We start from the raw sequence: 57,671 nt of genomic DNA, 5'->3' as shown, positions 1-57,671 counted from the left end.
GAACTAAAAAGAGGCACAGTAACTCAAATCAATGCATTAGACTATGTCAAATTTAGATACAGCTAAAAGAATATATGAAAAGAACCGAACGACCTAAAGTAGTAAATGATCGTCAAGTATTTGGTCACTGGGAAATTGACACCGTGATTGGTAAGAAAACAAAAACCGAACCTGTGTTACTAACTATTACTGAGAGGAAAACTCGCAAAGAAATTATACGTAAGATTCCTGCTAAAACGACTGAAGCTGTACAAGAAACTTTAGCAAACCTGACTTATGAAATGGGTGATAGTTTTTTAAAAGTCTTCAAGAGCTTTACTACTGATAATGGTCTAGAGTTTGCAGATCTAGCATCTTTAGAGAAAACTAGTAACACCAAAGTTTACTTTGCACATCCTTACTCTTCTGGAGAAAGAGGAACTAACGAACGACATACCGGCTTGATTAGACGTTTCATCCCAAAAGGGAAGAGTCTCTCTGATTTTTCATCACAAGCAATTGCTAGAGTTTAAACCTGGTGCAATACCTTACCCAGACGGATCCTTGGCTACTTATCTCCGGACGAGGCGTTCTTAGAACAGTGTAGTGTTCTACTGGAGTAACAATTTTTATATTACAGTTGAAAACTAGCTCAATTTAATATTGCAATTTAGCAGTTAAATTAAGTATTATTTTTAAATTATACTTTTAATATCTATCAATATGTTTTTTATAAATTTGTAGTTTTTCTGTGATATTGTTTGAGTAAATCCTTTATTTTCGGGTAGAATTAACGTTTTATAATATATAATTCAATATTTTCTAATCTAAAAAAACTTTGGACAATGATAGTGAAAAGTTGTATTATATATTTATATTACAATAGACTATAAGGAGGTATCAAATGAATAATCAATCTATAAAGCAACAAATCATCTCTGATATTGATAAAAGAAGAGAACAGTTAGAAAACATCTCTGACTATATCTATAATAATCCAGAGATGGGACATAAAGAGGAAAAGGCTGTATCTTTACTAACCAACAAACTAGAACAAGAAAGTTTTAAAGTTGAAAAAGAATTAGCTGGACTTAAAACAGCTTTTAGAGCTTCTTATGGATCTAATAAAGATGATATGCCCGTAATAGGGATTCTAGCTGAATACGATGCATTGCCAGAAGGCCATGCGTGTGGACATAATTTAATAGCTGGAATGAGCTTTGGTGCGGCTGTTGCAATCAGTAAGTTCAAAGATAAAATACCTGGTAGAATAGAAATCTATGGTGCACCTGCAGAAGAGACAGATGGAGCTAAAGTCACTTTAGTAGAAAGTGGTGTCTTTGACCATTTAGATACAGCAATCATGGCTCATCCTGGTCCAAAAAATGTTACTGAAGTTTCTTCTCTAGCAATTGACGCTATCGAATTTACATTCTATGGTAGATCAGCTCACGCTTCATCTGCACCCCAGCAGGGAATAAATGCTTTAGATGCTGTAATAGGCTTATTTAATAATATAAATGCTTTAAGACAACAGGTAACAGATGATGTCAGAATCCATGGAATTATAACTGAGGGTGGAACAGCACCAAATATTATCCCTAAAAAAACTGTAGCTAGATTCTATGTTAGAGCAAGAAAAAGAGATCATTTAAATAAAGTTGTTAAACAAGTATTAAATTGTGCAAAAGGAGCTGCAACTGCAACTGGTTGTACACTAGAACATAATAACTTTGAATTTTCTTTTGACAATTTAAAACCAAATAATGTATTGTCAAGCACTTTCAAATCAAATTTAGAATTACTAGGAGAAAAAGTATACCAACCACCTTCTAGTTCTGGATCTACAGATATGGGGAATGTTAGTCATGTAACCCCTGCTATACATCCAAATATTAGTATTGGATCCAATATTGCACCTCACACTGAAGAATTCTTACAAGCTTCTGGTTCAGAAAAAGGTAAAGATTGTATGATTTTAGGAGCTAAAGCAATTGCACTAACTGCTTATGATCTTTTAACTGATACAGGAATGATTGAAAAAGTTAAGTCCGAGTTCAATTCGAAATAAAAAATTAGATAATATGTTATTTGCTCTGATGCATTACAAACAATAAAGTCTAAGGTGGAAAAATATGACACACATATATAACATTGCTCACCGAGGGGCTATTTCATTAGCCCCTGAAAATACTCTTGCAGCTTTTTCGAGGGCATTAGATGTTGGAGCTGATGGTTTTGAATTAGATGTACAATTAACAAAAGACGGAGTACCTGTAGTTATTCATGATGAAACTGTTAATAGAACTACTAATGCTACAGGATACATTAAAGATTTTAGTTTTCATGACTTAGCTAACCTAGATGCTGGTAGTTGGTTTTCTAATGAGTTTAAATATGAGACTATACCGTCTTTAAAGAATGTGTTAGAGACTTTTTGTAACGAATCTATTATTATTAATATTGAATTAAAAAATGACGTCTTTAGTTATTTAGGAATTGAAAAAAAAGTAGTTGATTTAGTTGAAAAATTCGACATACTAGATAAAGTTATTATTTCATCTTTTAACTACTGTAGTCTTTTCTATACAAAAAAAATAAATCCCCATGTAAAACTTGGATTACTATATGATCAAAACACTAAAAATAATTTATTTAATAAAAATTTTAACTTTGATACGCTACACATTAATAAAAACTCTATTAAATCTGAAGACGAAAACTTTAATGCTACAAAAAATAAAATTATAGCTTGGACTGTTAATTCAAAAACTAACATGAAAGAATTAACGAACTACGATATCTATGGAATTATAACTGATTACCCAGAAATTTTATCACAACTCCAAATGTATAAATAAAACCCGGTGAATATCACCGGGTTAATTGATAATTAGTTTAGCACTATCAGATTTCTCCATCACTTTTCCTACTTCACTAAAAGCCAAACAACCTGCTTTTTGTAATCTTTCTTTAATTTGGCTTACCTCATTTTCTGCCACACTAATTAATAGTCCGCCTGATGTAATTGCATCAGCTAAAATTAGTCTTTCAGCTTCTGTAATTTTTTCATCAAAGTTACAGACAGGATCAAAAAATGATAAGTTTTTCTTTGATCCACCTGGAATGAGTCCTTTTTCAGCATATTCCTTTACACCTGGTAGTAGTGGAATACTTTCATTCCAAAGTACTATATCCACTTCACTACCTTTTGCTAATTCATAAGCATGACCTAGTAGACCAAATCCTGTTATATCTGTACATGCTGAAACAGAGTATTCAAGTAATACTTCCATAGCATCTGAATTTAACTTTGCCATCGCTTCTATAGCTGATTCTTCATGTTCTTTTTCAACTTCACTTTTCTTTATTGCCGTAGTTATAATTCCAGTACCTAAAGGTTTAGTCATAATTAATCTATCCCCTGGTTTTGCCCCACTATTTGTCCAAACGTTTTGTGGGTTAACTGTACCAGTCACTGATAGTCCATATTTAGGTTCTTGATCTTCTATAGAATGACCCCCAATTAAAGTCGCTTCAGCTTCTATTACTTTATCATGACCTCCTCGCAAAATTTCGTCGAGAACATTGCTATCTAGTTTACCAATAGGAAATCCTACCAAATTCATACATGTCAAAGGTTTTGCTCCCATTGCATAAATATCACTCAATGCATTTGCTGCTGCTATTTGCCCGAAGGTATATGGATCGTCAACAACAGGTGTAAAAAAATCTATAGTTTGTACCAGTGCGGTTTCTTCACTTAACTTATATACGCCGGCATCATCTGAACTTTCCATGCCTACTAACATGCTTGGATCTGGTCTTTCTACAGCTAATCTTGATAAAGCATTATTTAAGTCCGACGGACTTATTTTTGCTGCTCATCCAGCTTTTGAACTTAATGAAGTTAATTTACATATTTCTTCTTTGGTCAATTATATCCCTCCAGTTTTAATCTTTTTTATTTAAGAGTACCCTAATATCACCATCTCTTTTTGTTAATCTTATACGATCAAAATATTCTAAAAGAGGTAGTGCGTATTTTCTAGAAGTATCAAGAATATCTCTCCATTCACCTATTGAAATGGTAGAATTATTTTCAAAGTGCGTTTTCAATAATTCTATCGCCTTTTCTAGAATATGACTTGATATATAATACCCTTCTGTAATTTTTATTACATCACCTTTTCTGATCAAATAATCTATGATCTCTTTTAACTCGTTATCTTCTATTTTTAATTGAGTACTGATTTCATTTAGTTGAGGTGGTTTAAATTCATTTTCATCATATAACTTTAGTATACTATCAATATAATACTGCTGCTTATTATTTGGCGAAGGAATGAAATCTTCCATAAAAATATAATCATTTTGGTTATCTATATTTTCTTCATTATATATTTCCTCTAATACTAGTATACTTGCTTTTTCGTCTAAGCCGAACTCTTTCAACCAACTAATAACCTCAGCTTTTGGTTTTCCATCTCGTAGTGGATAAATTTTATGGTAATCTATAATCATATTAGTAATCTGATCTTTTAGTACTTTTCGCTTTTCGCTACTTATTACATAGTTTTCTACTAATTTGACTTCCTTTTCTTCAATTAATTCATCCAATATTTTTGTTAGATTTTCACCAATTATTCCAGTTTCTTTTTTTAGCTCATTTATTGTTATAACTCCATTTTTTTGTATAATTTGATTTACTATCTGTTTTGGATCACCAATTTCTAACGTTTTTAACCTTTCAATCGTTTGTTTTGAGTTTAGAGGCTTTTTAGTTGCATTATGTTCTAATACAAACCCTCCTCCAATAGTTGTTACAGGAGAATAGGATCTAATTATGAACTTATCTTTTCTAAAGATTGCAAGGGGTTTTTCTAGTCTGAGCTGAGCATAAGAACTTTCACCTGGCTCTAACTTTTTTTGTCCATAGAAATAAACTCTAGCTATTGTTTCACCTGCTCCTACATGTAGATGAATAGGAGTACCGTTTTTAAGCTCCCATGTAGTATCTTCTAACATTGAAATTTTAACATCACATTTAGATACTTCTTGAAAGTAATTTGGTTGAGATAATACGTAACCTCGCTCTAAGTTTTCTGATGTTACATTTGGAACATTTATAGCAACACGTTGTCCTGCAACTGCCTTTTCAACTGATTTTCCATGTACTTGTAATGACCTTGCCCTAGTTTTTGTATTACTTGGTACAACCTCTAATTCGTCATCTTTATTAATGGTTCCAGAAACAAGTGTACCTGTTACAACTGTCCCAAAGCCAGATATTTTAAACGACCTATCAATAGGCATACGTATAGGACCATCCTCATCTTTAGGTGATATGTCCTGTGATTTATCATCAATAGCCTCTTTTAAGTCGTCAATACCTTCTTCAGAAACTACTGAAGTTCTAATTACTGGTTCATTATCTAGAAATGTACCAGCCAAACTTTCTCGAACTTCTTCTTCCATTAAATCAATCCATTCTTCCTCTGCTTGATCTACTTTTGTAAGAACAACTATACCTGACTTTATTTCTAGTAATTCCATTATTGCTAAGTGCTCTTTAGTTTGAGGCATAATTCCTTCATTAACATCAATCACAAGTAAAACCAGATCAATACCAGCAATACCAGCTAACATATTATGTATAAACTTTTCATGGCCCGGTACATCAACAACACCTGCTACTCCCCCACTAGGCATGGTAAAAGGAGCGAAACCTAAATCAACAGAAATGCCTCTATCCTTTTCTTCTTGTAGTCTATCAGTATCTTTCCCAGTTAACTTTTCAATTAATTTTGTTTTTCCATGATCTACGTGTCCTGCTGTACCAACAACAAGGTGCATAACTCAATCACCTACCACTATTTTTTTCATTTTTTGAAGTTAATTCTATCTTAAGCTAGTCAAACCCTACTGTCAAGAAAAAACCCCCCACGATTTAATGTTCGTAGGGGTGTTCCGGTTACCAACCGGAACTTTTAGCCTCATCCACCACCTAGTTCTCTTCTAGGTATTTTTTTAACCATGTCATTATAATATTCTTGATAAGAAATTCTTACTTCATTAATTCCTTGACTTCCACAAAAAACACATTCTGATTCTACACTGCTACCTTTCCACCAAGGAGGATAAAATTCATTAGAACAATTTTCGCAAATATACTTAAAGCTCATGGGCTCCCCCCTTAATATCAATTTACAGTAATTAATTCTTTAATTTCACTAAAAATACCTTGACCTATGCCGTTTACTTCCATAATTTGATCAGTAGTAGAAAAAATTCCATTATTTTCTCGATAGTCTATAATATTTTGGGCTCTCACAGTTCCGATACCAGGTAATGACTCGAGTAGATTATTATTAGCTGTATTTACATTAATAAGTGAATTTTCTTCTTGATAAAAAGTCATATTTATATCATCATTTACTTGATCCATATCTTCTCCTTCACTTGGTATATGTATATGCATGCCATCTTGTAAAAGTGCCGCTAAGTTTAAAAATTCTGTTAATGCATCTTCGTTCTTACCGCCTGCCATTTCAATGCCTTGATAAACTCTACTACCCTCAGGTAATGTAAAAACACCTGGAGTAGATACAGCACCTGAAATATATACTACAACTTTTTGAGTATTTTTTTCATCTTCGGTTTCATTTTTGTCATTAGATATTGTCTCTTCTAAAATTTGATTTTTACTTTCACCTTCTAAATCCGAAATAACTAATTCATTAGCTGAATCATTTAACCAGAAATTATAGATAAACCAACTCAAAACAAAAACTATTATTATAGCGAATATCGTATACTGCTTTCGATTAAGTTTTGTCACTAAATTTTTCCTCCTGTTTCAATAGTAACTATTAATTCTCTTTTACACATAAAAATCCCTCTTTTTCATACAGATAAAGAAGAATTTTATATTATTCTTTAAATATTTAGATTATCTTCCTGTGTGTTAAATAGTTATTAAAAATAATAAGGAGCCTATAAAAAGCCCCTTATTATTTCTATTTACAAACAATATTTACTAATTTTTTAGGTACTACAATGAACTTTTTAATTTCACCATCTGAAATATACTCTTGGACTCTCTCTCGATCTAATACGATTTGTCTAACAGTCTCTTCATCTCCATCTGAAGGAACAGTAACATGATCTCTTACTTTTCCGTTAACTTGTACTGCTAATTCAACCTCATCTGAAACTAGAGCTTTCGGATCGTATGATGGCCAACTTAAACTATGAACACTTTCTTTATGTCCGAGTTCTTCCCATAACTCTTCACAAATATGAGGTGTAAAAGGAGCTAATAAATTAACCAAAGTTTCAAGACCTTTTCTTAGTAATGTAGCATTGTACTGACCATTTTGATATTTACTTGTCGTATTTACAAACTCCATAATTGCACTTATAGCTGTATTAAAATTAAATCTTTGAGATACATCTTCTGTTACTTTTTTAATAGTTTGATTTATTGCAATGTTATATTCTTTATCTTCTTTCGTAAATTGATTTTCGTTATTCTTTTTAGAAGAAAGATCTTGATGTTCATCAATTAATCGATACACTCTTTGTAAAAATCGATAACAACCTTCTACACCTTCATCATTCCAGTCTAAATCTTTTTCAGGAGGAGCAGCAAATAATATAAATAATCGTCCGGTATCTGCTCCATAGGTTTTAAGTATTTCATCAGGTGATACTACATTACCTTTAGACTTACTCATTTTTGCACCATCTTTATTAACCATCCCTTGTGCTAATAATCTAGAAAAAGGTTCATTTACACTAGTATATCCTAAATCATACATTACCTTAGTAAAAAATCGAGCATATAATAAGTGTAGTACAGCATGCTCTATTCCACCGATGTATTGATCTACAGGCATCCAATAGTCTACATCATCTTTATAAAAAGGTAAGTTTTCTGAATCCGGACTTGTATAACGCAAGAAATACCAAGAAGAACATACAAAAGTATCCATCGTATCCGTTTCTCTTCTAGCTGTACCTTGACAATTAGGGCAGGTAGTTTCAACAAAGTCATTACGATTCTCTAAAACATTTTTACTGCCCTCTGTTAGATCTACATCTTCTGGTAAATTTACAGGAAGATTCTTTTCAGGTACTGGTACTGAACCACATTTATTACAATATATCATTGGTATAGGTGCGCCCCAATATCTTTGTCTCGAAACTAACCAATCTCTTAGTCTATAAGTTGTCACTTTTTTGGCTTTACCTAATTTTTCTAAATAATTAGTAATTTCTTCAATTGCTTCATTAGACGTCATTCCATTAAAACCAGGTGAATTTATAATTATTCCATGATCCGTAAAAGCTTTGTGTAGCTCAGTATTATTATCTTCTTCTTTTGGTTTAACAACTTGTTCAATTGGAAGGTCATATTTTTTTGCAAATTCATAGTCACGCTCGTCATGAGCCGGAACTGCCATCACTGCACCTGTTCCATATTCCATTAAAACATAATTACCTACTAAAATTGGTATCTCTCTACCATTTGCTGGATTAATCGCATATTTACCTGTAAAAACACCTTCTTTTTCTAATTTATCAGACTCTCTTGATTCCTTATTCATGTTCTGTACTTTATTAACAAACTCTTCTACTTCTTTTTGTTTTTCGGTTCCATCAACTAGTGTTTTAGTTATAGGGTGTTCTGGTGAAAGAACCATGTAAGTGGCCCCAAATATAGTGTCAGGTCTTGTAGTAAATACCTTTATAACTTCATCATGATCTTTTACTTGAAAATCTATTTCAGATCCATAACTACGACCGATCCAATTTTTTTGCATTGTTTTGACTCTGTCTGGCCAACCCTCTAATTGATCCAAATCATCTGTTAATCGATCCGCATAATCAGTTATTTTGAAAAACCATTGTGACAGCTTCTTCTCTTCAACTTCATTACCACAACGCCAACACTCACCATTTTCTACCTGTTCATTTGCAAGTACTGTTTCACAATCTGGACACCAGTTTACTGGTGCTTTTTTCTTATATGCTAAATTATTATTGTATAACTGTAAAAACATCCATTGCGTCCATTTATAATATTCAGGTGAGCATGTGGTAACTTCACGGTTCCAATCATAACTAGTTCCTAGTGAATTAAGTTGTTTTTTCATATGATCTATGTTTGAATATGTCCAATCAGCTGGTACTGTTTGATTTTCTATAGCAGCATTTTCTGCAGGCAAGCCAAATGCATCCCATCCCATTGGATGAAGAACATTATACCCTCTCATTCTTTGAAATCTTGCCAACACATCTCCAATAGAATATACTCTCATATGACCCATATGAAGCTTACCAGAGGGATAAGGAAACATCTCAAGTACATAGTACTTTTCTTTATTTGGGTCATTTTCAACAGTATATGAAGTTTCTTCTTCCCATCTCTTTTGCCATTTGGCCTCAATTTCTTGCGGTTTGTATCCACTCATTGAACTTACCTCCTTCAAAGTTAAATAAAACATAAATAACTTCTCATCCCTTAAAGGGACGAGAAGTTATTTCCCGTGGTACCACCCTATTTGGCCTTTGTAAAGCCCACTCGCACAGCCATAACGGGACTACCGGACCGACTACTAATAAGTTCATCGACCAGCTCAGGAGCGAGTTCACCAAAGTAAAATACCGGTTCACAGCATCCACCGGCTCTCTGTAATATTACTATTGATTACTAGCCTCCATCATTGCCTTAACACATGTTTTTTTGAAATTATATAAAATTTATTTCCTTATGTCAAATATCTAACTCGTTAATTGTGATTTCATTTGCTTCAGCCCATAATCTTTCTAAATTGTAGAAACTTCTTGTTTCTTCTAAGAATATATGTACAACAACAGAATCAAAATCAATTAGGGCCCAGTTACCTTCAGTTATTCCTTCTTTATGTAATGCGGAGATATTTTTTTCTTGCTTCATAGTATCAATTAAATTTTCAGCTAAAGACTGAACATGAGTTGTACTATTACCTGTAACTAGTACAAAGTAATCTGAAACAAGAGTAATCTCATTCACCTCTTGTATTAAAATATCTTTGCCTTTGTCATTATCTAAAGTACTTACTATATTTTTCACCAATTCAAATGATTCTTTTACCAAATGGATCCCTCCTATTAATTATCTTCAAAGTTTTCTCCTATAATAACTGTTACCATAGCTTCAAAATCATCTTTTAACTCAACAAGTAAGTCAGCTTGGTTAATTTCTAATGCAACTTCTTTCGCTGCTTTTCTTGGCTCTTTGCGAGCAATTACTTTTGAAGATTGATAATCAAAATTATCTGCATTACCAATTGAAACAACGTCAAAACCTACTTCTTCTAACATATCACTAGCATCTTCTGCCACACCTGACACACCACTACCATTTAAAACTTCAATAGTTATATTATCTTTTGATACCTCTTTAGTTGCTTTTTTAGAAAAATATTGCTCTACAATAATCTCTAATTCATCAAAATCAGGTAAAAAATGTTTCTGATCATTGACTACCTCTTGTTCCCCAGGTAATTTAAAAGCTACCAAATTTTCATTTGCATTAACTACAGTTGTATCAATCCACTCTATCATCTGATCCCATGTAAAATTAGTCTCAATTTGCTTTTCTATATATTTACGCACTCTAGGTGTATTAAAAAATCCTTTTCTCTCATTAGTATTATTATAAAAATTTTCTATACTCGTTAAATGATCAGTAAAGATTTTTTGTATATCACCTTCTTTTAAATCTTTCTCTAGAACTTGTGTTTTAAACTTGTCATGATTTACATCACTTATAAAATTTAATTCATTTTTAATTCCACTATAGACTCCACTTTCTATTTTTATAAAGTTATGTATTGACACTCCAAGATAGTCTTTAACTGTATCTATCAATAAATCTATATGCCCTTTACTATAGCTTTCCATCAAAATTTCAAAGTCATTCCCAGGTGTGTCTAAATACGTTTCACCAGGAATAAAAATGGTATTTAATTCTTCAGAGTCTTCTTTTTGATTTAAAATCGTTATATATTTTAAAATGTTATGTGAATCATCAACTACAGCAACTAAGGTATTAGTATATTGATCATTTACATCCTGTGATAAATTAGTTACCCAATCTGCTTCAGTTTCGAGATTTCTACCGGATATTATATATCTAACTGCAGCTCCCAATACAAAAAAAGTTATTATTAAAATTATCAGTGCAAAAATTCGTTCTTTCTTCAGTTTAGCTTTTTTTCTGGTACGCTTATCTTTTCTATACCTTTTGGTATAACTCATAGGACCCCTCCTCTTACACCTTATTTAAATAGTGATTTCTTGTCTTAACAGTTAAGGGATGAATAACCTTTCCTGTTCTCATTAAGTATTCTAGGGTCCAGTCCAAGGATTTTAACAATGCTTCATAAGGTTCATTAAATACTAGTTTTCTTAGATCATCTACTCTAGGATAAGATCGATTTGGTTCCACTAAATCAGCTAAAAAAATGATTATTTCTAATTGGCTCATGTTTGGTCTACCTGTTGTATGATATCGAACTGAATTCAGAATTTTTTCATCCCTAATTTTATTATCATATTCTAATAGATAAGCTCCAATAGGACCATGTAACAATTCAGGATAAATTTCTTCAGACTCATCATAAATTAAATTTTGCTCTTTTGCAATTGAAAGTAATCTTTTATTAGAGATTTCTTTTCCCCTATCATGGACAAGGGCAGCTAACGCTACTCTATCTTTTTCAATAGAGAAAAACTCAGAAATTTTGAATGCTGTTTCGACTACATTCAAAGAATGCTCAAATCTTTTATAAGACAGTGTTTTTTGCAACTCTTTTTCATAATAATCATAAAGGATTTGATAATTCATTAAAGAGCCACCTCTGTTAGTTTTTTTAAAATAAACCTTCTTTTAAAATATAAGCTTCTACACTCTCCGGTACCATAAATTTGATACTCTCATTATTTTTACATCTCTTTCTAATATCTGTAGAAGAGATTTCAATCAACGGCACGTCCATATAATGAATTTTATTCTTTAATTTAGGTAAAGTACCAAAAACTTCTTTTTCAAGCTTTTCAAAAGAAAAGTTAGGCCTAGTCGCACAAATAAATTGACATAAATCTGGTAGTAAACGATAATCCTTCCAAGTAAGAATATCCAATAAAGTATCTATACCAGTAATGAAAAACAGATCTGTCTTATCACTATACAAATCTCTGAAGTATCTTAAAGTTTCAATAGTATATGAAGGTGTATCTCTATCTACTTCAAAACTACTCACATAAAACTTTGGATGCTTACTAGTAGCTAAGTTAGTAAGCATATAACGATGAAAGCTTGATGTAATATTTTCTGAAGTTTTATGTGGAGGTATCCCAGCTGGGATGAAAATAATTTCATCCAATGAAAACTTATTTAAAGCTTCTTCTGCTATTATTAGATGACCAGTATGAATAGGATCAAAAGTACCGCCAATTAAGCCTACTCTATTATTTTCTCTTCTCCTAGTTCCCATTGCCCTCCCCACTCCTTATCACTTATATTAGTAACCTATTACTCTTGATAGATAAATTCAAAATCACCTATCTTAACAGTATCTCCTTCTTTAATCCCATATTTTCTTAAAGTTTTCTCTAACTCTAGTTGATCTGCCTTTTCTTGAAAGTATTCCTGACCTTCTTTTGTAAATACATCAACTCTTTGTACAATGTCTTCAAGTTCATAATTCTTTACGATAAATAAATCGTTTTGTTTTTCGATACGAATAGTTTTTATACTTTCTTTAGTAGTCCCATCCTTGTCAAGAGTATATAATACTTCATCTGCTTCCTGTTCTGTGATTAAATTTTCTTCTTCTTTTTCATATTCACTTTCTTCTGGTTCAATATCTGGCAGTTCCTCTATTTTGTCAGCTACAAAATATAATAAATTTTCTAACCCTTCACCTGTAACAGCAGATATCGGAAAAATTTTAATATCACTGAAATTAGAGTCTGATTTTAATTGTTCTTTTAATCCTTCTAGATTATTGTGTGCAACTTCTCCTAAATCTACTTTGTTAGCTGCAATTATTTGTGGTTTATTAGCAACTGTTTGATTATATCCAACTAATTCTTCATTAATAGCATAAAAATCTTCAATAGGGTCTCTACCTTCGACACCTGATATATCTAGGACATGAACTAAAATTTTAGTTCTTTCAATATGTTTTAAGAATCTATCCCCAAGGCCTTTTCCTTTATGGGCACCTTCAATAAGCCCTGGAATATCTGCCACTATAAATCTCTTTCCCTCATCTAAATCTACTACACCTAAATTAGGATTAATTGTTGTAAAGTGATAATCAGCTACTTTAGGCTCTGCTTTACTAACTCGACTTAAAAGAGTCGATTTACCCACATTTGGAAACCCTATCAAGCCAACTTCAGCTATAACTTTTAATTCTAGTATCAACCACTGCTCTTCTCCTAGCTTACCCTCTTCACTAAATTTAGGAGCCTTATTATTGGCTGTTGCAAACCTTGCATTACCTCTTCCGCCTCTTCCACCTTTTGCAACAGTATATTGATCACCATCAAAAACTAAATCACAAATATTTTTTTCAGTTTGTGCATCTTTTACAACTGTTCCTGGTGGTACTCTCACTATACGATCTTTCCCAGATCGACCATGTTTTTTACTTCCCTCACCATGAGCGCCACGTTCTGCCTTTATATGTACATTATATTTAAAATCTACTAGTGATTTTAATCCTGGGTCGACTTCGAAAATAACATTCCCACCATCGCCCCCATCTCCACCACTAGGACCACCGTCCGGTACATACTTTTCTCTTCTAAATGCTACAATTCCGTTGCCTCCGTCTCCACCTTTAACATATATTTTCGCTTTATCTACAAACATAAAATCACCTGCTTTTTATTTTGGTATAAGAAAATGCACAGCTATCTGTTCTTCCCAAGTAAAGTATTCAAACTTAACCCCTATTTTATGAGCTTCTACTTTAACTTCATTTAAGTATTTATCTATATTAACTCCCCAAGGTTCCTCTGAATCATATACTGTCAAAACCATTGTATATTCCTTAGTATTTTCATCTAGTTCCCAGTCAATCATACTAGATGGATGGACAATTTTTTCCAAAGAAATCAACTGACAAACTCTATCTAACAGAGGTACAATTTTGGGCCCGTAAGAATTATTAAAGTCCTCCCAAGAAGCAGAATTTGTTAGTTGATAATGGGATTCTGTATCAGACTGACATGCCAACTGCTTTAAGAAATATTGAACTAAATCATATTGAGAAAGTTTTAAGATAGACCCATAATTATTGTTCAAAATTTTTACTTTTTCTAAATGTTTAAGTAATCGTGTGTCCTTAGATATTTGTGCTATTCCATACAAGACTTGATAGTGATTAACAAAGTCATGTCTTAGTTTTCGAAGGTATTGTACTAATTCAGTAACTGTATCATCTCTAATGCGGGTCTTGTTTTTAAATATTTCCTGAGAAATAAACTTGATAAACCAAAACCAAAATACTACTAACAATAGTGTCATAAGTAAGATATATTCAGAAATAAGTGCAAATAAAGGTATAAAAAAAGTTAATAAAACACCAACTACTAGTATTCTGATAAAGTTCTTATCACCAATTTCCCCTTCTTTTAGTTTCCCCATCATCTTCCTCCTATATCAATTTTCAGTTCTGTTAAGTTGTATGATATTTGAATCAGTCTCCATCCCGAAGTTAAGATGTTTATAGACAGAAAACAAAACCTCCGGGAGAAAGGAGACTAATCCATGGCTAAAATTGTATGTCCTAGATGTTACTCAAACGACCCTTTACGGTTATAGGTTCGACAAATATGGTAATAAAAAGATTTCAGTGTAAAAATTGTAGTCGTCAGTGGGCACCTAAGACACTTTCTGAGGGCGGGGATAAAAGAGGCCCTAATAAGCCTCGCAAATATCCTTCTTGCCCAAAATGTGGTAAATCTACATTCTTACATCCGACTATGATTTTTATTCTAATTTGAGGTGTTGTGATAAAAGTTGTAATCATTCTTTCTATGTCCTTTAAGCAACGCAGAGGCTTTGTTTCTTACCAGTCCGCTAACAAGCTTATCACTGTTTTTATTTTTACTTTCAACTTTGTTAGGACAAGCAATGTTTTGAATCAGTCTACTCCTGATCAAGTTGCGGATATTAATTACTCTAATCGTACTAGGACTTTTTTGCTTTTACATAGTAATGGCGCATGACAGCCAAATCATTTAAAATCTTGCCATTAAGTTAGCTTATTTTTCATAACAACTTAACATACTCCAATTTTCAGACATATTTAGAAAAACTTCCTTCCAGTATATTATTTTAACATAAAATTCTCATTTTCCTTCAAAATAACCCAAATATTTAAAAAGCTACCAATCATTTCGATTGGCAGCTTTTTTTACCATACTTATTCAGCCATTGCTGGTTCGGGGTTAACACTTACTCGTTTTTTCTTTTTACCTACTTGTTCAAACATAACGACACCATCAGCTTTAGCGAATAAAGTATCATCCTTACCAATTCCAACATTGTTACCAGGATGAATCTTAGTTCCACGCTGACGCATGATAATATTACCTGCTCGTACTTGCTCACCTGCGTGAGCCTTTAACCCTAAACGTTTACTTTCACTATCTCTACCGTTTTTTGAACTTCCAACTCCTTTTTTCTGAGCAAATAGTTGAAGATTCATTTTTAGTTCCATGTGTATTCCCCCCCTTCGTCATATATATTTATATAATCCGGATAATTTTTGGCAGTTTCATACATTCCGATAATAACAGTCTCTAGAATAGTAAAAGCTTTTTGTTCTAGGGATTTTGATATATCTGTTGGCAAATTGAAAATTAAGTGACCTTTTTCTGGTTCCTTAATTCTACCTAACTGACATAAACGCTCACTAGCAAAAACTCCTGTTAGACTCAAAGCTGATATAGCAGCACAAACAATATCAGATCCTTCTTCTGCAAAGTCAGCGTGCCCTTTAACTTCGAATCCTCTTATTTTTGACTGTTCTCTAAATATTCTAATCTGTATCATAATATCACTTAATTACGAAATCTGAATTTTATCGATTTTAACTCTTGAGTAAGGTTGGCGATGCCCTTGCTTACGACGGTAGTTCTTTTTAGGCTTGTACTTGAATACAGTGATCTTTTTACCTTTACCATTTTCAAGTAAAGTTCCTGTTACTTTAGCGTTTTCTACAACAGGTGTACCTAATTTAACATCATTTTCATCTTGAACCATAAGTACTCGATCAAAAACAACTTCATCTTCTGCAGATACTTTTTCTACTTCAATCACATCGCCCTCGGAAACTTTATATTGTTTCCCGCCAGTTTCAATTACTGCAAACATATTTAACACCTCCTGCTCTTAAGACTCGCCGAAATTAGGTCATAAAGTTTGTACCCATCCCGAGCGGTTACAGTGCAGCTAAGCCGCTATTTATAACACTCGTATTGTATCACGATATAGAGTCCATGTCAATTTAATTCATCCCAATTCCATAGTGTGACTAACTCTTTGTTCTTATCAAAAAAATATAATCCCGTTCTAGAACAATGAACCTTCTCTATAGAATTTTCATCTTGAAAAAATAATCTTATGAAAACATCCGGACGAAGATTTCCATTACTCCCAGATTGAAAAGTACCTATAAGAGAAGTTTCATTTACCTCTAAATCATATATCATCGGTTTTATATCTTTTTCTACTATTTTACCTGACTTCTTTTTCTTTTTTTGCATTGTAACTTTATCCTTATTTCTAAAATCATCTAATAATCTTCTTAACTCTTCTTTAGAGACCAAATTAGAGCATTCTATCTCATATGAAGTGGCTTCTACTAGTGACATTAATTTAGGTGGCTTAAACAAAGCGGGTTTTTTAAAATCTAAAATATTAAACCCATAAGGTAAATTATAGTTAATACGCTGTCTAAGTTCATCTAAATTTAGGTTACTTTCTAGTTCAGAATCATTTAACTCTAATTCTCCAAAGTCTGTACTAGACGAAACCCCTAATGGCAGCGGGTGGGCAAAAGATATCTTAGGCTGTGGATTAAATCCTTCACTTAAAGAAATAGAGACTCCTGCTCTTTTAATTCCTCTTGCTAATACTTGTAATAGATCAATATAAGATATATAAATCATTTTATCTATTTTTTCAAACCTAAACCACAATTTCATCTTTTACTCCATCCTTTCCTATCTGGGAAAACGTTATAATCAAAACATACATTGCAATTACTACAATCTTTCATTTTATGACTACAATCAGGTGTATTTCCTTCTTCAACTGCTCGTTTATATTCTTGTTCTAAGAAGCTTTTACTAACACCTGAGTGTATATGATCCCATGGAAGATCTTCATAAAAGTCTAAATCTCTATTAGCAAAGTGTTCTGTTTTAACTCCAACTTTTGAAAATGCTTGTAACCATGTCTCGTATTGTAGTTGATCAGACCATCCATCAAACTTAGCGCCATTTTGAAATGCATGATATAAAACTTCACCCATACGTCTATCACCTTTAGCTAAACAAGCTTCTAATAAACTAGGTTCTGGATCATTCCAACTAAAATTAATTGACTTGTGTCTTAATTTGTCTCGCAAAAACTTTTGTCTTTCTTTCACTTGTTCTTCTGATAATTGTCCTTTCCACTGAAAAGGAGTATGGGGTTTTGGCACGAATGTAGAAGTGCCAATATTAAGTTTCAAGCGTTTTTTACCTGTTTCTTTTTTATAAAGGTCGATGATCTTATAAGATAGATCGACAATACCTTGTAAATCTTCATAAGTCTCTGTCGGTAGCCCTATCATAAAATATAACTTAACCTTATCCCATCCAGCATGAAACGCTGTTCGAACTGCTGTTAATAAATTTTCTTCGGTAACTTTTTTATTTATTACATCTCGAAGCCTTTGACTACCAGCTTCAGGTGCAAAAGTAAGTCCACTTTTTTTACCTGACTGCACTTTTTGAGCTAAATTAACTGAAAAAGCATCAACTCTTAAAGAGGGTAAAGACAATGAGACAGGTTGAGGATTAAAACAATCATTAAGCTCATCTAAAAGGTTATTTATCTCTTTATAATCAGCAGTTGATAATGAAGTTAAAGATAGCTCGTCATAACCAGTATTTTTAATTAATTGCTCTGATAATTTTAAAATAGTATCAGGATTTCTCTCTCTTACAGGACGATAAATCATCCCAGCTTGACAAAACCTACAACCTTGGGTACAACCTCTGAATAATTCTACAAAGGAACGGTCGTGTACAATATCTATATTAGGAACAATCATTTCAGTAGGATAATCTACTTTATCTAAATCTTTAACAATACGTTTTGAAACACCTATAGGTACATCTGTATTAGTAGGTATTAATCCATTATAATTTCCTTTTTCATCATATTTTTCCTGATAAAATCTAGGTACATAAACTCCTTTTAATTTAGTTAACTCAAGTAAAATCCTTTCCCTATCTAAATCCCATTCACGTAAAACTTTTAACTTTTCTAAGAATTCAATTATAGCATATTCTCCCTCACCAATAATAAATACATCGATATAATCAGCTAAAGGCTCAGGCATAAAAGCATTTGGACCACCAGCAATTACAATAGGGTCCTCTTCTGATCTCTCACTACTTCTAACTGGAATTTTGCCTAAGTCTAATGCATTTAAAACATTAGTGTAGCTAAGTTCATATTGTAGAGTAAAACCAACTACATCAAACTCATTAAGAGGGGTAAATGTCTCTAATGAATACAAGGGTAAATCATTAGCCCTTAGTTCATTCTCCATATCAATCCATGGTGAATATACTCGTTCACATACAGCCCAATCCTGTTTATTTATAGTATGATATAAAATTTTAAGTCCTAGATTACTCATTCCTACTTCATAAATATCAGGAAAAGCCAAAGCAACAGAGAATCTGTCACCCCATTCTTTAGTAATTGAATTCCATTCATTTCCTACATATCTACCTGGCTTTTCCACTCGTGTAAGTATTTCCCTGAGATCACTATGTGTTAATTGTTTTTGCATGTATTTCTCTCCTTTAAAATTTTCATATCATTATTCTATCTTATCTCATTCGATATGTCTAAATACATATTAATATAAGTTTATAATATATCTGATATTTTTGTTTTAGTTCCTTTTTTAAATAAAGCATCAATCACTTCATTCTCATCAACAGTCCCTTTATGTTTCCAGTTATCATCAATTACTTTGATTGTATGGTATTTCTTTGGTCCAAATAGTTTAATGATATCCTCAATTAAAGTTTTTTCAAAAGCTAATAACAAATCACATCCAACTACGCCTTCATTGTATAAAAGTTTTCTCTTTCTAGTCAAATATCTAAAATATAAATAGGCTATTTCTTGTTCTTCTCGAATCGAAGCAAATATTAAAAAACCACCTACCAAGAAAAAGGTGAGGTTTATATAAGACCAATATCCCCCAAGAAAAGCACCAAATAATAACACTACAAATCCTACTATTTTACCACCTTGACATGCATAATGACTTGCTTCTCTAAAACTGTATTTTTTTGTTAGTAACGCCCTTAAAATTCTACCACCATCCAATGGTAGTCCAGGTAATAAATTAAAACCCGCTAAAATTAAATTCGCTCTTACTATAAATAATTTTGTTTCTTCAATAAGTGGAATTTTTTCGTACATCGATAAAAGAATGAAAGCTAAAATAATATTAAATAAAGGACCAGCTAATGCTATATTCAACTCTTTTTTAGGGTCTTCTTCTATTAAGTCTTCCATTTTTGCTCTCCCACCAAAAGGATATAGGATTATTTCCTTTACTTTAAATCCGTAACCAATAGCCATTAAGGAATGCATTAATTCATGTAATGAAATTAATACAAAAAAAATACCTACCTCTTTCGTTAAACCAGTAATAAGATAAGCAAAAAAGAACACAAAGAGAGACCAATGAAATTTCAGTTTCACTTTTAATCACCCATTTTAGTTTATTAAAAACGTTCTTCTTCTTTGTCATCTCCAATCACAGGAACTATGTCAAATTGATCATAAAACTCATAATCTTCCTTAATAGTCCTTACAACCTGTGAGTAATCAGGTTGTTGTGTAGTTATTCTATGAACAAAGCTCATTATACTTTGTGACCATGGTTGATTTATTTGAGAGGTAAAATAAAGCATCAAAAATATCAAAATAGAAACTACAATTTTTCTTGGTAAATCGTGGTGCATTTCCTTTATCCATCGACTAGTAATTGAAAGTTCTTCTTTATTATATGTACTTTTCCTTCTTGGTTTTCTTCTAATACTCTTTTTATTTAGTTTTGATCGTAATGATGTTTTTTTCCTACTTACAGCACCCAAAAAGCTCATATATTACACCTACCTTTAGGTATGTCCCTCCTATTATACATATATATATTTGAATAATGGATTTATGATAAAAAAAAGCTCTTCACATTATATGGAAGAGCTTTTTAAGTATCATTAAAACAAAATCTTGTATCGTCTCATACCAATATTTAAAACTAACCCAATAGCAATTATATTCATCAAATAGGAACTACCACCATAACTGATAAAGGGCAAAGGTAACCCTGTAACTGGCATTATACTTACTGTCATTCCAACGTTAACAGTCAATTGAAATAAAAACATGGTAGCAACTGCACCACAAATCACAGTACCATATATATCTTTTGATAGATATGCTATTTTCAAAATCCTATATATAAGAGCAGCATATAATAATAAGACAAATGTTGCACCTATTAAACCGAATTCTTCACCAACTACTGAAAATACAAAGTCAGTATGTGCTTCTGGTAAAAATTCTAACTTATTTTGGGTTCCTTCAAATACTCCTTTACCTGTTATTCCACCCGAGCCAATAGCTATCATAGATTGCCACAAGTGAAAACCATCCCCTAACGGATCGATATCCGAAGGATTCAAAAAAACAATCAGTCGATTTCTTTGATACTCTTTAAGTAAAAACCATAACGAAGGGATTCCTATTAAAGCACCTCCACCTACTAAATATCCTAATAATCTCAAGTGAACTTTTGAAAAAAACAATACACCTAATAATATAGCAACGAAAACCAATGCCGTTCCTAAATCTGGTTGCAAGAAAATTAAACCCATAGGAAACATAGCATGAACAATTGGTGGTATTAGGTCATACATGTCATGAATCTGATCTTTACGTTCTATTACAAACTTAGATAAAGTGATGATAACAAAAAGCTTTGCAAACTCAGCTGGCTGAAGATCTATTATACCTAAACTAACCCATCTTTGTGCTCCTCCACCTGAACGAGCTAAAAAAGGAATAAATACTGCCCCAAGAAATAGTAAATTAATAATATAAATAGGCTTTGATAGACGTAAGATATTATGGTAGTCAAAACTAAGTACAAACAACATGCTAATTAAACCAACACCCATATACATTGCTTGTCTTTTTGTATAAAAATATGGATCTCCTGTAGGATTAACTTGTGTTGCGCTTGTTATAATTACAATACCAATTATAGATATCAAAAGAGTAATTATTAGTAAGGGATAATCAAAATTTCTAAATAATTTTTTATCAAACATTGATGTCAGATCCTCTCTTTTTTTTCTCATATTATAATAATATTATATACTAAAAAACCCATCCTTGAAAAGGATGGGCTCACTTTTGACGCTTGATACTTTTTACCAACATATTGGCCTCAAGTTGAGCAGAGTTTCTTCCTCTAGTTAAATTAATTTCACTAGACTCTTCATCAATATCCATGTATTTATTAATAACTTCAACAATTTCTTTTTTTACATCATCTAACAAGTCTGATGATACATTAGCTCTATCATGAACCAGTAACAGTTTTAACCTTTCTTTAGCAACGTTTTTACTCATTTTCTTTTGAAACATTATAGCACCTCCCTAGTTTGCAAACCCAATGAATTTTTTGATCTTGTCCATAAAACCGGGGTTTTGTTCTAATGACATTAGAGGTACTTTTTCTCCCATAACTCTACGTGTGATATTTTGATATGCTTTGCTTGCTTTTTTACCTGTCTGACTTACTAGAGGTTCTCCTCTGTTAGTTGATACAATAATTTGCTCATCATCTGGAACTACACCTAATAACTCAATTGAAAGCAGACCTATTAAGTCGTCTATATCTAACATATCTTGTTTATGTACCATTTCAGCTTTTATACGATTTACTATTAACTGATGGTTACTAATTTCTTCAGCTTCTAATAAGCCAATTATTCTATCAGCATCCCTAGCAGCAGTAACTTCAGGCGTAGTAACAACTACTGCTCTATCTGCACCAGTAATAGCATTTTTAAAACCTTGTTCTATCCCCGCTGGACAATCAATTAAAACATAATCAAATTGGCTTTTTAACTCACCACATAAACTTTTCATTTCCTCAGTACTAATAGCATTTTTATCTTTAGTCTGTGCCGCAGGCAGCAAATATAAACCAGGAAATCTTTTGTCTTTAATTAGAGCTTGATTCAATTTCGCGCGACCTTCAGTAACATCTACAATATCGTATACAATTCTATTTTCTAGACCTAGTATCACATCTAGATTCCTTAGTCCTATATCAGCATCAATCAAAGCAACAGATTTATTATTTAGGGCTAACCCAGTTCCAAGGTTTGCCACTGTAGTTGTTTTGCCAACACCACCTTTACCACTAGTGATAACAATTACTTCACCCATTGTAAGCCCTCCTTAGATTTTGTCCTTCAATTTATTGTGATCAATAGATTCAACTACTATCTGATTTCCATTAATAAAAGCTCTCTCCGGAGTATCAGGGACAACAGGGGTGCCTTCAGGTGCTCTTGAAACTAAATCAGCTATACGTAATTGTGTAGCCATTAATTTAACAGCTAAAATAGATGCTTCAACGTCACCTTTAGCTCCAGCATGACAGATCCCTTGTAATTCACCAAAAACCACAATATCCCCTTTTGCAACTATCTCAGCACCAGGATTTACATTACCTAAAATAATTATAGTTCCAGGAAATTCAACTTTCTGACCAGAACGTAAAGTTTTTCTAATGATTAAACTATTATTAATACGGTAGTCAGGTTCTTCTCTTTTACCTAATTCTCTTTGAAAGCTTGATGGGAAACTAACTAAAACCTCACCAGCTTCGGAAATAATTTCCGCCAACTCTAAATTTGTTTCCTCTGAGAACAGCTTTGATAATAAGTTTAGTTCAGTTAAATTTAATTGTTTATTTTTTACTTGAACTTTAACCTGTCCCTCTCTGAAAAAATCACCAGATTCATGTAGTTTAATATTAATTTCATCAAGGAGTTCATCAAAAGGATACGTACCATCAACAACTATTAATAATCCCTTTTTGGTCCCTTTAAAAATCACAGGTTCTTCATTTTTACTGATCATTATTATCCACCTCAAACTTAATAGACTAGTTTCATCCCAATGGCTTAAACAACCTCTATCTTCGTATTTATTCTTGTTTTATTAAAAAATTCCTGCCGGATTATAAAAAAAGGACCTAGGTCATAGGTCCTTTGTTATTCATCGACGTATTCTCCTGTATCATGTGTCTCTAGCTCGACTTCATCTTCATCTTCTAGGTCAAAGTAGAAATCAATTAACGCACGTGCCAAAGAAGCAGCCCTACTAGATCCTCCACCATGTTCAACTAAAACACTAAAGGCAATTTCTGGTTCGTCGTAAGGAGCAAAACCAATAATCCAACCATGGGGCGATTTACCAGTAACTTCGGCACTTCCGGTTTTCAGCCCAATATCGAAAGGTAGATCATGAAACACCCACCCAGCAGTTCCTCCTGATTGTCCAACTCTTCTCATTCCCTCTCGTGTAAGATCCCAACTTTCATCATCAACATCATCTAGTTCGTTTATTATTTCTGGATTTCTGTCTTCTATTTGTTCTCCTGTATGATCTATTACTTCATCTACTAGATAAGGGCGATAATGCGTACCTTCATTTGCAAGCATAGAAGCAAAGTTAGCTAATTGTAAAGGTGTATACGTGTGAAACCCTTGACCCATCGAAGCTATTATAGTTTCACCTGGGTACCAAATTTGATTTTCTGGTTCTTGGTATAACATCTTTTTAAAATCACGATCTGCAACTGTTCCAGCGATTTCACCATCAAGATCTTCAAGTCCTGTTGTAGAACCGAGACCAAACCTTCGACTCCATTCTGACAATGAGTCTATTCCAAGACGATGCCCAAGCTCAGCAAAAAAAACGTTTGAAGAATATTTTAAAGCATCCACTATATCAATACGACCAAACGCACGATTTTGAAAGTTTCTTGGATGTGGTGGATTCCAATACCTACCTTGATCCATAATAGTCTCATTAGGTCTTAATTCCCCTTCTTCTAGTGCTGCTATTGCAGTAACCATTTTATATGTAGAACCTGGTGGGAAAGTATCTGAAATAGCTCGATTATTCAAAGGGCGTAAAGGATCTTTTATAATGTCTGAGTAATCTTCATAAAAAGTGTTAGGATTATATTTGGGTTCACTTAACATTGATAAAATTTCACCACTATTAGGATCAAGAACTACTACAGATGCTCCTCCTGGCGGTTCTTCATAATTCTCTTCTTCCATTATAGTTTCAATAGTTTCTTTTGTTGTTTCTGCTAAAAATTTTTGAAGCTCACAATCTATAGTTAATTGTAAATCGTTCCCAGGTGTGGGTTCTTTATCACCTAAGTAATTTATAATTCTACCAAAACGGTTAACCTCTACCTGGTGAACACCAGCCTCCCCCTTTAAGTATTCTTGATAAGTCTTTTCAAGGCCCGCCTGTCCAATTATATCTCCTGCAGTATACCCTTTTTCCCGCATCCTCTCATCTAATTGATCACCCGTAATCTCTCCTGTATAACCTACAATATGGCTCATTAACTTGTCTTTAGGATATACTCTTTCCGGTTGTATCTCTAATATTACACCCGGTAAATCTGTTCTCTTTTCGGCTAAATGTGCCACCTGATCAAATGATAGACCAGACTTTACTGTGACAGGCTCAAACTGTCTAAATCTTTGTGACCTTATCTTATCTTCAATCTCTTCTTTATCAATATCTAGATATTTACTTAAATAATCAACTACTTCATCTGCATCTTGATTGTTTACATCCATTAATGATACTGAATAACCAGGAGAATTTTTAGCAAGTACTTCACCATCTCTAGTGTAAATTTCACCTCTAGGAGGTTGGATAGTTAACCTGCGAACTCGATTTTCTTCAGATACTTGTTGATAGTATTCACCTTCTACAACCTGTAAATAAGCAAGTCGAGCCACTAGCACAACGCACAGGAAAATTGTTATTACAAAAAATATTTGAATCCTTTTAAAGGTCACTCTATCCTCTGACATGGCTCAACCTCCGACCTAATATTTAAATAAATAACCGCCTTTTTTTACAATCTTTCGTAAACGAGGATACAATAAAACCCCTATGACACTTTGAATTATCATGTTAATAATCTGTTGCCATTTAAAAATAGATAAAATAGATACTTCGGTCATGAAAGTTAATTCATTCAATAACCAAAAGATCATTTCGAACAATCCACTTCCTAAGGCAAATACTAAAAACATATTAAGTCTATTAGACGATACAAATTTATGTTCCATCAAGTAGCCCACCAAATAAACAGGTAGTAAATATGTTATTGCATATATTCCAATAGCTCTACCAATCATTATATCCTTAATCAATCCGATTGTAACTCCCATAATACTTCCATAGACTCTATTTGTTGCAGAAGCATAAATAAAGATTAGGATTAACGCTACTTCAGGAATGTTTAGATAAAGTCCTAGACCAAGTCTAAAAACATTAATAAAAACAATTAAAAGAAAAAAGTAAATGTGTTTAATCATCTGCAATCCCATCTTCCTGGTTAGAAGATTCAACATCGTTTTCTTCTTCAGTGGGTTCTAGATTATCTAATTTTTCTTCGTATTTATCTATATCTAAACTTTTTTTCCCATCAAGTACTATAAAAACTTCTTCTAATCTATCAAAATTAACAGCCGGATCTATTACTGCTTTATCTGTAAAACCAGTCATTTCCTCTTCAATCACTTCAATTTCACCAATCACTAAACCTTTTGGAAAAACAGGACCTAATCCTGAAGATAAAACTTTACTTCCTTCAGAAATGTCTGCATCTTTTGGGACATTGACCATTTGTAGTTGAGTTGATCTTGCCCCTTTTCCCTCTACAATGCCCATTACTCTTGTTTGTTGAACTAAACTACTTACTGCACTATCAGGATCAACCAATAAAAGTACTTTACTTGCATTAGAACTAACCGAAATGGTTTTACCTACTAATCCCTCATCTGTAACTACTGGCATATTTTTTTCAATACCATGATTTTTGCCTCTATTAAGTAAGATTGTGCTATTCCAAGTATCTTGTGAACGTCCTATCACTTTAGCAGGTTCTAATTCATACTCTTCTCGCTCTTTAAAATCAAGCATCTCACGTAATCGTTGATTCTCGTTTTTTAGCTCATCTACTTCTATTTTAAGACCTTCATATCTAGTAAGTTGTTTTTTAAGTTCTTTATTTTCTTTATTCAGTCCTTGAATATCAGTTATAAATGTGTAGACAGCTCCAAAACGGCCGCCTACACTACTAACTGCAGATTGAAATGGACTCGTTAGTCCTATTATCACCTCTTCTACAAAAGTGATTTCTTTTCGACTATCACTTGTCCATCCTATCATTGTTAATAATAAAAGTATTACAACAAACAAGCCAATAGCTTTTTTATATTTCTTAAACGGAGCAAACAAAGGGTTGGTCACTCCTAACTAATTTTTTTTGAAGTGAGTGAAACTCTTTTTAAAAGATCGATTTGGTTTAGCGCCTTACCTGTCCCCATAACTACACAATCAAGTGAACTTTCAGCAATAACAACTGGCATTCCAGTTTCTTGTGCAACAAGTTTATCTAATCCATGTAATAAGCTACCACCACCAGTTAATACAATACCTCTGTCCATAACGTCAGAAGATAGCTCAGGTGGGGTTTTTTCTAATGTTAATTTAACTGTCTCAACAATATTAGATATTGGTTCATATAAAGCTGAAGCTATTTCCTCAGCAGTAATCGTTTGAGGCTTTGGTAAGCCTGTCACAAGATCTCTACCTCTGATTTCTAAATGAGTATTTTCTTCCAAATATGCACTTCCTATGTTGGTTTTAATTTCTTCAGCTGTTCTAGCTCCAATCATTAAATTATATTGTTTTTTAATATATTGGACTATAGAATCATCTAACTCATCTCCACCTATCCTAAGAGATTCACTAGTTACCACTCCACCTAAAGAAATAATGGCAACTTCGGTAGTACCTCCTCCTACATCAACAATCATACTCCCTGTCGGCTCTTCCACTGGTAAACCAGCTCCAATTGCTGCTGCCATAGGTTCTTCGATTAAATGAGCTTCTCTCGCACCTGCTTGGTTTGTTGCGTCAAGAACAGCTCTTTTTTCTACTTCGGTGACTCCAGATGGTACACAAACCATAACTCGTGGTCTAAATACTGACTTACGTCTATAAGCTTTTGTAATAAAGTGTCTAAGCATAGTTTGAGTAACATCAAAGTCTGCAATCACACCATCTTTCATGGGTCTAATTGCTACTATATTCCCAGGTGTTCTACCAATCATTTTTTTTGCTTCAGAACCAACAGCTAGTATTTCACCATTATCTTTTCTAATTGCAACAACCGATGGTTCACGCAATACTATATCTCTACCTTTTACATAAACTAAAGTATTAGCGGTTCCTAAATCAATACCGATATCTTTTGAAAAATAGTTAGCAACAAATTTCATCTTCAATCTCCTTTCAGGAGGTGTTATTTTTTACCTCATAATACGATTGTATTATACTATATAAATTATAACAATGTTTATCTATAACTAGCAATAGGTATTATCTGTCATAACAATTGTTCATTTGAAAAGCTAAAAAAACCACGGTGCCCTACTATAACATGATCAAGAACTCTTATTCCTAGTAGTTTTCCGGCATCTAGCAATTTGTCAGTTAATTCTATATCATTTTTACTAGGTTCTGGATCTCCACTAGGGTGATTATGCACTAAGATCACCCCAGAACTAGACATTTGTACTGCTAGACGAAAAACTTCTCTTGGGTGAACGATGGTAGCATCAAGGCTTCCAACAGAAATAGTCTCAACTTTAAGTAAATGATTTTTTGTATTAACTAGTACGACAACAAAACATTCTCTATTTTCGTTTTGTAACCTAAATTTTAAAAGATGGTAGACATCTTCTGGTCCTTCTATTTTAGATGTCGCTAATAATTTACGAGTTAAACATTTATCTGCTAACTCTAAAGCCGCCTTTATCTTAACTGCTTTAGCTACTCCAACTCCCTGAACAGTACAAAGTTCCTCTATAGAAACTTTAAAAAGATGATTTATACTTTTAAATCTTGTTAAGATTTCGTTAGCTAGTTCAAGTGCAGATGTATTTCTAGTACCAGTTTCTAATATAATAGCAAGCAATTCACTTTCAGAAAGAGTATTAGGACCTAACTTTAATAATTTCTCTCTAGGACGATCCCAAGAAGGCAGTGATTTGATTTTCCTGTATTCTGTTTTTTTCAATTATTCCACCTCGTATATTTTACTTAAGTACCTGTACACCAAAAGCTTCTAACATTTTAATTAATACAGACAGCGGAAGTCCTACTACATTGTAATAACATCCATGAATTTTATCTACAAACAGTGAGCCATAACCTTGGATTCCATATGCACCTGCTTTGTCCATAGATTCACCTGTAGCAACATAACCATCAATTTCAAATGATTTTAACTTCCTAAACCACACATCTGTTATTCCTCTATCAGTAAGAGTTATACGATCACTTACATTTACTACAGCAACTCCAGTAATAACTCTATGACGGTTACCACTTAACGTAGATAACATTTCTTTTGCTTCTGTTTCAGTACGTGGTTTATCTAGAGGTTTATTACCAAAGATCACAGTTGTATCTGCCCCTATTACAAGACCATCTGTTAGCTCACACGCTAATGTATAAGCCTTATCTTTAGCAAGTTCAACTGGTCGTCTTTCTAGTGGGAGCTGATAGAACCTGTTTTCATCAATATTACTAGGCTTAACTTTAAAATCTAAGCCAATTTGATTTAATAATTCTTTCCTTCGTGGTGACGATGAAGCAAGGTAAAGTTTCGTCATTAGCAGACCCCCTAGCATTACAATCTTCTAAATAACCAAATTGCTAACAATAAACCTAATACGCCAGCTAAGTTTAAGCGCACTAATAACCCAAACTGCAAGTAAATAAAATTCAAATCCAATTCTAAAGGTGAGGATAAACCAACTTCTCGTGACATATTCAACAATGGCAAATAGTCACCAAAAAATTCACCAATTAAATTTCCTAAAATTCCTCCCACAGCAAAAACTATTAACAATATTAAAAAGCTTGTCCCCGAATTACGTTGTTTAGCCAAGTTTCTCCCTCCAACAATCTCTTTATATATTTGTAATGTGCTGAAGATTTGTATTAACTACATTCACTATTAAAGTTGCCACTAGTCCAGTAAAAAAACCAGTTGGTATAGCGAATATTAGTAAATATGGTAGATACATAAATAGAATACCTATTTGTTCCATTAATAGGCTTGCCATCACTAATTGTGTAATATTATGAAAAGTTGCACCTAATAAACTAACACCTATTAAGCTCAGAAAACCTATTTTTTTTAAGCTTATCCCAAAAGCCATAAAAATCAGGCTAACTACAGCCCCAGACATACTAAGAAAGAATGCAAAACCCATAAGTGTTCCACCAAGTAAACTACCTAAAAAAACCCTTAAAACTACTACAAACATAGCATTTTTAACCCCATATAAAACAAGTGCAATTAAAGTAATTATATTTGCTAAACCTAATTTAGCACCTGGAATAGGAAATGGATTAGGCATTCCTTGTTCAATAAGGTGTAATATTAAACCAAAAGTCACAAGTAACCCTAAATAAATCGTTTTTGTTAAATTAGTATTTACTCTGTTCATTGATCAACTTCCTTCATTTATTTAAAATTAGTATCTTGATAATTTTCTCTAATTAATGTTTCGTCAAACCCAGAAGTTATATGGTATTCACCTTCGCCGTCTATTATTACAGCTTCTAAATCTTCCTCCTTTTCAAATAAATCTAAAGAAGCTTCCAAACCTAAATTAAATGCACCTGTAGCCTTAATATTTGCCTTGAAATTATAGTCTGAAATCACTGTAACACTTATTACATCATGAGAAGGTTTACCCGTATCAGGGTCAATTATATGATGATATCTTGTATCATTCTCCATAAAGTAACGCTCATAATCACCAGATGTTACTATAGATTCTCCTTGTAACTCTATTTCGGCAAAATGATCATTCTTCCTTGGATGACTAACACCTACAACCCATGGTGTATCGTCAAACTTCTTAGAAGTTGTACTAATATCTCCACCTCCATCTACCAAACCTGAATAAATATTATATTCTTCTAATACCTCTACAGATCTATCTAGTATAAAACCTTTTGCAACACCACCTAAGTCAATCTTCATATTAGAATCCGGAAGGTAGACAGTTTGCTCTTGTTCATTCAGTTCAATATTATTGTGATCTACAAGTTGAAGTAACTCTTCTAATTCGTCTTCATTTGGAACCTTTTGTTCATCCTTTCCAAAACCATAAGCCTCTAAGATTGGAGCAATAGTTATATCAAATTTACCATCCATTCTTTCTCCAATTTCTATAGCACCTGTAATAACTTCCCAAGTTTCGTCTGAAACAGCTACTGGTTTTTCACCAGCTTTATCATTAATTTTATCAACTTCACTTCCTTGTTCATGACGTGATAGTTTATTCTCTAACCTTTGTATTTCACTTTTTACTGCATCTATAGCTCTATCAGCTTCTTGTTTGCTCTCCGAAGTAACTAAAATATCTACTCTAGTATCCATAAGTAGACTACTATCAGAAAATTCTTCTACTTCACTACAACCACCCAAAAGAATTACACTCAAGATTACTATCAGTGGTAGTCCTACTTTTTTCTGAATTGTTTTTTTCAAGTAAATTACCTCCTTAAAAGACTTATCTAAATATTTGATTATAAAACACTAAAATTAGTAATAACAATCCTAACATCAAAGCAATAATAAAAGAATCAAAATTTAAATTTTTAATATTAATTTTAGATGGATCAAAGTTTAACTTACTTAAAAAGCTAGTATTCTTCTTTCTTCGTTTAGCATAATGACTTACTCGTCCTGATCGTAAATAAGCTCTTTCTAATTCCTGTTCAAACTCATGGTTTACATTTTCTTTTGTTCCTCTGATTGAAACAAGTCTAAACTTTTTAACTAATTTGTTATCACCGTCAGATAATTTCCTATCTAAATTACGTGCTTTCTCACACAACTCCCTAGCTTTCCCGCCACTTGAATCATACATTTCATCAAATGTTTCATCTAAACGGCTAGTCTTTTCAGCTATATTTTTAGCACCTTTACTACTCTTATCATAAGCGTTTGTTAGGTTTTTGTCTAGTTCTCCAATTTTTCTACAAAGTTGAAGGGATCCTGCACCAGTACTTTCATAAAAATCACTAACACTAACATCAAAGGTTGTTCCTAATCGTTCTATGGTTGATAAGAACCCTGAAATAAACGGTTTATAAATCAAAGCTTCTATACTCAACCATTTTGGTGGTTGATAGTTAAATGAATTAAGTTTTTCACCGGTTACAGTTATAGCAACCGCTATTAACACAACAATGAGAGTTTTTGAAAGATCTTTTGTTGTAAATAAGTTAATACCTTGTAGCTGTTCTTGTACCATTTCTGTTTCATATGGGAAAGTTTCAAATGCTGGTATTATAAAGGTTTCTAGTACTACATTCGGGAAAACACCTATAGCAACAATAAAGATCAGAAACACTGTTATAATAACTTTTATTATTGGTGCCACTGAAATATCAGTACTTTTCCATTCATCTGGTAATGGACCTAGGAAAAGTCCTCTAAATAATTTTATAAAGTAGGAAAGAGTCAAAGCACTAGTCAAAACAAAGATTTTATCTGCAATAAACATTGCTATATTAGGGTGCAAATAATACACATCTGTTAGAGCTTTGTGTACCATTGTTTTACTTGCATACCCATTAAATAATGGTATCCCTGCTATACCTAAAGCTGCAATTATAAATGATACACCCATATAAGGCATCTGTTTAAACATACCACGTACACGATTAATATCTAGTAAATGAGTTTTTATGAATATGGCTCCTACAATCAAAAATAAACACGCTTTAAAGAGTGCATGATTTATTATATGAAATAGACCTCCTGCAAATCCATAGATCCCTTCATCACCAAGATAGATGGCACTACCTAAACTTAATATTACAAAACCAATTTGACTCACACTACTATATGCTAACATTTTTTTAGCACTAGTTTGTAATAACGCCATTAATGCTCCTAAAAACATAGTAACTATTCCAATCCAAAATAAACCCATACCCCAATTAGCTACATTATTAAAATAAAATTCTAACTCTTCAGTATTAGTTGGCCCCATTATCATTAAGAATACACGCCACATACCATAAACACCGGTTTTTATCATTAACCCTGATAAAATAGCACTAGCGGGAGTCGGTGCAACAGGATGAGCCTTTGGTAACCAGATATGAAGGGGTACCATTCCTGCTTTAATACCAAAACCTATTATAAATAGCAATGCGACTATAGGAATGTTCACATCTGAAGCACTAAGATCTCCAAGTATTGGTATAATCTCTAAGGTTTCTACCCTAAAGTATAAAATGAATAATCCGAACAAAATAAAAAGCCCGCCACCGATACCCAAAAATAAGAATAAATTACCTGCTCTCATAGCATCCTGGTCTTCTTCATGAATAACTAAAACATAACTCGTTATACTCATTGCTTCAAAAAATAAAAAAAGACCAAAAAGATCACCAGTAGCAAAAACACCCAAAGTAGAAGCATAAGTGACAATCCAAAAAAAGTAAAACCTAGTCCGGTTATGTTCATAACTTATATAGTTAGTAGCGTATAAAGTAGCTAAAAACCAAATTAAAGAAATTAATACTATAAATAAATAACTAAATTGATCAACTCTAAAAATTATCCCAATATCTAAAAACCAATCTAATCTGTATTCTAATACTCCTTGTTGAATAAGTGGATAAAGTCTAACTGCTAGCATTAGTGGAGTAAAAGATAAAAGAACTGAAGAAATATCTCTAATTTTTTCAGAAAATCTACCTAATACTAACACACCAAATGATCCAATTAGAGGTATTAAAACTATTAGCATTGGAATTATCGATTTTATAATATTTTCTTCCGTATCAATCATGGCTTCAAGGCCTCCTTATCTACAAATCACTTAACAATATTTCTGATGCTTGTTCCACTAAATCAAGTGGTAGAGTTGGGAATAATCCAATAAATACTACTAAAAAGCTTAAAACAGTTATTGGAAGTGTTAGTTGCCAAGGTAGCTTTTTACATTGCTTTGAGAAAACTTTACAACCTTTGAATTCACCAAAAAAAGAATTTACAACAATCGGTAAATAATACACACCGTTTAACATACTACTAATTAAAATAATGAGAACAAAAAAAGCATTACCCGAATCTAGAGCTCCTGAAGCTAAATACCATTTACTTATAAATCCGTTTGTTCCAGGGATTCCAACCATTGCTAAAGCACCTAAAGTAAAACTTATCATTATAGTAGGATATCTTAAACCCATTCCCTTTAAATCAGAAATTTTTCTTATACCCGTTGCATAAATTATTGCTCCTGCTATTAAAAATAACATCGATTTATTAATGGCATGAGTCAGAATATGAAATAATCCGCCTTGTAATCCAGTAACACTCAAAAAACCAATTCCCAGAAAAATATAACCTATTTGACCTACAGAAGAATAGGCTAACATTTTTTTTATATCCTCTTGTATTATAGCAAACATAGAACCAAAGATCATTCCTAAAGAACCTAATACTAATAGTATTTCATTAACAGGCATAAAAACTAATACATCGGATGGTAAAACCATAAAATAAAAACGAACTAAAGCAACTATATATACTTTAACAACTAAACCACTAAGAACTGCACTTGAAGGAGAAGGTGCAGATCCATGTGCATCAGGAAGCCATACATACATAGGAAATAATGCACTCTTTACTCCAAAACCAACTAAAAACAAAGCTACAACAGCCATTATTACGCTTGGATATTTATAATAATTAGCAGCTAATTCCTCTGCTATAAAAGTCATATTTAAATAACCTGTTATCATATAAATCAGTGCAATGCCCATTAAAATCGCAGCTGATCCTAAAGCATTCAAAATTAAATACTTAATACTTGCTTCAATTGTATCTTTATTCTCTTTAATTGCTATAATAGCAACTGAAGTTATTAACGTTATTTCAAGCATAACAAATATATTAAATAAGTCATTCGTAACAACCATACCGATCATAGACGCAATCAAAAGTAAGAATAAAGGATAATATAAAGTAAGGGCATTTTCTGCTAATTCGTAAGGTAAATCTCGAGAAGCAAAAATAAAGACTAACAAAGCTATTCCAGTTATAATTGTAGTCATATATACAGCCAGATAATCTATATTTAGTTCAATTCCCCAAGGAGCTTGCCATGAACCTACTTCATACATAAAAGGTCCATTATATAATATTTCTACAAGCATAATTATACTTATAATAAACATTATTGCTAATGCTGAGAAAGTAACCTTCTCTTTCAGGTCTTTTTTCCAAAGATTAAAACCAGGTAAAACAAAAGATACCAATATACCAATTAATACAGCAATAATTGGTAGATGAGACTGCCATGCCACTTAGATCATCCCCTCATTTTCGTGATTTTATCGGTGTTTAATGTACCATAATACTGATATATTTTAATAATCAAGCTTAAAAGCATTGCAGTTATACTAACCGCAATTACAATTCCAGTTAATATCAAAGCATGAGGAACTGGATTAACATAGACTTCTTCACTTCCAGTTACAATTGGAGCTTTCCCTCCTACTCGATATCCACCAGAAACAAATAGTAAAAAAACAGAGGTCTCCATTATATTTAACCCAATAACTTTTTTAATCAAGTTAGGATGAGTTAACATTGTATAGATACCAATTAAGAACAATACAATTGAAAACAAAAAGTAATAATTTGCAGTTATGTTAGAAAATTCCATATTACTCCTCCTCAGCCTCTATAAGGTTCAATAGAAAAAATAGTTTCGCAATACTTAAAGCTACCTTAAAACCGTTTGCAATATTAAACCAATTACTGTGGAATGAAATATACGGAATTGGGAAAATTATTGCAATAAAAATAAGTCCAATTAGAAATGTATATATCCCTGTTATTGCTTGTATTAACATTCCTTTGTGTTCTAATAATTCTGAAAACGTCTTAATCTTAGAGTTAATCATTGATCCCGCATCAACTTCAGCACCTTTAAAAGTTAGACGGTAAAGAATTAACCCAGCACCTAAAGTAGCACCACCAGAAAAACCTCCTCCTGGAGACACATGTCCAAAAAATATTACAAATAATCCATATATAATAATAAAAGGAATAAGTGCCCTAGCAACTACCCTTAATATCAAATCTTTCATATAATCACTCCTTCTTACTGCCTTCCATAATTGCAAGCACTCCTGTGATAGATGCAAATAATACAGTGATTTCACCGAAGGTATCAAAAGCCCGGTATTCCACTAATATTGCAGAAACTATATTTAGATTTTCTGTCTCTTCAGGGCCTTTTTCTAAATAACGCTCTGTAACTTCATTGAAGGCAGGGTTATCAGGTTCACCAAAAGTAGGAAGCTCTGTAACTACTGCAAACATGCTATAACCAATTACTAATAATAAAACAATAGTTACGATCTGCTTAATCAATCTTCATACCTCCTAGTACGACTAATGGTTACTACAAATATTAAAGTAGTAACTCCTGCTCCAATCGCTGCCTCTGTAATAGCTACATCTGGGGCATGTAGCTGTTCCCATGTAACTGCCATAACTAAACTATAGGCGCCAAAGATTATGACTGCACTTAATAGATCTCTCGTTCTTTCAACTGCTACTGCACAAATAACTAAGAATAATAGTAATAATATATTTAAAACATGATGTATCATCTGTTACTTTCCTCCTTACTTACATCCACATGTTTTGTCTCATCAACATAGGAAGTATTCGTATGATAAGAAGCTCTAGCAATTATATGAGCTGCTGTAGGATGAGTAATCCAAATAAATATTATAATAAACACTATCTTAACTGTTGATAGTGTTAATGGTTGTGCTAATATTAAAGCTAATAGTAATAAACCAGCTCCTAATGTATCACCTTTAGTAGTAGCATGCATACGAGTATATACATCTGGTAACCTAATTAGTCCTAAAACCCCTATAAAGAAAAAGAATGTACCACTTATTATTAAAAAAACTATTAAAATTTCCATCTAGAAAACCTCCTCATCTCTAGCACCTACCATGTTCTACATATTTAGCTATCCCTACTACCGTAATATAACTTATTAATGCATATACTAAAGCTACATCTAGAAAAAACTCTTGTTCGTAAATATAAGATATTACTGCAATAATTGTAACAACCTTTGTACTTATGATATTAATAGCTACTACTCTATCAAAACAGCTAGGACCTACATACGCCCGGTATAAACTGATAATTATTAAAACTGCTAAAGCTATAGCTGCATATAAAAAAGCATTAATTAACATACATTACTCCTCCTCTTCCATCTTGACTAGTTGATCTTCCATATACCAATCAAGTACACCTTCAGCATGAGATTTAGTTAACCCGTGAACTATAAAGTCATTGCCTTCAATATCTATAGTAAGTGTTCCTGGGGTAAGAGTAATGGAATTACCCAGTATTGCTTTCGAAGCATCTTTTTTTAATTTACCTGAAAATTTTATAAAAGTCGGTGATAGGTTCATTTCTGGAGATAAAACAATTTTTGCAACTTGGATATTAGCAACAATGATTTCAGAGATGAGGTTTGCGATATACTTAATAAGTCTAACTATGTTTTTAAATACAATTGGAAACCTACTTTGTATTGTAAGTAAATGTTCATCAAAAAAGTACACAATAGCCAGACTACTAACAATACCTATTATCACACTTGTTGCAGTTATAGCTCTTACATTAATTAGCCAAAATGCAAATATTAATACACAAGTTCCCCAAAAAGTTTTATTAAAAGATGTACCCATATTCTCCACCCTTTTCTTATGTTATTCATTAATAACGTCTCCACTTAAACCACCTGTTTTTTTAACTAATCTTATTTCTCCAATTTGCATACTTTTATCTACAGCTTTACACATATCGTAGATAGTTAAAGCTGCAGTACTCACTGCTGTTAAGGCTTCCATTTCGACACCAGTTTTACTATCTATTGACACAGTAGACTCGATTTCTATTTTACAATTATTTTCACAAAATTTAAAGGAAATATTTATACCACTTAAAAAAAGAGGATGACACATCGGTATAATATCCCAAGCTTTCTTTGCTCCTGTAATACCAGCTACCTGGGCAACTCCTAATACATCACCTTTTGACATTTCATTATTCTTTATTTTTGTAAATGTTTCTTCATTCATATATATAGCTCCTCGAGCTATTGCTGTTCTTGATGTACTTTTCTTCTCTCCAACATTTACCATACGAGCTCTTCCTGATTCATCAAAATGAGTAAATTCCCTGGACATATTATTTATCCCCCCATAACAAAATCAGTGCGAAAGGAAATCCTTTCGCACTGATTTTTTAAATAAATTCTTAATTTGTTGTATATTCTAAATCACTAGTTATACAATCTTGTGGACATTTTTCTTTACATTTACCACAGTTTATACATTCGTGACTATCGATTGAAGCTAAGTTATTCTCGATTGTTATAGCATCTACAGGACAAAGTTTAGCACAGATTCCACAACCAATGCAACCTACTTCACATACTTTCTTCACTACTTTTCCTTTATCAAGAGAATTACAACGTACGTGATGTTCAGTCTTAGTATTGATCATTCTGATAACTTGTTTTGGACAAATATTAACACATTTGTTACATCCTTTACATTTTTCAGGATCTATATAAGGAATACCATTGTCTTGCATTTCGATCGCATCAAAAGGACATACTTCCTCACACGTACCAAGCCCTAAACACCCATACTCACAGGCCTTAAAACCATTAGAATACATCATTGCAGCTCGACAATCTTGAACTCCATCATAATCAAATTGTTCTTTACAATGATCTCGTCCACCTAAACAAGCCACTTCCGCTACATAAGATTCTTCTGACTCATCATGACTCACACCTAAGATTTCAGCTATTTCCTGAGCAGTTGTTTTTCCACCTGGTGTACATCCATCTACAGAAGTTTCTCCTTTAGCGACTGCTTCTGCGAAAGCTGAACACCCAGGATAGCCACAAGCTCCACAATTAGCACCAGGAAGACTTTCTGTTATAGCTTCAACTTTAGGGTCAGTTTCTGCGGCAAATTTTTGAGAAGCGAAAGCTAGTGCAAATCCAAAAAATAAGCCTAAAGCTCCTAAACCTAATACTGGACCAATCATCGATCTTCACCTCCTATTCTCTACATTACACCATCAAAACCCATAAAGGCAATGGAAAGTATACCCGCTATGATAAAAGCAATAGATGCACCTTTAAATAATTCCGGCATTTTTGCAAGTTCTAATTGCTCTCTAATACCAGCCATTAGTACAAGGGCAACTGTGAAACCTAAACCTGCACCAATACCATGAACAGTTGATTCTAATAAACCGTAACCATCTTGCACGTTAATAAGTGCAAGACCTAAAATTGCACAATTTGTAGTTATAAGAGGTAAGAAAATACCCAAAGCTTTATATAATTGTGGACTAACTTTTTCTAATAACATTTCAATAAACTGTACAAGGGAAGCAATTACTAAAATGTAAGCCACATACTGTAAATATTGTGCATCAAAAGGAATCAAAATTATATCATGAATTAACCAAGTGATAATTGATGCAATGGTCATTACAAAAGTTACTGCTAAACCCATACCAATTGATGTTTCAACTTTTTTAGAAACACCTAAAAATGGACAAATTCCTAAGAATCTTATCAATACAAAATTATTTACAAATATCGCCCCGAAAAAAATTGTGAGTAGCTCTTCCAAGGGAGATTGCCTCCTTTCTCTTCCGAGTAGCTATTTTTTTAGTCGTACTGTAACTTTTGATAAATCACGTTAAATAAAGCTAGTAATAAACCTAGAGCAAAAAAAGCTCCAGCCGGCTGTGCAAATATTTGAATCGGTTCAAACTCTGCACCAAACATTTCAAAAAATTGATGTACAAAAGGAATACCAAATAAACTTCCAGACCCTAGAATTTCTCTTACTACACCTAGGGAAAGTAGAGCCAATGTAAATCCAGCACCCATTCCTAGACCATCAGCCAATGCATTCGATACATTATTCTTTGAAGCAAAAGCTTCTGCTCTTCCTAAAATTAAGCAATTAGTTACAATTAAGGGGATAAAGATACCTAAAGCCCCATGTAAGTCTGGTGTAAATGCTTCTAAAAACATATCTACCATAGTAACAAAAGTAGCAATAATTACAATATAAGCTGGAATACGTATCTTTTTGGGTATTAAGTCTTTTAATAGAGAAATTACAATATTTGATGCTAAAAGAACAGCCATAGTAGCCATTCCCAATCCTAAACTATTTATAGCGGTCTGAGTTACCGCAAGAGCTGGACAAAGGCCAAGTAGTTGCCTATATAGGCCATTTTCTTTCACCATACCTTGTGAAAAGGCATCAGAGAAATTCACTTTATGTCACCCCCTGTTAATTATTGAGCTTTACTGATATCATCTTCTACCGCTTCTTTTATACCTATATAAGATTCAGTGGCTTCTGAAACAACATCGACTTTGGTTGATTGTTGTTCTATAATGCGTTCCTCGATTTCAGGCCAAGCATCATCTTCAGTGTGACTTGGGGAATCGTTGTGATCAATAAGCTCTTAATCTGTTATCTCACCATCTTCAAAAGTTAGTTCAAAAACTCATCATAATTCTAATCCTCTGCCTCACCTTCATAGAATGCCATCTAAAACTTGACTAAGCTTCTTCTAGTGAATCTTCTTTGTCATCATCGCCTAGCAAGGCATTCAAAACTGCTTCCTTAATTCCTTCACTAGATAAAGTAGCGCCAGAAACAACGTCTACATCCGCTGATTGCTCATCTAATATTCTATCTGGAATCTCAGCTTGAGCATCCTCAAAGTAATCAGGAGTATCATTATGATCAATAATCTCAATATCAGTGATTTCATTGTCTTTAACAGTCACTTCAACTACTACTCCAGGTTCTAAACCACTACCTTCACCTTGATAAATACCATCATCAACTTCCGCAAGGTCGACATCTGTTTCAGGTTTTTCAAAATCAAATAGGTTGAAAGATATCAACTCTAAACCTTCATTCGCTCCTTGAATAGCAGCATTAGCACTAACTGTAGCTCCAGAGATTGTATCCACATCTGTTCCAAGAGCTATATCGTCTTCTAAACCTAAACCAATAAATTGATTTCGCCATTCTTCGTCTTCAATAGCGTCTCCAAGTCCAGGAGTTTCAGAATGTGCTAAAACTTCTACACCTTGGATCAGACCATCAGTATCTACTGCAATCATCATTTCAATCTCCCCACCATAACCACCAGGCTGTACGATGGTAGCAGCACCAATAATTTCACCATCTTGAATGACTTCATAATATTCCCTATCATCAATTTCATTTACTTTCAAATCGTCTGATTCAGGGAAAACGTCTTCTAATGAATCTTGTAGAGCAGCTAGACGCTGTTCAGCAATAATTGGTCCTGTTATATCATTTGTGAATGCTAATACTCCAGCTGAAATTACAGTTATTATCATCAAACTTAATGATAGCTTAATCAATTCTTTAACATCCATTAACTTGACACCTCCCCGTAAACTTTTGGTTTGGTGTACTTATTAAGAAATGGCACTAAAGCATTCATTAATAATATCGCATAAGTTACACCTTCGGGGGCTGCACCGTATATTCTAAATATTGCAGTAAAAAAACCACAACCGATACCAAAAAATAATTTTCCTGTTTTAGTAAATGGTGAGGTAACCATGCATGTAGCCATATATACAGCAGCAAAAAAAGCACTACCACTGAATAAATGGAACAGTACATCTTCGCCTCCAATTAAAGCAACTGCTGCCACAGCACCCATATATCCTACCGGAACTCTAATATCTACATGACCTCTATAGATCAAATAGATAGCCCCAATTAAAATAGCTAAAATAGATGTTTCTCCTAGTGATCCTGCAACAGTACCTATAAATAAATCAGAGATTTCTGCTGATGCTTCACTTAGAGGTGTTGCTGCAGATGCCGCATCTACATCTGGTGTTTCAAAGGGTTTAGTCCAATCACTTAAGTAATTGGGCCAAGCTAAAACTGTAAAGGCTCTACCTACAAGGGCTGGGTTAAATATATTATACCCAATACCACCAAATAACTGTTTACCTATTATTATAGCAACAACAGCTCCTATTACAACTATCCACCATGGAGTAGAAGGTGGTAAACTTAATCCATAAAGAACTCCAGTTACTGCTGCACTCCAATCACCTTTAATTTTTGCTATACTAATTTTATCATGTACTAATACAGCTTCAGTTATCATACAGGCAACGGTTGCTAAAGCAACCACTCCCAATGCGTTTAAACCAAATAACCAAATGCTAACTGCTAAAGGTGGTACCAAAGCAATTAAGACATCTCTCATTATAGTGTCAATCGTCTCTGGAGTACGAAGATGAGGTGAAGACGACACCACAAGTTTGTTATCCATCTTTCTTCCCTCCTATCCTAACTTTATCATGTTAATTTTTTCGTCGTTTAGCCATTATTTCACCTTTGGCCATTCTTATATATTGAACCAAAGGACGTTTCGTTGGACAAATATAGGTGCAACATCCACATTCAATACAATCAAGAGCATTATATTCTTCAGCTTGTTCTAACCTTTCATTTTCAGTGAAATGGGCAATCATATTCGGTAAAAGTGAAACTGGACAAGAATCAATACATCGTCCACAGCTAATACAAGGTTTTTCTTCAAAAAACTGAACTTCATTTTCTGTTAAGAGTAAAAGACCTGATGTCCCTTTGATTACAGGAAATTCAGGGGAAGGTTGACTTAACCCCATCATAGGTCCACCCATAACTATCTTTCTCGTGTTTTGAGACATACCAGCACAGTTTTCAATAACTTCAGAAGCTAATGTTCCAACTCTAATTTTAAAGTTACCTGCTTCATTTACCCCTGGACCAGTTACTGTTACCACTCTTTCGTATGATGGTTTGTTATATCTTATAGCCTCTGAAATAGCAATGGCTGTTCCGACATTGTTTACAACACAACCAACATCCATTGGAAGTCCACCTGACGGAACCTCTCTTCCTGTAGCTACAGTTATAAGTTGTTTTTCAGCCCCTTGAGGGTATTTGGTCTCAAAAACCATCACTTCAATATTGTTTTCATCTTTTACTAATTCTTTCATGTTTTCAATTGCATCTTTCTTATTGTCTTCGATCCCTATGACACCTTTGTCACAGTTAACAGCCTTCATAATTGATTTTAGACCAAAAACAATTTCCTCACCTTGCTCTAACATCATTCGATGGTCAGAAGTCAAATACGGTTCACACTCTGCTCCATTAATGATCACAGTGTCAATAGGCTTATCTTCAGGAGGAGATAATTTTACATGTGTTGGAAAGGTAGCTCCCCCCATACCAACAATACCAGCCTCTTTAACAATTTTTTTGATATCATCTGAAGATAATTCGTCAAGGGAGTCATAGCCACCTGAATAATCTGCTTCATCTTGGCCATCTGATTCAATAACTATAGTTTTAGCTTTTTTTCCAATTGGATGATTATATTCAGTTATATCTACAACTTCCCCAGATACACTAGAGTGTATTGGAGCAGAGACAAAGCTATCACTTCCACCTATTTTTTGACCAAGTTTTACCTTGTCACCTTTGCTTACGACTGGTTCACAAGGTGCACCAATATGTTGTTCCATGGGAATATACACTTTACTTGGTGCAGCCATTTTTTCTACAGCATCCTCAGTCGTATACTTGAAGTGACCTGGCTCCACTCCACCACGAAAAGTTTCACCTGCCATCATTTTTCACCCCTTTTTGTTTATTTTTTCACTTTCTAGTTATAATAAGAATAACTAGAATTACTCTAAACTTATAAAAATAAATAATGTAACCTAAAACAAACACAAGACAAATTAAAAAGTTGATGGCCATCAATGAAGAACATTTTCTTTTCCAGTATTAAGAGCTTGTCCTTAAAACTACTTAATTGAATGTATAAATAACTTTGTTGTTTAATAACAAGTTACTTTACTTATTAGTATCTTTTACTAATTCATAGAAATTATACAAATACCGGAAAAGCTTTGGTAGAGGTTTTTAGACACTTTTCGTCTTTTATAAACAAATATCTTCTCTACAAAAAACAATTTTAACATAACAGGATGATTTTAAAAAGCCTAAAAACTCTCTTTAATATATTTTTTTGCTTCTGCAACTAAATAAAATGATCCAAAGATAACTAGTAAACCTTTTTTGTTTGTAGCATTTATTCCTTCGTATGTTGCTTTTTCTATTTCGCTAATTGTCTTGATTTTCATATTATTATAAAATTTTTGAAGTTTACCTTCAATTTCTTCTGGATTAGCTGATCTTTTGTTATTAGGTTTCGTGATTATTATTTCATCAGGTAATACAAAAAAATTATCAATCATTTTTTCAATCTGCTTATCTTTTAGAGCGCCAGTCAGAAATACAATTTTACCCCAATTTTGATTTACATTCATATCTTCAAGACCTTGCATAAGAGCTGCTATTCCTGCAGGATTATGAGCGGCATCTAACATTATATCACCCTTTTTAAGAAAAGTTAACAGCTCCATTCTAATAGGTATTTTCACTTCTAGTAAAGCATCGTAAATATCTAAATTTTGTATCTTTTTATATCCTTTAGTTTGTAATATTTCAGTACAACATAAAGCTAGACTAGCATTATGAAGCTGATGTTTACCAATAAGAGATAACTCTAGTCCCTCTAATTCTTTGTATAACCCTTTATAATTAAAAGTGAAGTTCTTACCATTAAAATTACTTTCATCAAATGAAAAGTCCCGCTTTATTAAATAAGTAGAAGAATTAGTAACATGAGCGTACTTCTCAATTTCTTTTACTGCTTTCTCGTTTCTTATACCAGTAACAATTGGGGTATTATCTTTAACTATTCCAGCTTTTTCGCGAGCAATTTCTTCTAAAGTGTTACCTAAAACATCTGTATGATCAAAATCTACATTTGTAATAACTGATACAATCGGTTCTATCACATTTGTAGCATCTAGTCGTCCTCCGAGCCCTGTTTCAAGTATTACTATATCTACATCTACTGACGAATAGTATAAAATTGCTAATACTGTGATCATTTCAAACTGCGTTGGATGCTCTAGCCCTTCCTTTTCTGCTTGTTCTGCTAAAGGTTTAATTTTTTGAATTAATTTTTCTAAATCTTTATTAGAAATCGGATTAGAATTATATACGATTCGTTCTGTAAAGTTTAATACAAAAGGGGAGGTAAAGAGACCTACCCTATATCCTGCTTTTGTAAGAATTCTTTCAAGAATAAAACAGGTAGATCCTTTACCATTAGTCCCAGCAACATGTATCACAGGAAGGTTACATTGCGGATTTCCTAGCCTTTTTAACATCCAATTCATTCGTTCTAACCCTGGTTTTGAACCAAACTTTCCTAGACTCCAGATCCATTCAATGCCTTCCATTAGAGTTTCACTCCTTCATAGATCTCAGTGTATCTAACCTCTCTGTTACTTTTTGTAAACGAACTTTGTAATCTTGTTGTTTTTCTTTTTCTTTATCAACTACATCTTTAGGTGCTTTATTAACAAAGTTTTCATTTGAAAGTTTACTTTCTACTAGATCAACTTCTTTTTCTAGTTCTTTTTCTTTTTTCTCTAACCGTTCAATTTCTTCACTAAGATTTACCAGGCCTTCTAAAGGTAAAAATATTTCAGCTCCTCTTACAACTGCTGATAAAGCTTTTTTAGGTTTTTCTTTCATTTCACTAACAACACTGACAGGCTCTGCTCCGGCTAATGCATTAAAATAAACCTTGTAATCATCAAAAGTCGTAAAATCCTTTTCTTCATTTGCTAATATAGTTATTGGTGATTTTGTTTGCGGGGCAATGTCTAATTCTCTTCTTAGATTTCTTACAACTCTGATCCCTTCCATAATCTGTTCCATCTTTGACTTACTTTCTTCATCTACAAAAGATATATCATATTCTGGCCAAGTAGATGTCACTATCAGCTCATCTGTATGCGGTAAGTAAGATCTTATTTCTTCAGTTATAAATGGCATTATAGGATGTAATAGTTTTAAAATAGTATCTAATCCTCTTACTAAAACTTCTTGTGTTAAAGCTTTTTGTTCTTCAGTTCCTTGGTATAACCTTATTTTAGCCATTTCAATATACCAATCACAAAATTCTGTCCATATAAAATCATATAAAGTTTGAGAAGCTTCCCCTAGTTCATATTTTTCAAATAATCTTGTTACATCCTTAGTAACCTCTTCTAATCTGTGAAGAATCCATTTATCTGCTAGGCTTAAACGTTTATCATTTGCAGATAATTCTTGTGGTGTGTATCCATCAAGGTTCATAATTGCAAACCTAGAAGCATTCCAAATCTTATTTGCAAAGTTTCTACTAGCTTCTACCTTATCATAAGAAAATCTCATATCATTTCCAGGAGTATTTCCAGTAACTAATGTATATCTAAGTGTATCTGCACCATACTTATCAATAAGTTCTAATGGGTCAATTCCATTACCCAACGACTTACTCATCTTTCTTCCATTAGCATCTCTTACTAATCCGTGAATCAGAACATCATCAAAAGGACGCTCTTCCATAAACTCAAGACCCATAAATATCATTCTTGCTACCCAGAAGAAAATTATATCATAACCAGTAACTAACACGCTAGTTGGATAGAATTTCTTTAAATCTTCAGTCTCTTCAGGCCAGCCCATAGTTGAAAAAGGCCACAACGCAGAACTGAACCAGGTATCTAGTACATCAGGGTCTTGTTCTAGTTCACTGCCACATGAAGAGCAAGATTCTGGCTCTTCTCTACTTACAATCATTTCACCACAATTACAATACCAAGCAGGAATTCTATGACCCCACCAAATTTGACGAGAAATACACCAGTCTCTAATATTTTCCATCCAGTTCCTGTATATTTTTTCAAATCTTTCTGGAACAAATTTGGTATCACCTTGGTTAACAAGTTCAACTGCAGGCTTTGCAAGGGGGTCCATTTTAACAAACCATTGCTTACTAACTAAAGGTTCAATGGTAGTATCACATCGATGGCATTGTCCCACAGAGTGTTCATGATCATCAGTTGCTAATATAAACCCACCTGCAATGAGATCATCTCTTAAAGCTTTTCTGCAATCATAACGATCCATACCTGCATATCTTTCTCCAGCCTCATCAGTCATTTTACCATCTTTTCCGATTACAGCAATATTTTTTAAATTATGTCTCTCTCCAATATCAAAATCATTTGGATCATGAGCAGGCGTTACTTTAACTGCCCCTGAACCAAATTCTGGATCCACATATTCATCAGCAACAATAGGAATTTCTCTATTTACTAGTGGAAGTCTTACAGTTTTACCTACCATATTTTGATAACGCTCATCTTCAGGATGTACAGCTACAGCAGTATCTCCTATCATAGTTTCTAGTCGAGTAGTTGCTACAGATATATGATCAGATCCATCTGTTAAAGAATACTTTATATGTGTTAATGTGCCTTCAGACTCTAAATGTTCTACCTCAATATCAGAAAGAGCAGTATAGCATCTAGGACACCAGTTAATTATATAATCTCCTTGATAAATTAACCCTTTCTCATAAAGTGTTACAAAAACTTCTCTAACAGCTTTACTACACCCTTCATCCATAGTAAATCTTTCTCTAGACCAGTCAACTGACACACCAAGTTTTTTCAGTTGAGCAGTAATACGTTCATGGTATTCATCTTTCCATGACCAAACTTTTTCTAAAAACTTTTCTCTTCCTAAGTCATATTTAGTTATGTTATCTTCTTCAGATATATGTTGCTCAACTTTTGTCTGTGTAGCTATACCAGCATGGTCTGTACCTGGCATCCATAATGTATCATATCCTTGCATCCTTTTAAAACGTACTAAAACATCTTGTAAAGTATTATCTAAAGCATGCCCCATATGAAGAGATCCAGTAACATTTGGTGGCGGTATTACAACAGAAAATTTCTCGCGTTCATCACAAGCAGCTTTAAAAGAATTATTTTCTAACCACTTTTCGTACCACTTGGTCTCTACAGTTTCTGGATCGTAAACTTTGTTTAAGTTAGTTTTAGACATCTTAAAATCACTCCTTTCAAGTTTTGTAAAATAACGTAAAAAAGCCCTTACGTCCATAAAAGGACGGAAGGGCTAATTCCGCGGTACCACCTTAATTTCCCATGCTAACTACATGGAACACTTAATAAAATAACGGCTTAAACCGAGTAATCTTACTACAAGTTCAGATTACTATCTCCCGGGCGACATTCAGTAGCAGCTCTTTAGAGCACTTTCAGCCTAGGTGCTCCTCTCTCTAAAAGACCATACTACCTACTCCTCCCGATCCGAGACTTTAAAAATATCATTTTTTCTAATATATTTATGATACACATCTACAAAATTGATGTCAAGGAATTATCCAAAATATTTGTTAAGTAACCCTTCTAACATTCTAGCATGGCGAGCTTCATCTTTAGATGACTCAATAAAATAAGTAAAAGTTTCTGTAAGATCATTGTCTTTAGCTTTGTTTGCTGCATCTTTTTTACCTTCATTTGCAAATGTTTCTCCATCTAACATCTCTTTTAAATTTTCTTTGGTACTTTCTTTTATCATTGAGTTTAACTCAGCAAATCTTGCAGCGTGTTCTGCTTCTTCCCATGCAATTCTCTTTAGTGCTTCTGCAATTTCAGCATATCCTTCTCTTTGAGCCTGACGTGCCATTGCAAGGTATAAACCAACTTCTTGTGTTTCACCTTGAAAGTTTTGTTTTATAGGTCTTTCTAGTTCTGTGCCTTTAGCCTCACCCATCACATTTTCAGTTGTTAAATTTCTCTTTTCAGTCATTTAAATACCTCCTAATTTTTTGATTAGTTTTCTTTCATATATGTTTTAAAAAGAGCATCTCCAAGCTCTGGATCAACATTTTTTATATCATTTAGATATACAAAAGCACTTCCCTTATATTCAAAGTTATCTCCCGTCAATATATGTTCTAATGCTGATCTAGTCACATTAACGATACACTCTTCATCATGATATAATTTACAGTTTTTACACTGTTTTAAAATTTGCCCTACAGCTTCTATCACATCTTCTTTTTCATAACCTTTTAAATCATATGTAGGTATTTTATCTACACCATCATCAACATAAAATTCATCATTTTCCATAGCATTAATTATTATGTTTTTCGAAAATCCAACTAAACATTCATTTCCTTTGCAATGATTACATACACCCTTACCTAAGCAACATTTATCTACTTTTTTATATACTTTCACAAAGTTCAATGATTCAAACATACTTTTCCTCTCCTTTTGTTAATATTAGTTATAATTATCAACAAACAATATATACATAATATAATTTAATCCCTCTTGTATGTCAAGAGGGATTAGCTAATTCATGTAATTTATTTTCTAACTCTTTCCAAGTTTTTATAAAACGAGCATCTGGTAAAGAATTGAAAAAATATTTTCCATAAGGTTTTCTGTGCACTCTGACATCTAAAAGTATAAATATTCCTGAATCTGATTTATTTCTAATTAAACGACCAAACCCTTGTTTAACTGCTAATACAGCTTCTGGTACACTGTATGTCATAAAACTACTTTTTCCTTCTTTATTTAATCTCTCCATCCTAGCCTTTACTAAAGGTTCATCAGGTACTGAGAAAGGAATCTTATCCATTATTACAACTTGTAATGAAGAGCCTGGAACATCGATCCCTTCTCTAAAACTATTTGTCGCAAATAATACTGAACTAAAATTCGTTTTAAAGGTTTCAAGAATTTCAGCTTTAGGCTGTATATTCTGACATAAAAGTTCATATGGTAAATCATCTTTCAATTTTTCATAAGCTAAATTCATCATTCTATAACTCGTAAATAGTACTAATGTTTTTCCACCAACTTTTGTAACCATATAACGTATAGCTTCTATAAGTTTTTCTTCATACTCATCTGTTCGTGGAAAAGGAAAATTTCTTGGTACAAAAATACTAGCTTGCTCTTTATAGTTAAATGGTGAATTTATTGAACACGTTATTGTATCATCTGTTAGACCTACCCTTTTTTTAAAATAAGAAAAGTTTTCTTCAATTGATAATGTTGCTGAAGTCATTATCACTGTATCTATATACCCAAATAAAAAGTTCTTAAGTTGGTCACTTACTGACACAGGATTAGTTGCCATTTTTAGATCTACCACTTGGTTATTAGAATATTTTGTTTCTACCCAAGAAACGTAATCTTCTTCCTCGAAGTCTAGGATTAAATCTAAAGCTTGTTTGGTTTTATTAATTCTATTGTATAGCATCTTAGGTCGTTCAGGATCGTTGTATTCATCCATATACAAAGTTTCAATATGATTAGTTAGTTTAGCCAATTTAGAACGAAATTCTTCTAGATATACAAACGATTCTATTTCTCGTAATAAAAAACTCTTACCAAACTTATTGCCATGATCTATTAACCTCTGAAAAGCTTTGTAGGAAGTCTCTTCTGTTTCTCTCACAATTTTTTCATTTCCTTCCATATTCCCCTTTACGTAAGTAGTTATTTCTTTTAATAGTTTTAATACTTGCGAATAGTTTAGTTCATGTCCTAGTGACTTAGTTGCTATTTCCGGGATATGGTGAGCCTCATCAAAAATCACACCTTCATAGCTTGGAAATACTGATAAACTCCCCTCTGAGTCTACTCTTAATTTTAAATCACTGAAAAATAAATGATGATTAGTAATTAAAACTTCAGAAGATTCAGCTCTACGTTTTAACATCAATACAAAACAATCACTGTAATGAGGACATTTTTGACCTAGACACGTATCACTACTTGCAGCCATCAGGTCCCAAAGCTCTTTAGCTGGTTGAATTTCGTGGCGATCCCCTGTTTCAGTTTCACTTGCCCATTCAACGAAATTTCTGTGTACACCAGTATTATCTAAACTAGTTTGTCCAAACTTTTGAGAAAATTTTTCTTTACATAAGTAGTTACTTCTTCCTTTAATAATTTCTACATCTAGTTTTCTTCCTATTATTTGTTCTAGTAATGGAATATCCTTTTTTATTAATTGTTCTTGTAAAGCTATAGTTGCTGTTGAAATTATGATTCTATTTCCATTTTCAGAAAAGTTAACAGCTGGTATAAGATATCCAAGTGATTTACCAGTTCCTGTACCAGCTTCCACAACTAAATGATTAGCATCTGAAAGAGCGTTTAAAACTATTTCACTCATTTCAACCTGTCCTTTTCTAGCTTCAAACCCATCAAGTTGTGATTCCATAGAAGCCCAAATATTTTGGAGTTTTTCCTGTCCCATTTAATTCACCTCAAATACTAAAGAACATCTTCAATTATTTCTAAAAACTCCTGTTTACCTTCTCCAGTTGTACTTGAAAAAGGTATCAAAAGATCATCTTCGCCTATATCTAACATTTTACGCATTTCTTTCAATCTTTTATTACGCTGTTGATTTTTTACTTTATCAATTTTCGTCGCAACTAATATTACTGGTCTTTTAAACTCTAATAAAAAGTCTAACATGTTAATATCATCTGTTGTAGGACCATGTCTTGCATCTAAAAGTAAAACAGATACACGTAAACTTTTACGGTCAGTTAAATAAGTAGTTATTAGTTCTTCCCAATCCTTTTTCATCTTTTTTGATACTTTAGCAAAACCATACCCAGGTAAATCAACAAAATACAAATCATCATTTATCAAAAAATAATTTATCGTTCTTGTCTTACCAGGCTTTTTACTAATGTGAGCTAAGTTATTTCTAGTAACTAAAGTATTTATAAGTGATGATTTACCTACATTCGACCTCCCGATAAACGATATCTCTGGAAACTTTTCCTCAGGGATTTGAGAGGGTAAATAAGCACTAGTAACATATTCAGCTTGTTCTATCTTCATAATAGCACCTCCATTATAATTTCATGTACATTACTTATTCTATCATATAAAAAACCTACACCGTGAATTTTTTCGGTGTAGGTTAGAGTGTAACCTGTTCTATAACTTCATCTAAAGTCGAAACTGGTATTACTTCTAATTCTTCATCATCCTCAAAAGTTTTTTGATAATTGTCTTTAGGAATTAACACTTTACTTGCTTTTGCTTCTTTAGCAGCATCTATTTTTGTTGCTACACCTCCGACAGGCTTTACATCACCCCTTATTGAAACTTCACCAGTCATAGCCACTTTATGATCTATTGGCTTATCTGTTAAAGAAGAATAAATTGCAGTGGCTATAGCCACTCCCGCCGATGGACCATCTATTGGGATTGCTCCAGGAAAATTAATGTGAATCTCATAATCTTTTGGATTTACCTCCATATAATGTTTTAACACTGTTAGGACGTTATCAACAGATCCTTTAGCCATACTTTTTCTTCTTACTACTCTACTAGCACTTCCCATTTCTTCCTCTTCAACCAAACCAGTAACATTAATATCACCTTGACCTGTTTTTGTTGGAAAGGAAGTTACCTCAATTTCTAGTAGTGTTCCATGACTTGGACCAAGAACAGCTAATGCATTAGCTAATCCAACCTGTGATTGTTCAGGAACTAGTTTATCAGGTCTAGGTGAAATTTGGCTAGTATTAATCACCCATTCTAAATCTTTTTGTGTTAGAGATTTGCGTTCTTCTGTAAGAGCTAAACCTGCCGCTATTTGAACTAAATTAACAGCTTCACGACCATTACTTGCATATTTCCTAACTATATCTAAAGCACCATCTTCAATCTCAAATCCTATCCGATTAATAGCGTTTTGTGCAATATTCTCTAATTCTTTAGGGGTTAAGCCTTTAAAAAAAACTTCAACACAGCGACTTCTAATAGCTTGAGGAATACTTTCTGGACCTTTGGTGGTAGCTCCTATTAGTCTGAAATCTGCTGGCAAGCCTTTTTGGAAAATTTCATGGATATATTGTGGACAATTAGGATTTTCAGAACTATAATAAGAGCTTTCTAAAAAAACTTTGCGATCCTCGAGAACTTTCAAAAGTTTATTCATTTGAATATGATGCAATTCACCAATTTCATCTAAAAATAGAACTCCACCGTGAGCTTTACTGACTGCCCCAGGTTTTGGTTGAGGAATACCTTGTACGCCCATAGCTCCTGCACCTTGATAAATGGGGTCATGAACTGTACCAATCAGAGGATCAGCTATACCTCGTTCATCAAATCTAGCAGTAGTAGCATCAAGCTCCACAAATTTTGAATTACTATCAAAGGGAGAGCTCACATTTTTTTTAGCTTCTTCTAAAACAACTCTAGCAGCAGCTGTCTTACCTATTCCAGGTGGACCATAAATTATAACATGTTGTGGATTCGGACCACACAGGGCTGCTCTCAGAGCTTTTAGGCCTTCTTTTTGACCAACTATCTCATAAAAGTTTTGGGGTCTTGTTTTTTCTGCTAAAGGTTCTGTTAAAGAGATTTCACGCATCTTCCTTAATTTTTCCATTTGTTTTTGTGATTCTTTCTCTACTGTAGCTTTACTAGATTGTTGACTTCTTAATTGATTCCAAAAATAAAGACCAATGACTACAGCAAAAAAGAATTGAACCATTGCAAATATACCAGCAAAACTTCCCATTCTATCCCCCCTCAAAAACTCGTTTAATACAACCTAATACTATTATGCGGAACTAATTTTGAATTTATTCTCAATGATAGAAACTATTTCATAAAAAAAAGACCTAATGCTTTTTTAAGCATTAGGTCTTCTTTGTTTAAGCAGATTCATGTTTGTTTTCTTTACCATTCTCATTTTTCACAGTAACTGGGTCCTCACCGTCATCTATAACCTCTTTTGTTATTACACATTTATCTACATTATCCGTTGATGGTAACTCATACATAATATCATTTAAATTCTCTTCAATTATAGCCCTTAGTCCCCGTGCACCAGTATTTCTATTGATTGCTTCTCTTGCTACAGCTCTAAGTGCTTCTTCTTTAAACTCTAAATCAATACCATCTAACTCAAACAACTTTTGATACTGTTTAATTAAAGCGTTCTTAGGCTCCTCTAGAATTCTTACTAGTGCATCTTCATCTAAGGCATCTAAAGAAGAAATCACAGGAATTCTTCCAACGAATTCAGGAATCAAACCAAACTTCAAGAGATCTTGTGGTAAGACGTTAGAAAGAATTTCACCAATGTCATCATCTTTTTTACTTCTAACCTCTGCACCAAACCCAAGTCCTTTTTTACCAATTCGATTTTGAATTACTTTTTCTATGCCATCAAAAGCTCCACCACAGATAAATAATATATTAGTAGTATCTATCTGTATAAACTCTTGATGTGGATGTTTTCTACCACCTTGAGGTGGAACACTTGCTTTAGTACCTTCTAAAATACGAAGTAATGCTTGCTGCACCCCTTCGCCTGATACATCTCTTGTAATAGATGGATTATCAGTTTTTCTTGCAACTTTATCAATCTCGTCAATATACACTATACCTTTTTGAGCTTTTTCAACATCATAATCTGCAGCCTGGATTAGTTTTAATAAAATATTTTCAACATCTTCTCCAACATATCCAGCTTCAGTTAAAGATGTTGCATCTGCCATTGCAAATGGAACATTTAAAATCTTTGCAAGTGTTTGTGCGAGCAAGGTTTTACCTACCCCTGTAGGCCCTAGTAACAAGATATTACTTTTCTGAATATCTACCTCGTCGTTCTTTTTAGCTTCATCGTTAACACGCTTGTAATGATTATAAACAGCTACAGAAAGCGCTCTTTTTGCGTCATCCTGTCCAATTATATAGTCATTTAGAATGTCATAGATTTCCTTAGGTTTTGGAATTTCAGAAATGCTGAAATCACCATTATCATCAGTTAACTCTTCTTCAACAATTTCGTTACATAGTTCAATACACTCATCACAAATGTAAACACCAGGGCCAGCAACTAACTTTTTCACTTGTTCTTGCGTTTTACCACAAAAGGAACACTTTAGTTTGCCCTTTTCATCATTTAATTTAAACAATCAAATCACCTCTCTAAAAAACCTTACTCAGATTTAGACTTGGGAGGTCTTTCTAGTATCTCATCAATTACTCCATAATCTTTAGCTTCTTCACTTGACATAAAGAAATCTCTGTCAGTATCCTTTCTTATTTGGTCAACAGGTTGACCAGTATGGTAAGTTAGGATATTATTTAATCTTTCTTTAGTCTTCATGATTTCTTTTGCATGAATTTCAATATCTGTAGCTTGCCCTTGAGCTCCTCCCATAGGTTGATGGAGCATAATACGTGAATTTGGTAAAGCAAAACGCTTTCCATTAGTTCCTGCAGTAAGTAATACTGCTCCCATACTCGCAGCCATACCTACACAAATTGTTGAAACATCTGATCTGATATACTGCATAGTATCATAAATTGCTAAACCTGCATGTACGTGTCCTCCCGGACTGTTTATATACAAGTGTATGTCTTTTTCAGGGTCTTCAGATTCTAAAAATAACATTTGAGCAATTACTGAATTGGCAATAGTATCATCAATAGCTGTTCCAATAAAAATAATTCTATCTTTCAATAGTCTTGAATAAATATCGTAGGAGCGTTCCCCGCGATTAGTCTGTTCAATTACCATGGGAACTAAATTCATACTAAAACCCCCTTTATATTATATAATAACACACTTAATCAATATGGTCTCCTATTTTTTACTCACTAATAACTTATTCAGCTTCATTTTCTTCTGTATCTTGTTTTTCAACTTCTGTAACAACTGCATTATCTATCAATAAATCAACCGCTTTTTTAGTGGCTATTTGATCTTCTACTTGAGAGACTTTTCCTTGCAACTCTAAAAATTCTTTTATCTGCTCTGGATCTTGGTTTGCTGACTCAGCAATTTTTTTAATCTCTTCTTCTACTTCTTCTTCACTTGCTGTAATTCCTTCTTCATCTCTAATAGCTTCTAATACAAGATTTCTCTTCACTCTATTCTTTGCAGAATCTTTAAATTGTTCTTTTAAGCTATCTTCATCAGTGTTTGCCATTTTATAATATGTGTTTAAATCTAACCCTTGATAAGATAAGTTTTGTTCAAATTCTTTTAGCATTGTATCAAGTTCTTGGTCAATCATAGGTTCAGGGATATTAACTTCTGCATTTTCAACAGCTTTACTTACAACTTGTTCTTCAACCTGTTGTTCACCTTTTTCTTTTGCTTCTTGTTCTAATCTATTGCTAATATCTTGTTTTAATTCATCTAAAGATTCAAAATCACTTACATCTTTAGCAAGCTCATCATCAATAGAAAGCAAGTTTTTCTTCTTAATTTCCTTTACTTTAACATTAAAGACTGCATCTTTACCACTAATTTGCTCTTGTGGATATTCTTCTGGGAAGGTAACATTTACTTCTTTTTCTTCTCCTGGTTTAGTGCCAATTAATTGTTCTTCGAACCCAGGAATAAATTGATCAGATCCTATCTCAATGTTATGATTTTCTGCTTCTCCACCTTCTAAAGGTTCACCATCAACATAACCCTTGAAATCAATAACTAATCTATCTCCATTTTCAGCTTCTCCATCTTCAATTTGTTCATACTCAGCGTGTTGTTCTTGTAAACGTTTAAGCTCATCTTCTACTTGTTGTTCACTAATTTCAATCTTTTCTTTTTCTACCTCTAACCCTTTATATTCACCAAGCTTTGGCTCAGGTTTTACATCTACAGTAGCAGTGAATTTTAGGACCTCACCTTTTTCCATTTGTTCTACATCAATCTCTGGTTGTGCCACTGGTTCTATTTCATTTTCTTCTATTGCTTCTTGGTAAGCTTCTGGAACTAGTATTTCTAAAGCATCTTCATATAATACTTCAGGGCCAAACCTATTTTCTAAAATTTTTCTAGGTACTTTCCCTTTTCTAAACCCAGGTAATTCTACCTTTTTTACAACTTTTTTGTAAGCTTTATCTAGAGAATCTTCAACTCTATCCTCGTCCACTTCAATAGTAAGTTTAACTTTGTTTTCGTCTATCCTTTCCCAAGTACTTTCCATTTATTCCTTCCTCCTTCATATTGATTGTATGTATTCTACGTTCGAAAATTTTCTCAGGATACTACAATATTATAACATAATAGTATATTGTGACAAATAACTTTAATTACTGATTTTAATAATTTATTTTATTTAATACATAAAAAAAAACAATATAAAAAACCGCCTATTTTGGCGGTGATTTTAATTGGAGCGGGAAACGGGTTTCGAACCCGCGACCTCCGCCTTGGCAAGGCGGCGCTCTACCGCTGAGCTACTCCCGCATATTGATGGTGCGAGGGGTGGGATTCGAACCCACACGGGAAAACCCACTAGATCCTAAGTCTAGCGTGTCTGCCAATTCCACCACCCTCGCACATTTTGGTGAGCCATGGAGGACTCGAACCTCCGACACCCTGATTAAAAGTCAGGTGCTCTTCCAGCTGAGCTAATGGCTCTAATTATTGGCTGGGGCGGCAGGGTTCGAACCTGCGCGTGCGGAGACCAAAACCCCGTGCCTTACCACTTGGCTACGCCCCAATAATTAATTTAATTCTATGGCGCGCCCGGCAGGACTCGAACCTGCAACCCCCAGATTCGAAGTCTGTTACTCTATCCAGTTGAGCTACGGGCGCCCAACATAATTCAGTTTTATGGGGTGAGTGATGGGATTTGAACCCACGGCCCCCAGAGCCACAATCTGGTGCTCTAACCGAGCTGAGCTACACCCACCATATATGGCGCGCCTGGGAGGATTCGAACCTCCGGCCTACGGATTAG

General features: G+C 33.4%; 60 protein-coding genes, 6 tRNA genes, 2 pseudogenes and 2 other annotated features (1 of these 70 running past the window's edge). Of the genes and pseudogenes, 4 read left to right on the top strand and 64 right to left on the bottom strand.

Annotated features, from left to right (window positions below; translation table 11 throughout):
• The 3 genes and pseudogenes from CDO51_RS06025 to CDO51_RS06015 form a co-directional block, all read left to right on the top strand.
• Positions 1-602: pseudogene (locus CDO51_RS06025) on the top strand (IS30 family transposase); it begins 150 nt to the left of the window's first position.
• A gap of 281 nt (positions 603-883) precedes the next feature.
• Positions 884-2,050: a M20 family metallopeptidase gene (locus tag CDO51_RS06020; protein WP_089023403.1), complete on the top strand. Its 1,167-nt coding sequence runs from the start codon at positions 884-886 to the stop codon at positions 2,048-2,050.
• Positions 2,051-2,114: 64 nt separating this feature from the next.
• On the top strand, positions 2,115-2,840 hold the full coding sequence (locus CDO51_RS06015; protein WP_089023402.1) for a glycerophosphodiester phosphodiesterase family protein: 726 nt from the start codon (positions 2,115-2,117) through the stop codon (positions 2,838-2,840).
• Positions 2,841-2,861: 21 nt separating this feature from the next.
• On the opposite strand, the gene selD is transcribed toward CDO51_RS06015, so the two are convergent.
• From selD to CDO51_RS05960, 11 genes are all read right to left on the bottom strand, one after another.
• A complete protein-coding gene (selD, locus tag CDO51_RS06010) occupies positions 2,862-3,917 on the bottom strand; it encodes a selenide, water dikinase SelD (protein ID WP_089023401.1) in 1,056 nt (351 codons plus the stop codon).
• A gap of 16 nt (positions 3,918-3,933) precedes the next feature.
• Positions 3,934-5,835 carry a selenocysteine-specific translation elongation factor gene (gene selB / locus CDO51_RS06005; RefSeq protein ID WP_089023400.1) on the bottom strand — a complete coding sequence of 634 codons (1,902 nt, stop codon included), beginning with the start codon at positions 5,833-5,835 and terminating at the stop codon, positions 3,934-3,936.
• Positions 5,836-5,975: 140 nt separating this feature from the next.
• Positions 5,976-6,164, bottom strand: coding sequence for a hypothetical protein (locus CDO51_RS06000; RefSeq protein WP_089023399.1), 189 nt, complete (start codon positions 6,162-6,164; stop codon positions 5,976-5,978).
• A 17-nt stretch (positions 6,165-6,181) separates the two neighbouring features.
• On the bottom strand, positions 6,182-6,820 hold the full coding sequence (locus tag CDO51_RS05995) for a helix-hairpin-helix domain-containing protein (protein WP_089023398.1): 639 nt from the start codon (positions 6,818-6,820) through the stop codon (positions 6,182-6,184).
• A gap of 178 nt (positions 6,821-6,998) precedes the next feature.
• Positions 6,999-9,458, bottom strand: a complete 2,460-nt coding sequence (leuS, locus tag CDO51_RS05990; protein WP_089023397.1) for a leucine--tRNA ligase — start codon at positions 9,456-9,458, stop codon at positions 6,999-7,001.
• 51 nt (positions 9,459-9,509) lie between these two features.
• Positions 9,510-9,720 (bottom strand) — a binding site (T-box leader).
• A 40-nt stretch (positions 9,721-9,760) separates the two neighbouring features.
• A complete protein-coding gene (rsfS, locus tag CDO51_RS05985) occupies positions 9,761-10,123 on the bottom strand; it encodes a ribosome silencing factor (protein WP_089023396.1) in 363 nt (120 codons plus the stop codon).
• A gap of 14 nt (positions 10,124-10,137) precedes the next feature.
• Positions 10,138-11,289 (bottom strand): LCP family protein, encoded by a 1,152-nt coding sequence (locus CDO51_RS05980; protein ID WP_089023395.1) that lies wholly within the window; start codon positions 11,287-11,289, stop codon positions 10,138-10,140.
• A gap of 13 nt (positions 11,290-11,302) precedes the next feature.
• A complete protein-coding gene (gene yqeK / locus CDO51_RS05975; protein ID WP_089023394.1) occupies positions 11,303-11,878 on the bottom strand; it encodes a bis(5'-nucleosyl)-tetraphosphatase (symmetrical) YqeK in 576 nt (191 codons plus the stop codon).
• Between the two features lie 25 nt (positions 11,879-11,903).
• Positions 11,904-12,527 (bottom strand): nicotinate-nucleotide adenylyltransferase, encoded by a 624-nt coding sequence (gene nadD / locus CDO51_RS05970; protein WP_089023393.1) that lies wholly within the window; start codon positions 12,525-12,527, stop codon positions 11,904-11,906.
• Between the two features lie 38 nt (positions 12,528-12,565).
• Positions 12,566-13,915 carry a GTPase ObgE gene (gene obgE, locus CDO51_RS05965; RefSeq protein ID WP_089023392.1) on the bottom strand — a complete coding sequence of 450 codons (1,350 nt, stop codon included), beginning with the start codon at positions 13,913-13,915 and terminating at the stop codon, positions 12,566-12,568.
• 15 nt (positions 13,916-13,930) lie between these two features.
• On the bottom strand, positions 13,931-14,692 hold the full coding sequence (locus CDO51_RS05960) for a Spo0B domain-containing protein (RefSeq protein WP_158212340.1): 762 nt from the start codon (positions 14,690-14,692) through the stop codon (positions 13,931-13,933).
• A gap of 123 nt (positions 14,693-14,815) precedes the next feature.
• On the opposite strand from CDO51_RS05960, the pseudogene CDO51_RS15670 reads away from it, so the two are divergent.
• Positions 14,816-15,089: pseudogene (locus CDO51_RS15670) on the top strand (IS6 family transposase); the annotation flags it as partial.
• A 384-nt stretch (positions 15,090-15,473) separates the two neighbouring features.
• Here CDO51_RS15670 and rpmA read toward each other — a convergent pair.
• From rpmA to CDO51_RS05695, 53 genes are all read right to left on the bottom strand, one after another.
• Entirely contained in the window at positions 15,474-15,770 is a 297-nt protein-coding gene (gene rpmA / locus CDO51_RS05950) for a 50S ribosomal protein L27 (RefSeq protein WP_089023390.1), read from the bottom strand.
• Entirely contained in the window at positions 15,761-16,105 is a 345-nt protein-coding gene (locus tag CDO51_RS05945) for a ribosomal-processing cysteine protease Prp (RefSeq protein ID WP_089023389.1), read from the bottom strand. The genes rpmA and CDO51_RS05945 overlap by 10 nt, the downstream gene beginning before the upstream one ends.
• Before the next feature lie 12 nt (positions 16,106-16,117).
• Positions 16,118-16,426, bottom strand: a complete 309-nt coding sequence (gene rplU / locus CDO51_RS05940; RefSeq protein ID WP_089023388.1) for a 50S ribosomal protein L21 — start codon at positions 16,424-16,426, stop codon at positions 16,118-16,120.
• A 128-nt stretch (positions 16,427-16,554) separates the two neighbouring features.
• A complete protein-coding gene (locus CDO51_RS05935) occupies positions 16,555-17,259 on the bottom strand; it encodes a TIGR03936 family radical SAM-associated protein (RefSeq protein ID WP_089023387.1) in 705 nt (234 codons plus the stop codon).
• Positions 17,256-19,124, bottom strand: coding sequence for a TIGR03960 family B12-binding radical SAM protein (locus CDO51_RS05930; RefSeq protein ID WP_089023386.1), 1,869 nt, complete (start codon positions 19,122-19,124; stop codon positions 17,256-17,258). The genes CDO51_RS05935 and CDO51_RS05930 overlap by 4 nt, the downstream gene beginning before the upstream one ends.
• A gap of 80 nt (positions 19,125-19,204) precedes the next feature.
• The gene (locus tag CDO51_RS05925; protein ID WP_089023385.1) at positions 19,205-20,053 is read right to left on the bottom strand and encodes a M50 family metallopeptidase; all 849 of its coding nucleotides are present in this window, start codon (positions 20,051-20,053) and stop codon (positions 19,205-19,207) included.
• A gap of 23 nt (positions 20,054-20,076) precedes the next feature.
• Positions 20,077-20,457: a hypothetical protein gene (locus CDO51_RS05920; protein ID WP_089023384.1), complete on the bottom strand. Its 381-nt coding sequence runs from the start codon at positions 20,455-20,457 to the stop codon at positions 20,077-20,079.
• Positions 20,458-20,571: 114 nt separating this feature from the next.
• The gene (gene rodA / locus CDO51_RS05915) at positions 20,572-21,687 is read right to left on the bottom strand and encodes a rod shape-determining protein RodA (protein WP_089023425.1); all 1,116 of its coding nucleotides are present in this window, start codon (positions 21,685-21,687) and stop codon (positions 20,572-20,574) included.
• A gap of 79 nt (positions 21,688-21,766) precedes the next feature.
• Positions 21,767-22,006 (bottom strand): cell division topological specificity factor MinE, encoded by a 240-nt coding sequence (gene minE / locus CDO51_RS05910; protein ID WP_089023383.1) that lies wholly within the window; start codon positions 22,004-22,006, stop codon positions 21,767-21,769.
• Positions 22,007-22,018: 12 nt separating this feature from the next.
• Entirely contained in the window at positions 22,019-22,816 is a 798-nt protein-coding gene (minD, locus tag CDO51_RS05905) for a septum site-determining protein MinD (RefSeq protein ID WP_089023382.1), read from the bottom strand.
• 12 nt (positions 22,817-22,828) lie between these two features.
• A complete protein-coding gene (minC, locus tag CDO51_RS05900) occupies positions 22,829-23,515 on the bottom strand; it encodes a septum site-determining protein MinC (protein WP_089023381.1) in 687 nt (228 codons plus the stop codon).
• Positions 23,516-23,649: 134 nt separating this feature from the next.
• On the bottom strand, positions 23,650-25,503 hold the full coding sequence (gene mrdA / locus CDO51_RS05895; protein ID WP_089023380.1) for a penicillin-binding protein 2: 1,854 nt from the start codon (positions 25,501-25,503) through the stop codon (positions 23,650-23,652).
• Between the two features lie 15 nt (positions 25,504-25,518).
• Entirely contained in the window at positions 25,519-26,013 is a 495-nt protein-coding gene (mreD, locus tag CDO51_RS05890) for a rod shape-determining protein MreD (protein WP_158212339.1), read from the bottom strand.
• Complete coding sequence (gene mreC / locus CDO51_RS05885; protein ID WP_089023378.1) at positions 26,006-26,938, bottom strand: rod shape-determining protein MreC; 933 nt, start codon at positions 26,936-26,938, stop codon at positions 26,006-26,008. Before mreC ends, mreD begins: the two co-directional genes overlap by 8 nt.
• Positions 26,939-26,952: 14 nt before the next feature.
• On the bottom strand, positions 26,953-27,984 hold the full coding sequence (locus CDO51_RS05880) for a rod shape-determining protein (RefSeq protein WP_143824686.1): 1,032 nt from the start codon (positions 27,982-27,984) through the stop codon (positions 26,953-26,955).
• A gap of 107 nt (positions 27,985-28,091) precedes the next feature.
• Entirely contained in the window at positions 28,092-28,784 is a 693-nt protein-coding gene (gene radC, locus CDO51_RS05875) for a RadC family protein (protein ID WP_089023376.1), read from the bottom strand.
• 19 nt (positions 28,785-28,803) lie between these two features.
• Positions 28,804-29,382, bottom strand: coding sequence for a Maf family protein (locus CDO51_RS05870; protein WP_089023375.1), 579 nt, complete (start codon positions 29,380-29,382; stop codon positions 28,804-28,806).
• A 17-nt stretch (positions 29,383-29,399) separates the two neighbouring features.
• Positions 29,400-29,660 (bottom strand): DUF4321 domain-containing protein, encoded by a 261-nt coding sequence (locus tag CDO51_RS05865; protein WP_089023374.1) that lies wholly within the window; start codon positions 29,658-29,660, stop codon positions 29,400-29,402.
• Positions 29,661-29,682: 22 nt separating this feature from the next.
• On the bottom strand, positions 29,683-30,225 hold the full coding sequence (locus CDO51_RS05860; RefSeq protein ID WP_089023373.1) for a Gx transporter family protein: 543 nt from the start codon (positions 30,223-30,225) through the stop codon (positions 29,683-29,685).
• A gap of 17 nt (positions 30,226-30,242) precedes the next feature.
• A complete protein-coding gene (locus CDO51_RS05855) occupies positions 30,243-31,277 on the bottom strand; it encodes an FAD:protein FMN transferase (protein ID WP_089023372.1) in 1,035 nt (344 codons plus the stop codon).
• A gap of 22 nt (positions 31,278-31,299) precedes the next feature.
• Complete coding sequence (locus tag CDO51_RS05850) at positions 31,300-33,597, bottom strand: complex I subunit 5 family protein (protein ID WP_089023371.1); 2,298 nt, start codon at positions 33,595-33,597, stop codon at positions 31,300-31,302.
• A gap of 19 nt (positions 33,598-33,616) precedes the next feature.
• Positions 33,617-35,116 carry a complex I subunit 5 family protein gene (locus CDO51_RS05845; RefSeq protein WP_089023370.1) on the bottom strand — a complete coding sequence of 500 codons (1,500 nt, stop codon included), beginning with the start codon at positions 35,114-35,116 and terminating at the stop codon, positions 33,617-33,619.
• A 5-nt stretch (positions 35,117-35,121) separates the two neighbouring features.
• Complete coding sequence (locus CDO51_RS05840) at positions 35,122-35,478, bottom strand: sodium:proton antiporter (RefSeq protein ID WP_089023369.1); 357 nt, start codon at positions 35,476-35,478, stop codon at positions 35,122-35,124.
• 1 nt (position 35,479) lies between these two features.
• A complete protein-coding gene (locus CDO51_RS05835) occupies positions 35,480-35,905 on the bottom strand; it encodes an MnhB domain-containing protein (RefSeq protein WP_089023368.1) in 426 nt (141 codons plus the stop codon).
• A 4-nt stretch (positions 35,906-35,909) separates the two neighbouring features.
• Positions 35,910-36,191, bottom strand: a complete 282-nt coding sequence (mbhE, locus tag CDO51_RS05830) for a hydrogen gas-evolving membrane-bound hydrogenase subunit E (protein ID WP_089023367.1) — start codon at positions 36,189-36,191, stop codon at positions 35,910-35,912.
• Positions 36,188-36,433, bottom strand: a complete 246-nt coding sequence (locus CDO51_RS05825) for a Na(+)/H(+) antiporter subunit B (protein ID WP_089023366.1) — start codon at positions 36,431-36,433, stop codon at positions 36,188-36,190. Before CDO51_RS05825 ends, mbhE begins: the two co-directional genes overlap by 4 nt.
• Entirely contained in the window at positions 36,430-36,759 is a 330-nt protein-coding gene (gene mnhG, locus CDO51_RS05820; RefSeq protein WP_089023365.1) for a monovalent cation/H(+) antiporter subunit G, read from the bottom strand. The genes CDO51_RS05825 and mnhG overlap by 4 nt, the downstream gene beginning before the upstream one ends.
• A gap of 19 nt (positions 36,760-36,778) precedes the next feature.
• Entirely contained in the window at positions 36,779-37,042 is a 264-nt protein-coding gene (locus tag CDO51_RS05815; protein ID WP_089023364.1) for a monovalent cation/H+ antiporter complex subunit F, read from the bottom strand.
• 3 nt (positions 37,043-37,045) lie between these two features.
• A complete protein-coding gene (locus tag CDO51_RS05810; protein ID WP_089023363.1) occupies positions 37,046-37,543 on the bottom strand; it encodes a Na+/H+ antiporter subunit E in 498 nt (165 codons plus the stop codon).
• Between the two features lie 21 nt (positions 37,544-37,564).
• Positions 37,565-38,044, bottom strand: coding sequence for a cyclic pyranopterin monophosphate synthase MoaC (moaC, locus tag CDO51_RS05805; RefSeq protein WP_089023362.1), 480 nt, complete (start codon positions 38,042-38,044; stop codon positions 37,565-37,567).
• A 70-nt stretch (positions 38,045-38,114) separates the two neighbouring features.
• Positions 38,115-38,918 (bottom strand): RnfABCDGE type electron transport complex subunit B, encoded by an 804-nt coding sequence (rnfB, locus tag CDO51_RS05800; RefSeq protein WP_089023361.1) that lies wholly within the window; start codon positions 38,916-38,918, stop codon positions 38,115-38,117.
• A gap of 20 nt (positions 38,919-38,938) precedes the next feature.
• Positions 38,939-39,514 carry an electron transport complex subunit RsxA gene (gene rsxA / locus CDO51_RS05795; RefSeq protein WP_089023360.1) on the bottom strand — a complete coding sequence of 192 codons (576 nt, stop codon included), beginning with the start codon at positions 39,512-39,514 and terminating at the stop codon, positions 38,939-38,941.
• Positions 39,515-39,552: 38 nt separating this feature from the next.
• On the bottom strand, positions 39,553-40,173 hold the full coding sequence (gene rsxE, locus CDO51_RS05790; RefSeq protein WP_089023359.1) for an electron transport complex subunit RsxE: 621 nt from the start codon (positions 40,171-40,173) through the stop codon (positions 39,553-39,555).
• Between the two features lie 20 nt (positions 40,174-40,193).
• Complete coding sequence (locus CDO51_RS15325; protein WP_420811482.1) at positions 40,194-40,361, bottom strand: FMN-binding protein; 168 nt, start codon at positions 40,359-40,361, stop codon at positions 40,194-40,196.
• Between the two features lie 103 nt (positions 40,362-40,464).
• Complete coding sequence (locus CDO51_RS13755) at positions 40,465-41,319, bottom strand: FMN-binding protein (RefSeq protein ID WP_158212338.1); 855 nt, start codon at positions 41,317-41,319, stop codon at positions 40,465-40,467.
• On the bottom strand, positions 41,319-42,239 hold the full coding sequence (locus CDO51_RS05780; RefSeq protein ID WP_089023358.1) for an RnfABCDGE type electron transport complex subunit D: 921 nt from the start codon (positions 42,237-42,239) through the stop codon (positions 41,319-41,321). Before CDO51_RS05780 ends, CDO51_RS13755 begins: the two co-directional genes overlap by 1 nt.
• 31 nt (positions 42,240-42,270) lie before the next feature.
• Positions 42,271-43,587, bottom strand: a complete 1,317-nt coding sequence (gene rsxC, locus CDO51_RS05775) for an electron transport complex subunit RsxC (protein WP_089023357.1) — start codon at positions 43,585-43,587, stop codon at positions 42,271-42,273.
• Between the two features lie 378 nt (positions 43,588-43,965).
• The gene (locus CDO51_RS05770; protein WP_089023356.1) at positions 43,966-45,276 is read right to left on the bottom strand and encodes a bifunctional folylpolyglutamate synthase/dihydrofolate synthase; all 1,311 of its coding nucleotides are present in this window, start codon (positions 45,274-45,276) and stop codon (positions 43,966-43,968) included.
• Positions 45,277-45,283: 7 nt separating this feature from the next.
• Positions 45,284-47,941 carry a valine--tRNA ligase gene (locus CDO51_RS05765; RefSeq protein WP_089023424.1) on the bottom strand — a complete coding sequence of 886 codons (2,658 nt, stop codon included), beginning with the start codon at positions 47,939-47,941 and terminating at the stop codon, positions 45,284-45,286.
• 56 nt (positions 47,942-47,997) lie between these two features.
• Positions 47,998-48,219: a binding site (T-box leader), on the bottom strand.
• A 58-nt stretch (positions 48,220-48,277) separates the two neighbouring features.
• Positions 48,278-48,709, bottom strand: a complete 432-nt coding sequence (locus CDO51_RS05760; protein ID WP_089023355.1) for a ferritin-like domain-containing protein — start codon at positions 48,707-48,709, stop codon at positions 48,278-48,280.
• Positions 48,710-48,732: 23 nt separating this feature from the next.
• Positions 48,733-49,167 (bottom strand): hypothetical protein, encoded by a 435-nt coding sequence (locus tag CDO51_RS05755; RefSeq protein WP_089023354.1) that lies wholly within the window; start codon positions 49,165-49,167, stop codon positions 48,733-48,735.
• A gap of 82 nt (positions 49,168-49,249) precedes the next feature.
• On the bottom strand, positions 49,250-51,187 hold the full coding sequence (locus CDO51_RS05750; RefSeq protein WP_089023353.1) for an ATP-dependent DNA helicase: 1,938 nt from the start codon (positions 51,185-51,187) through the stop codon (positions 49,250-49,252).
• Positions 51,188-51,204: 17 nt separating this feature from the next.
• Positions 51,205-51,786: a ribosome biogenesis GTP-binding protein YihA/YsxC gene (yihA, locus tag CDO51_RS05745; RefSeq protein WP_089023352.1), complete on the bottom strand. Its 582-nt coding sequence runs from the start codon at positions 51,784-51,786 to the stop codon at positions 51,205-51,207.
• Between the two features lie 82 nt (positions 51,787-51,868).
• On the bottom strand, positions 51,869-53,482 hold the full coding sequence (lonB, locus tag CDO51_RS05740) for an ATP-dependent protease LonB (RefSeq protein ID WP_089023351.1): 1,614 nt from the start codon (positions 53,480-53,482) through the stop codon (positions 51,869-51,871).
• Positions 53,483-53,618: 136 nt separating this feature from the next.
• Entirely contained in the window at positions 53,619-54,887 is a 1,269-nt protein-coding gene (clpX, locus tag CDO51_RS05735; RefSeq protein WP_089023350.1) for an ATP-dependent Clp protease ATP-binding subunit ClpX, read from the bottom strand.
• Between the two features lie 23 nt (positions 54,888-54,910).
• Positions 54,911-55,510, bottom strand: coding sequence for an ATP-dependent Clp endopeptidase proteolytic subunit ClpP (clpP, locus tag CDO51_RS05730; RefSeq protein WP_089023349.1), 600 nt, complete (start codon positions 55,508-55,510; stop codon positions 54,911-54,913).
• A gap of 73 nt (positions 55,511-55,583) precedes the next feature.
• Positions 55,584-56,912, bottom strand: a complete 1,329-nt coding sequence (gene tig / locus CDO51_RS05725) for a trigger factor (RefSeq protein WP_089023348.1) — start codon at positions 56,910-56,912, stop codon at positions 55,584-55,586.
• A gap of 188 nt (positions 56,913-57,100) precedes the next feature.
• Positions 57,101-57,175 (bottom strand) — tRNA-Gly (locus CDO51_RS05720).
• Between the two features lie 7 nt (positions 57,176-57,182).
• Positions 57,183-57,267, bottom strand: a tRNA-Leu gene (locus CDO51_RS05715).
• Between the two features lie 6 nt (positions 57,268-57,273).
• Positions 57,274-57,349 (bottom strand) — tRNA-Lys (locus CDO51_RS05710).
• Between the two features lie 7 nt (positions 57,350-57,356).
• Positions 57,357-57,431 (bottom strand) — tRNA-Gln (locus tag CDO51_RS05705).
• Between the two features lie 18 nt (positions 57,432-57,449).
• Positions 57,450-57,526, bottom strand: a tRNA-Arg gene (locus CDO51_RS05700).
• Between the two features lie 19 nt (positions 57,527-57,545).
• A tRNA-His gene (locus tag CDO51_RS05695) sits at positions 57,546-57,623 on the bottom strand.
• Positions 57,624-57,671 lie beyond the last annotated feature (48 nt).

Source organism: Natranaerobius trueperi (genome assembly GCF_002216005.1).
Taxonomy (GTDB): Bacteria; Bacillota; Natranaerobiia; order Natranaerobiales; family Natranaerobiaceae; genus Natranaerobius_A; species Natranaerobius_A trueperi.
This window is presented reverse-complemented; position numbering and strand designations above follow the sequence as displayed.

Excerpts from the sequence above, each read along its gene's own strand:
- nadD (WP_089023393.1), bottom strand. The coding sequence starts at position 12,527 with ATGGGAACTAGGAGAAGAGAAAATAATAGAGTAGGCTTAATTGGCGGT.
- CDO51_RS05760 (WP_089023355.1), bottom strand. The coding sequence starts at position 48,709 with ATGACTGAAAAGAGAAATTTAACAACTGAAAATGTGATGGGTGAGGCT.
- CDO51_RS05750 (WP_089023353.1), bottom strand. The coding sequence starts at position 51,187 with ATGGGACAGGAAAAACTCCAAAATATTTGGGCTTCTATGGAATCACAA.
- mreD (WP_158212339.1), bottom strand. The coding sequence starts at position 26,013 with ATGATTAAACACATTTACTTTTTTCTTTTAATTGTTTTTATTAATGTT.
- CDO51_RS05960 (WP_158212340.1), bottom strand. The coding sequence starts at position 14,692 with ATGGGGAAACTAAAAGAAGGGGAAATTGGTGATAAGAACTTTATCAGA.
- CDO51_RS05825 (WP_089023366.1), bottom strand. The coding sequence starts at position 36,433 with ATGATACATCATGTTTTAAATATATTATTACTATTATTCTTAGTTATT.
- CDO51_RS05880 (WP_143824686.1), bottom strand. The coding sequence starts at position 27,984 with ATGAAATTTGTTGCTAACTATTTTTCAAAAGATATCGGTATTGATTTA.
- rodA (WP_089023425.1), bottom strand. The coding sequence starts at position 21,687 with ATGTTTGATAAAAAATTATTTAGAAATTTTGATTATCCCTTACTAATA.
- minE (WP_089023383.1), bottom strand. The coding sequence starts at position 22,006 with ATGTTTCAAAAGAAAATGAGTAAAAACGTTGCTAAAGAAAGGTTAAAA.
- CDO51_RS05860 (WP_089023373.1), bottom strand. The coding sequence starts at position 30,225 with ATGAACAGAGTAAATACTAATTTAACAAAAACGATTTATTTAGGGTTA.
- CDO51_RS05945 (WP_089023389.1), bottom strand. The coding sequence starts at position 16,105 with ATGATACAGATTAGAATATTTAGAGAACAGTCAAAAATAAGAGGATTC.
- CDO51_RS05920 (WP_089023384.1), bottom strand. The coding sequence starts at position 20,457 with ATGAGCTTTTTGGGTGCTGTAAGTAGGAAAAAAACATCATTACGATCA.
- CDO51_RS13755 (WP_158212338.1), bottom strand. The coding sequence starts at position 41,319 with ATGGATGTTAAAGAATTGATTAAGCTATCATTAAGTTTGATGATAATA.
- CDO51_RS05840 (WP_089023369.1), bottom strand. The coding sequence starts at position 35,478 with ATGGAATTTTCTAACATAACTGCAAATTATTACTTTTTGTTTTCAATT.
- CDO51_RS05935 (WP_089023387.1), bottom strand. The coding sequence starts at position 17,259 with ATGAAATTGTGGTTTAGGTTTGAAAAAATAGATAAAATGATTTATATA.
- mrdA (WP_089023380.1), bottom strand. The coding sequence starts at position 25,503 with ATGTCAGAGGATAGAGTGACCTTTAAAAGGATTCAAATATTTTTTGTA.
- minD (WP_089023382.1), bottom strand. The coding sequence starts at position 22,816 with ATGGGTGAAGTAATTGTTATCACTAGTGGTAAAGGTGGTGTTGGCAAA.
- CDO51_RS05770 (WP_089023356.1), bottom strand. The coding sequence starts at position 45,276 with ATGGAAGGCATTGAATGGATCTGGAGTCTAGGAAAGTTTGGTTCAAAA.
- tig (WP_089023348.1), bottom strand. The coding sequence starts at position 56,912 with ATGGAAAGTACTTGGGAAAGGATAGACGAAAACAAAGTTAAACTTACT.
- lonB (WP_089023351.1), bottom strand. The coding sequence starts at position 53,482 with ATGGGAAGTTTTGCTGGTATATTTGCAATGGTTCAATTCTTTTTTGCT.
- minC (WP_089023381.1), bottom strand. The coding sequence starts at position 23,515 with ATGATCAGTAAAAATGAAGAACCTGTGATTTTTAAAGGGACCAAAAAG.
- CDO51_RS05810 (WP_089023363.1), bottom strand. The coding sequence starts at position 37,543 with ATGGGTACATCTTTTAATAAAACTTTTTGGGGAACTTGTGTATTAATA.
- yihA (WP_089023352.1), bottom strand. The coding sequence starts at position 51,786 with ATGAAGATAGAACAAGCTGAATATGTTACTAGTGCTTATTTACCCTCT.
- CDO51_RS05835 (WP_089023368.1), bottom strand. The coding sequence starts at position 35,905 with ATGAAAGATTTGATATTAAGGGTAGTTGCTAGGGCACTTATTCCTTTT.
- mnhG (WP_089023365.1), bottom strand. The coding sequence starts at position 36,759 with ATGGAAATTTTAATAGTTTTTTTAATAATAAGTGGTACATTCTTTTTC.
- moaC (WP_089023362.1), bottom strand. The coding sequence starts at position 38,044 with ATGTCCAGGGAATTTACTCATTTTGATGAATCAGGAAGAGCTCGTATG.
- selB (WP_089023400.1), bottom strand. The coding sequence starts at position 5,835 with ATGCACCTTGTTGTTGGTACAGCAGGACACGTAGATCATGGAAAAACA.
- CDO51_RS06015 (WP_089023402.1), top strand. The coding sequence starts at position 2,115 with ATGACACACATATATAACATTGCTCACCGAGGGGCTATTTCATTAGCC.
- CDO51_RS05930 (WP_089023386.1), bottom strand. The coding sequence starts at position 19,124 with ATGCAAAAACAATTAACACATAGTGATCTCAGGGAAATACTTACACGA.
- rsxC (WP_089023357.1), bottom strand. The coding sequence starts at position 43,587 with ATGGCAGGTGAAACTTTTCGTGGTGGAGTGGAGCCAGGTCACTTCAAG.
- CDO51_RS05980 (WP_089023395.1), bottom strand. The coding sequence starts at position 11,289 with ATGAGTTATACCAAAAGGTATAGAAAAGATAAGCGTACCAGAAAAAAA.
- CDO51_RS05870 (WP_089023375.1), bottom strand. The coding sequence starts at position 29,382 with ATGACGAAACTTTACCTTGCTTCATCGTCACCACGAAGGAAAGAATTA.
- obgE (WP_089023392.1), bottom strand. The coding sequence starts at position 13,915 with ATGTTTGTAGATAAAGCGAAAATATATGTTAAAGGTGGAGACGGAGGC.
- rnfB (WP_089023361.1), bottom strand. The coding sequence starts at position 38,918 with ATGATTGGTCCAGTATTAGGTTTAGGAGCTTTAGGCTTATTTTTTGGA.
- CDO51_RS05780 (WP_089023358.1), bottom strand. The coding sequence starts at position 42,239 with ATGGATAACAAACTTGTGGTGTCGTCTTCACCTCATCTTCGTACTCCA.
- CDO51_RS05755 (WP_089023354.1), bottom strand. The coding sequence starts at position 49,167 with ATGTTTGAATCATTGAACTTTGTGAAAGTATATAAAAAAGTAGATAAA.
- clpP (WP_089023349.1), bottom strand. The coding sequence starts at position 55,510 with ATGAATTTAGTTCCCATGGTAATTGAACAGACTAATCGCGGGGAACGC.
- leuS (WP_089023397.1), bottom strand. The coding sequence starts at position 9,458 with ATGAGTGGATACAAACCGCAAGAAATTGAGGCCAAATGGCAAAAGAGA.
- CDO51_RS06000 (WP_089023399.1), bottom strand. The coding sequence starts at position 6,164 with ATGAGCTTTAAGTATATTTGCGAAAATTGTTCTAATGAATTTTATCCT.
- CDO51_RS06020 (WP_089023403.1), top strand. The coding sequence starts at position 884 with ATGAATAATCAATCTATAAAGCAACAAATCATCTCTGATATTGATAAA.
- CDO51_RS05765 (WP_089023424.1), bottom strand. The coding sequence starts at position 47,941 with ATGTCTAAAACTAACTTAAACAAAGTTTACGATCCAGAAACTGTAGAG.
- rpmA (WP_089023390.1), bottom strand. The coding sequence starts at position 15,770 with ATGGAACTAAAAATGAATCTTCAACTATTTGCTCAGAAAAAAGGAGTT.
- CDO51_RS05815 (WP_089023364.1), bottom strand. The coding sequence starts at position 37,042 with ATGTTAATTAATGCTTTTTTATATGCAGCTATAGCTTTAGCAGTTTTA.
- rplU (WP_089023388.1), bottom strand. The coding sequence starts at position 16,426 with ATGTTTGCAGTAATTGAAACTGGCGGGAAACAATATAAAGTTTCCGAG.
- yqeK (WP_089023394.1), bottom strand. The coding sequence starts at position 11,878 with ATGAATTATCAAATCCTTTATGATTATTATGAAAAAGAGTTGCAAAAA.
- CDO51_RS05850 (WP_089023371.1), bottom strand. The coding sequence starts at position 33,597 with ATGATTGATACGGAAGAAAATATTATAAAATCGATAATTCCAATGCTA.